This is a genomic window from Zooshikella sp. RANM57, assembly GCF_050749885.1.
Classification (GTDB): Bacteria; Pseudomonadota; Gammaproteobacteria; order Pseudomonadales; family Zooshikellaceae; genus Zooshikella.
The window spans coordinates 1-57,671 of the sequence record NZ_JBOIUB010000016.1; the positions used below are offsets into that span (position 1 = coordinate 1).

The 57,671-nt window shown below is 37.4% G+C and carries 62 protein-coding genes; 38 read left to right on the forward strand and 24 right to left on the reverse strand.

Annotated elements, in window-relative coordinates; all coding sequences use genetic code 11:
* Positions 1-95 precede the first annotated feature (95 nt).
* A complete protein-coding gene (locus ACQ96U_RS23235) occupies positions 96-455 on the reverse strand; it encodes an RNA 2'-phosphotransferase (protein WP_431723662.1) in 360 nt (119 codons plus the stop codon).
* 375 nt (positions 456-830) lie between these two features.
* Here ACQ96U_RS23235 and ACQ96U_RS23240 point away from each other — a divergent pair, with 375 nt between their 5' ends.
* Positions 831-1,406 carry a hypothetical protein gene (locus ACQ96U_RS23240; RefSeq protein WP_431723663.1) on the forward strand — a complete coding sequence of 192 codons (576 nt, stop codon included), beginning with the start codon at positions 831-833 and terminating at the stop codon, positions 1,404-1,406.
* A 41-nt stretch (positions 1,407-1,447) separates the two neighbouring features.
* On the opposite strand, the gene def is transcribed toward ACQ96U_RS23240, so the two are convergent.
* Positions 1,448-2,035, reverse strand: coding sequence for a peptide deformylase (gene def, locus ACQ96U_RS23245; protein ID WP_431723664.1), 588 nt, complete (start codon positions 2,033-2,035; stop codon positions 1,448-1,450).
* A gap of 664 nt (positions 2,036-2,699) precedes the next feature.
* Here def and ACQ96U_RS23250 point away from each other — a divergent pair.
* Complete coding sequence (locus ACQ96U_RS23250) at positions 2,700-4,118, forward strand: ABC transporter substrate-binding protein (RefSeq protein ID WP_431723665.1); 1,419 nt, start codon at positions 2,700-2,702, stop codon at positions 4,116-4,118.
* Positions 4,108-6,045: an ATP-binding response regulator gene (locus ACQ96U_RS23255; protein ID WP_431723666.1), complete on the forward strand. Its 1,938-nt coding sequence runs from the start codon at positions 4,108-4,110 to the stop codon at positions 6,043-6,045. Before ACQ96U_RS23250 ends, ACQ96U_RS23255 begins: the two co-directional genes overlap by 11 nt.
* 6 nt (positions 6,046-6,051) lie before the next feature.
* On the opposite strand, the gene ACQ96U_RS23260 is transcribed toward ACQ96U_RS23255, so the two are convergent.
* The 4 genes from ACQ96U_RS23260 to ACQ96U_RS23275 form a co-directional block, all read right to left on the reverse strand.
* Positions 6,052-6,471: a DUF1801 domain-containing protein gene (locus ACQ96U_RS23260; RefSeq protein ID WP_431723667.1), complete on the reverse strand. Its 420-nt coding sequence runs from the start codon at positions 6,469-6,471 to the stop codon at positions 6,052-6,054.
* A 107-nt stretch (positions 6,472-6,578) separates the two neighbouring features.
* A complete protein-coding gene (locus ACQ96U_RS23265) occupies positions 6,579-7,352 on the reverse strand; it encodes a TolC family protein (protein ID WP_431723668.1) in 774 nt (257 codons plus the stop codon).
* A gap of 199 nt (positions 7,353-7,551) precedes the next feature.
* Positions 7,552-7,773: a helix-turn-helix domain-containing protein gene (locus ACQ96U_RS23270; protein WP_431723669.1), complete on the reverse strand. Its 222-nt coding sequence runs from the start codon at positions 7,771-7,773 to the stop codon at positions 7,552-7,554.
* A 15-nt stretch (positions 7,774-7,788) separates the two neighbouring features.
* A complete protein-coding gene (locus ACQ96U_RS23275; protein ID WP_431723670.1) occupies positions 7,789-8,289 on the reverse strand; it encodes a hypothetical protein in 501 nt (166 codons plus the stop codon).
* Positions 8,290-8,991: 702 nt separating this feature from the next.
* Between ACQ96U_RS23275 and ACQ96U_RS23280 the strand changes: the two genes are divergently transcribed.
* Complete coding sequence (locus ACQ96U_RS23280) at positions 8,992-9,852, forward strand: hypothetical protein (RefSeq protein WP_431723671.1); 861 nt, start codon at positions 8,992-8,994, stop codon at positions 9,850-9,852.
* A gap of 284 nt (positions 9,853-10,136) precedes the next feature.
* Here ACQ96U_RS23280 and ACQ96U_RS23285 read toward each other — a convergent pair whose 3' ends face one another.
* Positions 10,137-10,415 (reverse strand): recombinase family protein, encoded by a 279-nt coding sequence (locus tag ACQ96U_RS23285; RefSeq protein WP_431723672.1) that lies wholly within the window; start codon positions 10,413-10,415, stop codon positions 10,137-10,139.
* A 204-nt stretch (positions 10,416-10,619) separates the two neighbouring features.
* Here ACQ96U_RS23285 and ACQ96U_RS23290 point away from each other — a divergent pair, with 204 nt between their 5' ends.
* The 4 genes from ACQ96U_RS23290 (at position 10,620) to ACQ96U_RS23305 (ending at position 13,039) form a co-directional block, all read left to right on the forward strand.
* Positions 10,620-10,919, forward strand: a complete 300-nt coding sequence (locus ACQ96U_RS23290) for a hypothetical protein (RefSeq protein WP_431723673.1) — start codon at positions 10,620-10,622, stop codon at positions 10,917-10,919.
* 164 nt (positions 10,920-11,083) lie between these two features.
* Positions 11,084-11,257: a hypothetical protein gene (locus tag ACQ96U_RS23295; protein ID WP_431723674.1), complete on the forward strand. Its 174-nt coding sequence runs from the start codon at positions 11,084-11,086 to the stop codon at positions 11,255-11,257.
* Between the two features lie 77 nt (positions 11,258-11,334).
* Complete coding sequence (locus ACQ96U_RS23300) at positions 11,335-11,754, forward strand: hypothetical protein (RefSeq protein WP_431723675.1); 420 nt, start codon at positions 11,335-11,337, stop codon at positions 11,752-11,754.
* Between the two features lie 811 nt (positions 11,755-12,565).
* On the forward strand, positions 12,566-13,039 hold the full coding sequence (locus tag ACQ96U_RS23305; protein ID WP_431723676.1) for a hypothetical protein: 474 nt from the start codon (positions 12,566-12,568) through the stop codon (positions 13,037-13,039).
* A gap of 53 nt (positions 13,040-13,092) precedes the next feature.
* Here the strand turns inward: ACQ96U_RS23305 and ACQ96U_RS23310 are convergent, their stop codons facing one another.
* The gene (locus ACQ96U_RS23310; RefSeq protein ID WP_431723677.1) at positions 13,093-13,632 is read right to left on the reverse strand and encodes a gamma carbonic anhydrase family protein; all 540 of its coding nucleotides are present in this window, start codon (positions 13,630-13,632) and stop codon (positions 13,093-13,095) included.
* Between the two features lie 457 nt (positions 13,633-14,089).
* Here ACQ96U_RS23310 and prlC point away from each other — a divergent pair, with 457 nt between their 5' ends.
* From prlC to ACQ96U_RS23325, 3 genes are all read left to right on the forward strand, one after another.
* Complete coding sequence (gene prlC, locus ACQ96U_RS23315) at positions 14,090-16,138, forward strand: oligopeptidase A (protein ID WP_431723678.1); 2,049 nt, start codon at positions 14,090-14,092, stop codon at positions 16,136-16,138.
* Positions 16,128-16,409 carry a YheV family putative zinc ribbon protein gene (locus ACQ96U_RS23320; RefSeq protein WP_431723679.1) on the forward strand — a complete coding sequence of 94 codons (282 nt, stop codon included), beginning with the start codon at positions 16,128-16,130 and terminating at the stop codon, positions 16,407-16,409. The genes prlC and ACQ96U_RS23320 overlap by 11 nt, the downstream gene beginning before the upstream one ends.
* A 104-nt stretch (positions 16,410-16,513) precedes the next feature.
* On the forward strand, positions 16,514-16,990 hold the full coding sequence (locus tag ACQ96U_RS23325) for a hypothetical protein (protein ID WP_431723680.1): 477 nt from the start codon (positions 16,514-16,516) through the stop codon (positions 16,988-16,990).
* Between the two features lie 34 nt (positions 16,991-17,024).
* Here ACQ96U_RS23325 and ACQ96U_RS23330 read toward each other — a convergent pair whose 3' ends face one another.
* The 3 genes from ACQ96U_RS23330 to ACQ96U_RS23340 are packed head-to-tail and all read right to left on the reverse strand — an operon-like array spanning position 17,025 to position 18,050.
* Positions 17,025-17,255, reverse strand: a complete 231-nt coding sequence (locus ACQ96U_RS23330) for a hypothetical protein (RefSeq protein ID WP_431723681.1) — start codon at positions 17,253-17,255, stop codon at positions 17,025-17,027.
* 28 nt (positions 17,256-17,283) lie between these two features.
* Positions 17,284-17,598 carry a hypothetical protein gene (locus ACQ96U_RS23335; protein WP_431723682.1) on the reverse strand — a complete coding sequence of 105 codons (315 nt, stop codon included), beginning with the start codon at positions 17,596-17,598 and terminating at the stop codon, positions 17,284-17,286.
* A gap of 44 nt (positions 17,599-17,642) precedes the next feature.
* Entirely contained in the window at positions 17,643-18,050 is a 408-nt protein-coding gene (locus ACQ96U_RS23340) for a rhodanese-like domain-containing protein (RefSeq protein ID WP_431723683.1), read from the reverse strand.
* Positions 18,051-18,178: 128 nt separating this feature from the next.
* On the opposite strand from ACQ96U_RS23340, the gene ACQ96U_RS23345 reads away from it, so the two are divergent.
* Entirely contained in the window at positions 18,179-19,120 is a 942-nt protein-coding gene (locus ACQ96U_RS23345; RefSeq protein WP_431723684.1) for a helix-turn-helix domain-containing protein, read from the forward strand.
* A gap of 92 nt (positions 19,121-19,212) precedes the next feature.
* On the opposite strand, the gene ACQ96U_RS23350 is transcribed toward ACQ96U_RS23345, so the two are convergent.
* Positions 19,213-19,521, reverse strand: a complete 309-nt coding sequence (locus ACQ96U_RS23350; protein WP_431723685.1) for a hypothetical protein — start codon at positions 19,519-19,521, stop codon at positions 19,213-19,215.
* A gap of 90 nt (positions 19,522-19,611) precedes the next feature.
* Between ACQ96U_RS23350 and ACQ96U_RS23355 the strand changes: the two genes are divergently transcribed.
* From ACQ96U_RS23355 to ACQ96U_RS23370, 4 genes are all read left to right on the forward strand, one after another.
* Entirely contained in the window at positions 19,612-19,923 is a 312-nt protein-coding gene (locus ACQ96U_RS23355; protein ID WP_431723686.1) for a hypothetical protein, read from the forward strand.
* A 33-nt stretch (positions 19,924-19,956) separates the two neighbouring features.
* Positions 19,957-20,415, forward strand: a complete 459-nt coding sequence (locus ACQ96U_RS23360; RefSeq protein WP_431723687.1) for a hypothetical protein — start codon at positions 19,957-19,959, stop codon at positions 20,413-20,415.
* A gap of 222 nt (positions 20,416-20,637) precedes the next feature.
* Entirely contained in the window at positions 20,638-21,735 is a 1,098-nt protein-coding gene (gene ddlA, locus ACQ96U_RS23365) for a D-alanine--D-alanine ligase (RefSeq protein WP_431723688.1), read from the forward strand.
* Between the two features lie 152 nt (positions 21,736-21,887).
* Positions 21,888-22,448 (forward strand): GNAT family N-acetyltransferase, encoded by a 561-nt coding sequence (locus ACQ96U_RS23370; protein ID WP_431723689.1) that lies wholly within the window; start codon positions 21,888-21,890, stop codon positions 22,446-22,448.
* Between the two features lie 87 nt (positions 22,449-22,535).
* On the opposite strand, the gene ACQ96U_RS23375 is transcribed toward ACQ96U_RS23370, so the two are convergent.
* The 3 genes from ACQ96U_RS23375 to ACQ96U_RS23385 form a co-directional block, all read right to left on the reverse strand.
* Complete coding sequence (locus ACQ96U_RS23375) at positions 22,536-23,186, reverse strand: hypothetical protein (protein ID WP_431723690.1); 651 nt, start codon at positions 23,184-23,186, stop codon at positions 22,536-22,538.
* 36 nt (positions 23,187-23,222) lie between these two features.
* Positions 23,223-24,890 carry a methyl-accepting chemotaxis protein gene (locus ACQ96U_RS23380; protein WP_431723691.1) on the reverse strand — a complete coding sequence of 556 codons (1,668 nt, stop codon included), beginning with the start codon at positions 24,888-24,890 and terminating at the stop codon, positions 23,223-23,225.
* Between the two features lie 381 nt (positions 24,891-25,271).
* Positions 25,272-26,588: an MATE family efflux transporter gene (locus tag ACQ96U_RS23385; protein WP_431723692.1), complete on the reverse strand. Its 1,317-nt coding sequence runs from the start codon at positions 26,586-26,588 to the stop codon at positions 25,272-25,274.
* A 519-nt stretch (positions 26,589-27,107) separates the two neighbouring features.
* Between ACQ96U_RS23385 and coxB the strand changes: the two genes are divergently transcribed.
* From coxB to ACQ96U_RS23405, 4 genes are all read left to right on the forward strand, one after another.
* Positions 27,108-28,241: a cytochrome c oxidase subunit II gene (gene coxB, locus ACQ96U_RS23390; protein WP_431723693.1), complete on the forward strand. Its 1,134-nt coding sequence runs from the start codon at positions 27,108-27,110 to the stop codon at positions 28,239-28,241.
* 17 nt (positions 28,242-28,258) lie between these two features.
* On the forward strand, positions 28,259-29,842 hold the full coding sequence (gene ctaD / locus ACQ96U_RS23395; RefSeq protein WP_431723694.1) for a cytochrome c oxidase subunit I: 1,584 nt from the start codon (positions 28,259-28,261) through the stop codon (positions 29,840-29,842).
* Positions 29,843-29,875: 33 nt separating this feature from the next.
* Positions 29,876-30,400, forward strand: a complete 525-nt coding sequence (locus tag ACQ96U_RS23400) for a cytochrome c oxidase assembly protein (protein WP_431723695.1) — start codon at positions 29,876-29,878, stop codon at positions 30,398-30,400.
* 86 nt (positions 30,401-30,486) lie between these two features.
* Complete coding sequence (locus ACQ96U_RS23405) at positions 30,487-31,374, forward strand: cytochrome c oxidase subunit 3 (RefSeq protein ID WP_431723745.1); 888 nt, start codon at positions 30,487-30,489, stop codon at positions 31,372-31,374.
* A gap of 249 nt (positions 31,375-31,623) precedes the next feature.
* Here ACQ96U_RS23405 and ACQ96U_RS23410 read toward each other — a convergent pair whose 3' ends face one another.
* Positions 31,624-31,899, reverse strand: coding sequence for a twin transmembrane helix small protein (locus tag ACQ96U_RS23410; protein WP_431723696.1), 276 nt, complete (start codon positions 31,897-31,899; stop codon positions 31,624-31,626).
* A 25-nt stretch (positions 31,900-31,924) separates the two neighbouring features.
* On the opposite strand from ACQ96U_RS23410, the gene ACQ96U_RS23415 reads away from it, so the two are divergent.
* The 5 genes from ACQ96U_RS23415 (at position 31,925) to ACQ96U_RS23435 (ending at position 36,077) form a co-directional block, all read left to right on the forward strand.
* Complete coding sequence (locus ACQ96U_RS23415) at positions 31,925-32,653, forward strand: SURF1 family protein (RefSeq protein WP_431723697.1); 729 nt, start codon at positions 31,925-31,927, stop codon at positions 32,651-32,653.
* Positions 32,654-32,685: 32 nt separating this feature from the next.
* Positions 32,686-33,270 carry a hypothetical protein gene (locus tag ACQ96U_RS23420; protein ID WP_431723698.1) on the forward strand — a complete coding sequence of 195 codons (585 nt, stop codon included), beginning with the start codon at positions 32,686-32,688 and terminating at the stop codon, positions 33,268-33,270.
* A gap of 88 nt (positions 33,271-33,358) precedes the next feature.
* Positions 33,359-34,522: a COX15/CtaA family protein gene (locus tag ACQ96U_RS23425; RefSeq protein ID WP_431723699.1), complete on the forward strand. Its 1,164-nt coding sequence runs from the start codon at positions 33,359-33,361 to the stop codon at positions 34,520-34,522.
* Positions 34,519-35,406: a heme o synthase gene (gene cyoE / locus ACQ96U_RS23430; RefSeq protein ID WP_431723700.1), complete on the forward strand. Its 888-nt coding sequence runs from the start codon at positions 34,519-34,521 to the stop codon at positions 35,404-35,406. The genes ACQ96U_RS23425 and cyoE overlap by 4 nt, the downstream gene beginning before the upstream one ends.
* A gap of 5 nt (positions 35,407-35,411) precedes the next feature.
* Positions 35,412-36,077, forward strand: coding sequence for an SCO family protein (locus ACQ96U_RS23435; protein ID WP_431723701.1), 666 nt, complete (start codon positions 35,412-35,414; stop codon positions 36,075-36,077).
* Positions 36,078-36,325: 248 nt separating this feature from the next.
* On the opposite strand, the gene ACQ96U_RS23440 is transcribed toward ACQ96U_RS23435, so the two are convergent.
* Positions 36,326-36,463 (reverse strand): hypothetical protein, encoded by a 138-nt coding sequence (locus ACQ96U_RS23440; RefSeq protein WP_431723702.1) that lies wholly within the window; start codon positions 36,461-36,463, stop codon positions 36,326-36,328.
* A 532-nt stretch (positions 36,464-36,995) separates the two neighbouring features.
* On the opposite strand from ACQ96U_RS23440, the gene ACQ96U_RS23445 reads away from it, so the two are divergent.
* The 10 genes from ACQ96U_RS23445 to ACQ96U_RS23490 all read left to right on the forward strand — a co-directional run bounded on the left by ACQ96U_RS23445 (position 36,996) and on the right by ACQ96U_RS23490 (position 47,783).
* Positions 36,996-37,442: a thiol-disulfide oxidoreductase DCC family protein gene (locus ACQ96U_RS23445; protein ID WP_431723703.1), complete on the forward strand. Its 447-nt coding sequence runs from the start codon at positions 36,996-36,998 to the stop codon at positions 37,440-37,442.
* Entirely contained in the window at positions 37,426-37,842 is a 417-nt protein-coding gene (locus tag ACQ96U_RS23450) for a DoxX-like family protein (protein WP_431723704.1), read from the forward strand. Before ACQ96U_RS23445 ends, ACQ96U_RS23450 begins: the two co-directional genes overlap by 17 nt.
* Before the next feature lie 66 nt (positions 37,843-37,908).
* On the forward strand, positions 37,909-38,325 hold the full coding sequence (locus ACQ96U_RS23455) for a hypothetical protein (protein ID WP_431723705.1): 417 nt from the start codon (positions 37,909-37,911) through the stop codon (positions 38,323-38,325).
* 195 nt (positions 38,326-38,520) lie between these two features.
* Complete coding sequence (locus ACQ96U_RS23460; RefSeq protein WP_431723706.1) at positions 38,521-38,886, forward strand: hypothetical protein; 366 nt, start codon at positions 38,521-38,523, stop codon at positions 38,884-38,886.
* 709 nt (positions 38,887-39,595) lie between these two features.
* Positions 39,596-41,668 carry an elongation factor G gene (fusA, locus tag ACQ96U_RS23465; protein ID WP_431723707.1) on the forward strand — a complete coding sequence of 691 codons (2,073 nt, stop codon included), beginning with the start codon at positions 39,596-39,598 and terminating at the stop codon, positions 41,666-41,668.
* A gap of 818 nt (positions 41,669-42,486) precedes the next feature.
* On the forward strand, positions 42,487-43,086 hold the full coding sequence (locus tag ACQ96U_RS23470) for a LysE family translocator (protein WP_431723708.1): 600 nt from the start codon (positions 42,487-42,489) through the stop codon (positions 43,084-43,086).
* A gap of 726 nt (positions 43,087-43,812) precedes the next feature.
* Entirely contained in the window at positions 43,813-45,933 is a 2,121-nt protein-coding gene (nrdD, locus tag ACQ96U_RS23475) for an anaerobic ribonucleoside-triphosphate reductase (RefSeq protein WP_431723709.1), read from the forward strand.
* A gap of 21 nt (positions 45,934-45,954) precedes the next feature.
* The gene (nrdG, locus tag ACQ96U_RS23480; RefSeq protein WP_431723710.1) at positions 45,955-46,452 is read left to right on the forward strand and encodes an anaerobic ribonucleoside-triphosphate reductase-activating protein; all 498 of its coding nucleotides are present in this window, start codon (positions 45,955-45,957) and stop codon (positions 46,450-46,452) included.
* Positions 46,453-46,484: 32 nt separating this feature from the next.
* Positions 46,485-47,021: a hypothetical protein gene (locus ACQ96U_RS23485; RefSeq protein WP_431723711.1), complete on the forward strand. Its 537-nt coding sequence runs from the start codon at positions 46,485-46,487 to the stop codon at positions 47,019-47,021.
* A gap of 264 nt (positions 47,022-47,285) precedes the next feature.
* Positions 47,286-47,783: a GNAT family N-acetyltransferase gene (locus tag ACQ96U_RS23490; RefSeq protein WP_431723712.1), complete on the forward strand. Its 498-nt coding sequence runs from the start codon at positions 47,286-47,288 to the stop codon at positions 47,781-47,783.
* Positions 47,784-47,951: 168 nt separating this feature from the next.
* Here the strand turns inward: ACQ96U_RS23490 and ACQ96U_RS23495 are convergent, their stop codons facing one another.
* A complete protein-coding gene (locus ACQ96U_RS23495) occupies positions 47,952-48,770 on the reverse strand; it encodes a serine protease (RefSeq protein ID WP_431723713.1) in 819 nt (272 codons plus the stop codon).
* A gap of 398 nt (positions 48,771-49,168) precedes the next feature.
* Positions 49,169-50,089, reverse strand: coding sequence for a LysR family transcriptional regulator (locus ACQ96U_RS23500; protein ID WP_431723714.1), 921 nt, complete (start codon positions 50,087-50,089; stop codon positions 49,169-49,171).
* A 156-nt stretch (positions 50,090-50,245) separates the two neighbouring features.
* Here ACQ96U_RS23500 and ACQ96U_RS23505 point away from each other — a divergent pair, with 156 nt between their 5' ends.
* Positions 50,246-50,833 (forward strand): NAD(P)H-dependent oxidoreductase, encoded by a 588-nt coding sequence (locus ACQ96U_RS23505; protein ID WP_431723715.1) that lies wholly within the window; start codon positions 50,246-50,248, stop codon positions 50,831-50,833.
* 67 nt (positions 50,834-50,900) lie between these two features.
* Complete coding sequence (locus ACQ96U_RS23510) at positions 50,901-51,770, forward strand: extracellular medium-chain-length polyhydroxyalkanoate depolymerase (protein WP_431723716.1); 870 nt, start codon at positions 50,901-50,903, stop codon at positions 51,768-51,770.
* Positions 51,771-51,886: 116 nt separating this feature from the next.
* Here the strand turns inward: ACQ96U_RS23510 and ACQ96U_RS23515 are convergent, their stop codons facing one another.
* The 4 genes from ACQ96U_RS23515 to ACQ96U_RS23530 all read right to left on the reverse strand — a co-directional run bounded on the left by ACQ96U_RS23515 (position 51,887) and on the right by ACQ96U_RS23530 (position 56,398).
* Entirely contained in the window at positions 51,887-54,148 is a 2,262-nt protein-coding gene (locus ACQ96U_RS23515; RefSeq protein ID WP_431723717.1) for a carbohydrate binding domain-containing protein, read from the reverse strand.
* Between the two features lie 151 nt (positions 54,149-54,299).
* Positions 54,300-54,737, reverse strand: coding sequence for a YqaA family protein (locus tag ACQ96U_RS23520; RefSeq protein WP_431723718.1), 438 nt, complete (start codon positions 54,735-54,737; stop codon positions 54,300-54,302).
* 9 nt (positions 54,738-54,746) lie between these two features.
* Entirely contained in the window at positions 54,747-55,445 is a 699-nt protein-coding gene (locus ACQ96U_RS23525) for a gamma-glutamyl-gamma-aminobutyrate hydrolase family protein (protein ID WP_431723719.1), read from the reverse strand.
* Positions 55,397-56,398 carry an amidoligase family protein gene (locus ACQ96U_RS23530; protein ID WP_431723720.1) on the reverse strand — a complete coding sequence of 334 codons (1,002 nt, stop codon included), beginning with the start codon at positions 56,396-56,398 and terminating at the stop codon, positions 55,397-55,399. Before ACQ96U_RS23530 ends, ACQ96U_RS23525 begins: the two co-directional genes overlap by 49 nt.
* Before the next feature lie 184 nt (positions 56,399-56,582).
* Here ACQ96U_RS23530 and ACQ96U_RS23535 point away from each other — a divergent pair, with 184 nt between their 5' ends.
* On the forward strand, positions 56,583-56,837 hold the full coding sequence (locus ACQ96U_RS23535) for a DUF2164 domain-containing protein (protein ID WP_431723721.1): 255 nt from the start codon (positions 56,583-56,585) through the stop codon (positions 56,835-56,837).
* Positions 56,838-56,999: 162 nt separating this feature from the next.
* Here ACQ96U_RS23535 and ACQ96U_RS23540 read toward each other — a convergent pair whose 3' ends face one another.
* A complete protein-coding gene (locus ACQ96U_RS23540) occupies positions 57,000-57,332 on the reverse strand; it encodes a PilZ domain-containing protein (protein ID WP_431723722.1) in 333 nt (110 codons plus the stop codon).
* Between the last annotated feature and the right edge of the window lie 339 nt (positions 57,333-57,671).

The following is a 57,671-nucleotide window of genomic DNA, read 5'->3' on the forward strand; positions in this document are numbered from 1 at the left end:
TCAACATTTAATGAGAAAACTTTTTGACAAGTTAGGGTTAAGCTTAAGCATTCAAAAAGTCGCTCAAGTGTATGAACAGCTGAGCGACTATGGGGCTATGGCTGGGTAAAAGTGTCTACAGTATTGTCCATAATACTCGCTAAAAATCGAGTAGCTGTTCCATGATACAAACATGCAGGAGGCTCAATAGGCGCTAATTTTAAGTCTATAGCAATTGAATGTCCTTGATTTGCTCTGATTTTAGTACCATCATCGCTAATACTAAAACGCTGCTTATCATTGGTTTCAACAACAACCTCTATAATTTCTCGGTTTAACTCAACGTCAGTAGTCAGTTCAATTAACGTGTCAATAGAAGCCCAGCCTTGCTCATCAAGGATGAGACCAATCGAGTCAGGTTTATGACGTAATAAAAAACTTAAATATTTTGATACTTTCTTCAGCTGTTTTTCCATAGGAGACACTTTGTGAATAAGGGTATTAGGTGAAGTTCTACTACTTCTCTTCGAATAGTTGACACCTCTAAAAATGCGTCCCTAGTGTAAAGCATTATTGTTAGAAGTCTCTAGTAAGCTTAAGATCACTCACTAATGAAAGTAGATTAACGTAGACAAACCTTCATTTTATGAAAGATTTACTTGATAAACATTGAACAATGGGTCTAACAAATTTATAAAAGTTACATACAGATACAAACCTAAACATTTTATTTGATAAATTTGTTAGCTTTTTTTCTAACAAACACTGCTTGAAATGAATAGATAGTAAAACAGCAGTGAATAAGGCAAAATCAAATTCAATAACATCACCAGTATTCAAAAATCCATGTTATGTTTAGTTCAGTTAATATACAAAAGGTGCTAGCCCGATTACAGCAGTTTTTCCTGTTATCACCCGCTCGCCGTAAACGACATGCCGCTAAATCAAAAGACAATCAATATGGCTTGGATGAGGTTTCAGGTAAAACGGTTAGTAACGCTCAGAAAGAAACAACACATTCCAGCTCAAAGGCAAAACATCAGCATGAGCCTCTTAAGCATGATATACAACAAGCATATCCTGATTTTATCCAGGTAGAAGACGAATTCATTATAAGAACATTATGGGAAGTAAAAGCTGAAAAGCATGGTTTAAAAGGTCTATTTCTTAATACATATCAAGAACTAGAGAAAACACTGCCTAATGTAGATAAAGCAACACCGATCTTTATTGATATACAATTACCCAACAGTACAAAAGATGGGTTTGAAATTGCGAAGGCTTTGTTCCATCAGGGATATACTGACTTGTATTTATCCACCGGTAGTCTAGCGTCTGAACTTGAAGAGATACCTTGGATAAAAGAGGTTGTTGGGAAGGACTTCCCAATACACATCCTTATAAACAGCACTGAACCCACTACGTAAAAACTACGTAGTGGTTTATATATACAACACAAACTGTATTATTATTTTTGCTCTGCCTTCATTTTCAAATACTCTTCTACAGATAATAAAGGCTGGTCTAACTTCTTGTCGATAAACAATATACCGTTAAGATGATCTATCTCATGCTGAAAAACCCTTGCCATTATACCTGAAAGCGTTTCTTCGTGCTCTTCACCAAGCTCATTCAGGTAACGAACGGTAATATCTGATGGTCTTTCAACCAGTCCCACACCATCAGGTACAGACAAACAACCTTCATAATCCTTACTTAATGTTTTGCTTACCCAAGTCAATCTTGGGTTAAAGTAAGCCTGCATAGGGCTATCAGGTTTATCCGTCCTGACAATAATGATGGCTTGCTTATTGATACCAATTTGGGGGGCGGCTATGCCAATACCACCAGACTCTTCTAAAATACGTTTCATCTTATCCACAAGATCAAAAGGAATCGCTTCTGGTCGAATCGGCTGGTTTTCAGCACGTAAAATCTTATTTTGAGTGGCTGATCGAGTATGGGTAAATAGTTCTGGATGGTTAAACAGCGGTTTGTTACTTTGGCTCGTATCCTTACTACTTTTAACACCTTGTTCAATGCATCCTTGACTCATAATACACAACCCTATTATCAGCATTCTTGCCAATTTACAGATAGACATAGCAAAAGTTTTTCTACGACAACTGACTTTAATTGACACAGTATAAAAAACAAAATATAGTCGTGTAAAGTTTTTTAGTTTCACGCATTATCATCTAATTTAACACGACCGCTAGCGTCTGGCTATTGGTAACAGTATTCATATCGATCTAAAATGACTGGTTTTCAGGGACAATATCAGGTCATAGACTTAGACCATATTTCTAAAAATAAGTTAGCACTTATCTTTCTACTACCTCATCTTGAAAATCACTTTAGGGCACCTCTAAAAATAGTGAGATACTTATATGATGTAAAGGAGCACGTAAAAAGCTCATGACAAAAAGTACACCTTTCCATGAAATGAGATAAGTACTTTGAAAAAAACGAGTTTTAATGCCCGAAAATCAACTTACCAGTTATATCCAAGCATATTAGATACGTTTCAAAAACACGCTAACAGTAATTTACACCGTTAAGGTAGATTACAGTAGAAAATCATTAATACATATTAAACAAAGTCTATAAAAATGAATATTGGACGATTCATAATAATATGTTTGCTTACAATAAAAAGCTATGCATCCCCGTATACTTCACCAAACGAATCTAAAAGCACACAAGGCATGTACTCTCCAATGAAAATGGTTTTTTATCAACTTCCTCAATCGCTAAATCCAACCCATTGCTGGCTAGTCGAACATTTACTCATTGTACAAGCAGTAAGTCAGTCACTCATCCGTATTGATGAAAAAGGTGGTTTTCAAGGTGACCTGGCTACTAGATGGCACATAGAAAATGGTACAAAATATACTTTTTATCTTGATAAGAATGCTACCTTTCATAACGGAACACCTATTACAGCAAGAGACGTTGCTCTGAGTATATCTCAACATTTTTACCCAGATACAAAATCAATTGTCAAACGGTATCTCAAGGAAGCATTCGGAGCCACCCCAACATTTGAAGATAACATTTTAAGTAACTTAAAAATAATTGATAAAAATACACTACAAGTTAATTTGGATAATCCTTTCCCACCTTTCTTAAAGGTGTTAGCTATGGGTAATTTTTCAGTATACAAAAATGTCAATGGCAAGTTAGTATTTTCTGGCCCAATGATTCCAAAAGCTTATACAGATGAAGAAACAAATTTAACTGGCTGGGAGTTAACCCACAGGGATAGCAAGAGAAAAAATAAGATTCTTGTACTACAAAGTAATAATTTTTCAGAAACATATTCTTTACTCAAAAACAATAAAATTCAGCTTATGTTAGGATTTTCTGTAAGTGATGTACTGGATGAAAGCTTAAGTAATGGATTAAGAATTAGCAAAGTTAACAGCTTAGCTACATCACATATGTATTACAATACAACGCAGCCTCTCTTTACTGATAGTACGTTTCGAGAAGATTTTGGTCGTTTTATCCAAAGTGAGGCTAAAAAGCATAGTAATATGCTGACTAAGTTCAGCCCCTACTTCCTACCAAGAGGTGTTCTTTCATATAACTACTATAACTCGCACAAATTTAACGCCATAGATAAGTCCTTACTTCTGCAGAAATGGGGAAATAGACTAAAAGGTAAAACTATAAAAATTGTATTAATGAAAAGAGCCTTTTCCAGTGAGTTTGTATCTTCTCTTAAGTATGAGCTTGAAAGCCTGGGATTAAACGTTGAGCTAGTGTTATGTAACGATCAAGAACTGATGCATTACCTTAAAAATCCTGATTATGATATTATCGGTGGTCGATTTATGGCTGGATTTTCTGACCCAGAAGGATTTCTAAACTCAATTTCCGAAGAGTCTCCCTTACACTATGGTGTTTTCAATACTAAGTGGATATCCGATGAAATTGATGGTAAAAGGCCTTTCAAATCAAGTATAGATCGAACTGAAGCCTATGACTCAGTTATCTCAAAATATGAAGATAGCTGGGGCTCAATTCCTCTATTTAGGTTTTACGTACCCATTATTCATGCAAAGGATATAAAACTTCCAAATAGTGAATTCAGATTTGTTGCTGAAATCTGGAAAATATCACATGACAAATAAAGAAAGGAACAAACACAAGAAGATACCATTCTATATTTTTATTTCTATTATGGTATCTCTTGTTAATATCACCTCTTTTCTACTTTTTCTTAACTGGGGGCAACCTCGGTTAGAGACCGCAGTGGAATCGACGCTAAAAACAAGAAATAAGAACGCACTTGACTTCTTTGCTAATAATATTAGAAATGATGTTCTTTCTGGTAATGAAGAAGGCGTTAACCAAAAGTGCCATGCTTTTTTACTTTACGATGACTCTATAACTAAAATTAATATTCTATCAACTGATGGAAGGAAACTCTGTAATCTCAGTAAAAGTCTTCAGTCAAACAGCATGGTAATCACCAGCAGTATTTTTTTTAACGAAATCACCCCGTCACCAGAAACGACTGCTGCAACAATTTCTGTAGGGTTTTCAACTGATATTGTCAAAGATATTTATGCTGAATACAGCAGCACTATTCGAAACTCTTTATTTTTCAGCATTACTATAAGTACATTCTTTCTGATCGTCGTTTCTTGCTTATCATTTAACCCCATTAATAAGCTTTCTGCTGTATTTACTCACTCAGACCTATCAACGATTTCTGACCACACAATAATACCCAACCTACCAAATAGTTGGTTCAGGAAAATTATCAAAGAAGTCAGTATTCTGTATGAAGGCAGTGAAATATTAATACGCAGAATGCTTGAATATCAAAAAGAAGTCGTTAAAACAGCTCAATATAGAGCGGTTGCAAGAACCAGCCAAATCTTAGCACATGACATTCGTAAACCTTTCTCAATGTTACAAGGCACTTTGGATGTAATCGATACCCTTGAAGATCCTTGGCAAGCAAAAGAAATAGCCAATAAAGCCATCCCAGACATCAGAAGAGCAATAGCTTCTGTTAATGGTATGATTCAAGATGTTATGGAAGTTGGAACAGACTCAAGTTTAAGTACAGAAGAATCAAATCTGAGAGCACTTATCGAAAATGCGCTTATCGAAAATTTAAGGTATAACGAACAAGCTAATATAGCCATTTTTTATCAACTTTACCACACCAATAAATTAAAAATTGATACATTAAAAGTACACCGGATGTTTTCCAATATTATTGGCAATGCTATACAAGCCATGAATAATGAAGGAAAACTATGGTTTTATTCAGAGCAGATTAATAACTTTATTAAAATTACTATTGGCAATAATAACAGTTATATTCCAGATGAAGACCGCCTTCGCCTTTTTGATGCTTTTTTTACAAAAGGTAAGAAAGGAGGTACGGGTTTGGGCTTGGCCATTGCCAAAAAAATTGTTGAGGATCATGACGGGAGCATCGTTTGTAAATCAAGCCAGGAAATTGGTACAGAGTTTATCTTCACACTACCTATTGGTGAAAATAATGAACTTGATGCTAAACATAATCTACCAGCCTCAGCCTACGAAATAAGACAAACCAGACATACTTCCAGCGCCTATAGGCATAATAGAGAAAACAGCAGTGAGGAGTATTCACTTGAACAAAAAATCATTAATTCCCCAATCAATAATAAAATAAAAATCCTTGTTACTGATGATGAACCACTTTACCGAAATATAATTCGCAAACATTTTTCTGAAAACTCATTACTCGCAAATAAAATAGAACTGTGTTTTGCCGCATCATGCCAAGAATCCGTCACTCTTGATAAACAATATAATTTCCATATCATTATCATGGATATTGATCTTGGTGAGGATAATGTGGATGGGTTTGATACCGTAACAAAGCTAAGATCTGAAGGGTCAATGGCCAAAATTATTATTCATTCCAATCGTGTAACACTGGACTGTAGTAGTAAAGTGCATGCTGTAGGCGCTCAGGGCTTTTTGCCCAAACCTCTTCTAAAAGTACACCTTTTAAAAATAATTGATTCGCTTATAAAAAAGAACGTCGTGTAATGTTAACTATCCATCAAGCATAGGCAAATGCTTTATATGGTGATATCTTAAAGCCATCGAGATACAATGTTTTAAAGCATCAGCTGGAACTGAATCATTGATATTAAGCATAATCGCTCGGTTACCATCAAAATGAAATATGTCTCGATATAGTACTCTAAAAGTACTTACTAAACTTGTCTTACAATTGAAGTAGACTGCATAGTATTCTGGATTTTTTTTCTTCCAATCAATTCTAATCGTACTACCACCTTTTACCACAAAACTAGGCTCGCCCCATTTAAGGCTTTCTTCAACAGTGATAGTTTGATTTATTTCATATGCAGTATCTAGAATTAATGTTCTCAGCTCAAGGAGCTTTTTTCGGATATCAGGAGGATATGACTCAAACTTTTCAGCAACCTGTACGTTATTTATTTTATTCATTGATTCCACATCTTAGAGGCCTTAGAGATATAACCTACCTATAATTGTACTTTGTAAAACATCATTTTTCTGTACCCTACCAGCTGCTTTACTACCCAGGCCCCAGGCTAATCCAAACGTTCAGCAAAGCCCCCGCCCAAAGCCTGGTACAGAGCCATCATATTTTGCAACTGGGCTAGACGATTTTCAGTGAGTTGCAACTGGGCCTTACGTCGTATTTCTTGTTGATCCAACCATAGCTTCACGTCAGTAGTCCCAGACCGATAACGTACTTCTGACAAGCGCTCAGCCTCAGATGCCAACGAGAAAGACTTACGCAATGCTTCTTCCTGAGCCATCAACTGCGCTCTGGCGGAAAGTTTGTTTTCCACCTCAGCCAACGCCGAATACAGCTTCTGTCTGAATTCAATCACCGCCTGCTCATAAGCAGCCTCGGACACCTGGATACTCAACTGCATCTGCCGCCACTGCAAAAAAGGTAGACTTAAGCCCGCTCCCAAAGTGGCAACCGGATTGCGCAATATATTCGCCAACACTGAATCACCTGTCGCCATAGACCCGGTCAAGCTGAAGCTGGGATAATAACTGGCGCGGGTATGGTCTGTATCCGCCAAGGCACTACGTAAACGCATTTCCGCCGCCTGCATGTCTGGTCTGCGTGCCAGTAACGCCGCTGGCGTGGCCACAGGTAAAGCTGGCATCTGCATGACGGGTAAGATTTGCGGGTCAGACATCGTATTTTCTGGTGCCTGATCAAACAAAATAGCCAATGCATTTTGCACTTCCACTTTTTCCTGCCGCAAAGTGGTCAAGGAGGCAGGCTGACTCTCCAGGTTTTGCCCGGCCCGGACGTAACTATAAAAATTATTAACCTCTACCATCGAGGTCAAATGCTATTTGAAGACTATGATTGATTATTTGTGGGTCAATTACTGTAGTTAATCCATGGATTACCATTAAAGCATAATATCAATTGATAGGCCCTTTGGGTCCTTTTTTAACAGAAAAAAACTATTAACATCAGAAAATTTATTTTTAATAATAGATTTTTACTACTATGTTAAAAATTAAGATAAGAATTTATTTTTCATCATAACTGGATGGTATATATTGCAAAATATCTCCTGGTGTACATTCGAGTATTTCACATAAAGCTGCTAATGTAGAAAACTTAATACCTTTTGCTCGATTATTAACCAAAACTGAGAAATTTTGAGGTGTAATACCAATTTGTTCCGCAACATCCTTAGACTTTAACTTTTTCTTAGCTAATAAAACATTGATGTGGCATTCAATCGGCATATATTCAGCTCCTTGTTAAACGTAGTCTTCCAATTCTGACTTTATTGAACGACCAAGAGCTAAAATATATACGATAGGTAGTATGATAATACCAACAACCATATGCTCTTTATAAGACCCAGGTAATAGCATCAAACTCAAGTGTAAAGTAAATGTAGTTTTAGGCGTTGTGCGAGTATAAAGTAAGTCTAACAGTTGATCACCCAGGAAATGATAAATAGGATATAGAAGAAAAATAACTCCTATTGCACATAAAAATCTCAGGTTTTTATCGGTAAAAATATTTCCCCTATAAAACTGATAAAAAAAGCCTACGAATAACCCAACAATAATTACTTGATATACAAATTCAATAAAAACAAAGCTAAAAACACCTTGATGAATCTCATTATTTACATCATTACCGAGTGAATAACTTTGTCCACTCACTAGCAAAAATAAATTATAAAGAACAAGACTTATTAAGCCTATTATGGCCGCTAAGCTTGTTAGACGTATTTTAGTTAACGCGCTCATGCTTCATCTCTTTAGGACTGTTATCAACAACCACTGTAGCATGTCCGTAACATGTAAAGTCACCACATGCCCACCTATAAATTATCGATTAGCGGCAATATATTATCGTTTTTCGATAACAAGTCAACCTTCTTTTACTTAACCATCTTAATCATCAATATCCCTCAGCAGAAAAGTGACCTTTACCAACCACCCACAAAACTATCCACCGGTTGTGTGGATAGGTGGCTTCTACCTGTCATAAGTCTGTAGACCATTTGATACATGGTTTATGAGAGCAATTTTGAGAATTTATCTAAAGCAATGCTTAAAGACCCTAAAATCACTTAGTCTGAGGTAGCTCGACACTTTGGAGTTTCAAGAGTAAATTTAAGCAGCTCTTTCTAGAGATTCATAGGTAGGCTCAATGACTGGGTAACAGATGTTAAGTTTACACTTTAGCTCTACTTTAAATCAGTATGTTAAGCAACTTTTGGTGAAAATTTCTAGAATTCAATCAAACCATTAATACAATTAAATACAAAAAAATTAATTTCAATACACGACATCACATGTATTTTTATATATGTTATGCGATAATGATTCTCGCTTTTGTTAGGCTTTCTACTGATAAATGATGCTTCAGAAATCAATAAATTGCCTGTATTAAAAAAGGAAATATTAGCTGGTAACTGTTTGCCGCTCATTAAAAGGACTATTAAGATGAATACTTATAAAAAGTTAGCCCTCACATTTCTATCATTAGGCACTGCTTATGCTTCTGCGGCCGTTGCAGAAAATTCAACAAATTTTATAGAAATTGTTATTGATCAAACGAGCTCAATGTCAGCCACGCGGAGCAGTACAGGTAACTCTCGATTCGCTGATGCTATTAGTTCTGCAGTCAAAAACCTGCAGCTTGTCAATGACAGAGCAAAGGTTAAAAATACAACGTTATTGGTTGGTGTATCTACGTTTGATTCTAGCCAGGGATTTAAGCAGCGAGTAGACTTCGTAACACCAGAGCAAGCACTTGATACATTACAGCAAATCGCTCTCGAAAGTCCCCGCGCATCTACTCCCTTAGCTGATGCCTTATGTTCAGCTGCTGATGAACTATATCAAGAATCTGTTCCTAGTGGTAAATATAGTCGCTACATCTATTTCTATACAGATCTTAATGAAAATCAAAGCAAAGGCTCTTGTTCAGGCAGTGATTGGCAGTCTAAAGTAATTCAAAAATTCTTCAGTGGGTTTCCACACCCCATCATGAATGTAACCATGTTTACTACTAAAGATAACCTAACAACTCCAAATTATTCCCTTAGGGAACTTAACGGTATGCTATCACGGCGCCATACAACCAATAATAATGATGCCAGCACAGAAGCTGCAAGAGAGTATACCTGGTCAACCCAATTAAACGGTGATGTTCAAAACGAGGTATTATTTTTTACTTACCTAGCCAATTATACCAATGGCTCTGCAGTGGGTTATAGTGATGAGTCTGCTGACCCTATAATTGATTCAAGCAATACTAGCGGTAGTGGGTGCGATTGGATGTACCCATCTTGTAAAGAATGATTACACTGTTGGCTGTGATTCTGGATTGTGTACAGTAGAGCATAAGTCAGATCCCACCAACCTAACTCTGGCACACAGAGCCATACTTTAAACTGGTTAACTTTTGCCTCAAAGTTAACCAGTTTTACTGTAGGGTCAACAAGGGGCATTAGCGATGCATATTCGAGCTAATCAAATTTTGAGCTTTAACATTCGTTGCCCTAATAATTCCTTTTTTCTTCCCGAACTTAAACAGTACATCGTGTTCCCTCGGTGAGCATGCCTGAAGCAAATGCATTAAACAGCTAGCATGTTAAGCTTTTCTTTACTTTTGAAATCGTATGTCTAGAACACCCTAACATGCTTTCTATATAGTTATAGCTCTTACCATCACTCAATAAGCTAGCTATCTTACTCTGCAATACCTTGTTCTCTGGCCTTTTGAGGCTTGCCCCTGATTCATTCTCAATAAACCAGTAAGCGACAGTTAAGTTGTTTCTAGCTGCAAACTCTTCTAGCTCATTTTTTGCACGACTAGCGTCTTGCTCATTAGTTGACGCTCTCAAGTAGCCAAATACCCACACACATTACCTAACTAGTGCATTATAGGTATAGCCTAAATGCACGGTTTTGTGTCCTCGCGGTAAGCATGCATTAGTAGGTATTTAGTGTAATCTCAAAAAGTATGTCATTGGATTTTTTTGGGATGCCGAGGGATACAAAAACTTGGTGCCGCAATAACTAGTAAATCAATTGCAGTTATTGCTTTGAATAAGTGATGCCTATCTATGAAAAAAACTCGAAACATTCGCAACATTTTAGCTATAGTAAGCATTCCTCTAGGGGGACTAATCATATACAACTATCAAGAAGGTGTAATTAATTATGATGAAACCCTTCTATGGTTAAGCATTCTTTTAGCAGTGCTATCTGCAACCAACTTGATATTCACAATTTATACTGGTGAAACGTTTGCTAGTGGTGCAATTATATCAAAACTAGAGCATAGAGGACTCTATAAAATAGCTATATTGGTCAATATTTTGATCCTTTTATTATGTCTTTTTGGAGTTTGGAAATACTCATAAAAAAAGAAACAAAGGAGAGAGAGGCATATGAAAAGTGGTATAGTGTAAATACCCCATTATTCAGCTCTGTTACCCTTTGTATTCGTGCGGCCTTTCTCACAGCCCTGCTAGCTTGACAGTGCTAACATTAGCTGAGTTGAAATTATGTCTGATGGAGAAGTATCTTGGATTGTCCACAAATTGCAAGTTTAAAGCTAGATACAGCTTCTTTGGAAGGCATCGAGAGGATGAAACATAAACACCGACTTATGAAGTATGGTGCAATCGCTATCACTGCAGGTACTATTTATACACTTTTCTTCCATAATGCTACAGCTAATGTTGAGGAGTATGAATAAGCTTAAAGGGTTTAAAGAGCCTTTTGATGCGAGTACAACATACAAAGCATTAAGTAAATAGATTTAAGGGGACTTAGATGCGTAAATACAATTACTTATTAGCACTATTCTTTTGTTTGTCTTCGGCTTTGAGCTGGGCAGCAGAAAAAGCACCTTTACCATTGGTTTATGAAATCGCTAAAACGGGTGAAAAGCACGAAATCAGCCGTGATGATATAGAAAGCTTATTTCTCTATATTAATGAGCAAGGCCAATATGGTTTTTACTGCGCATTTACAGAGGAAGGTCAAAAGAAAAACTTTAAATTTTTTAAAGCACATGCAGAAAAACAAGTTTCCATTAGCTTTGATGGCAGTGTCTTAAAATCAAATATTTTAATTATGCCAGGTGATAAGCCTATGGATGGCGTAAAAATGAACTTTGGCGACAAGCTTAACAAAAACTTAGCTATGCGTATGCTCCAACATTTATCTAAGCACAGCAAGCAGTTTGACTAGAGTGTAAGGGGGAGTCCCCCCTTTCTATAAAGATAAAATCTAAATTTTCGATAGCTTCAAGTACTCTCTCCAGCTCATCTTCATCAAACTACCATCCAAAGTAAAACCGACCAAGCCAGTCAATATGCTTCCGATAAATCGACCTTCCACTCAATAACCACCCCCTAAAATAGTCAATCACCCTTGTAAATAACCATTATTTGCACAATACAATCATAGAAAATCAATAATTATTTAAATTAAGTAATTCACGAAATTGATAAGTGGTTTTTTTATTGATATTTTTAAGTGGATACTATCTTTTAATTGATAGGCTATCAGCATAACATTCCTTAAACATTTATTTAAACCTTTGTTTCTTTACTATAAATTAATTTTAATACTGTATAGCTTTGACGTTATTCTATACAGAGACTAGTCTAATAACGTTTCCTCCAACGCCGAGATTTCAGGAAATGAATAGCAGCCAACTATTGAAGAGTTCTTCGAAGTTACCAAAACGAGTTATCGAACCTTCCGGTATAATAAAAGTTAGGCATAAGTGAAAACCTAAGAATAAATATTTATCAATTAGGTTCACCAAATAGTAATAGTATTAACGTAGTTAAAGAACTGCATAAGCAGAAGCTCTGCAATATAACGATTCAGTTACACTTATCTACAGTCTTTTAAATTATACAGGTAAATTAAAAAAGCCTCATTTTGAATGACAGATGTAGCCAAAACAACAAATTTAAACGTGATAGCTATTTTTTAACTACTATTTAACATTAAATTTGCTTTATTTTTTACTTTAAAAGGAATTATAAGTATGTCATGCATAAAAAAACTAAGCGATCAAACCTATCCAGGTTTTGATGCCCTGCGGGAATACTTTGATTCACTGCAGCTTCCTGAGTACTGGGATGGAGAAGACAAGATAGGAAGTAATGATAACGAAGTATGGTTTGCAGATAGTAACGATAAATATATGGCTAGTTTTATGAGTATAATCGATAATAGTGATAGTGAAATGACGAAAGTGCTTAACATGCCTGAGTTTCGCTACTTTCATAATTTACTACCCGCAGGTACAGATGTAGTTAGCTCATTTTGTCAAATGATGGCGTTTAAGTACCGTAAAAAGCTGGGTTTTGATAAATTACGTGGCACTTATCGTGTAACTTTCCAAGTGTGGACAAATGTTACAACTGAGAAAAACGAAGCGCAACTGTCTCAGCAAGTGTTATTTGTATACAATGTTGGCTCTGGTAAAAACAGATACCCGGTTATCGTCTGTTTCTAAAATTTGAGGGTCAAATGACCCTCAAACTTCCTATTTTCCAATCTAATGAGCTATCACGATGATAAATATTGATTTTTTAATTTAACGTAATTATCTGCACTATAACGAAAGTATTCCATTTCCATTTCAGTCAGTTCTCTTATAGGACGTGCAGGGGTGCCTACATACAAAAAACCACTATTTAATTTTTTACCCGGTGGAACAACACTACCAGCGCCAACAACAACATGAGAACTAACATGGGCACCATCCATAATGGTTGCGCCCATACCGATCAATACCTGATCTTCAATGGTACAACCATGCAAAATAGCTTTATGCCCTACTGTCACCTCATTACCAATCTGTAGTGGATAACCTTCAGGATTGTATGAACTTGCATGCGTTATATGTAACACAGAGCCATCTTGAATACTGGTTCGGTCGCCAATACGTATCCAGTTCATATCGCCCCGAATAACTGTCGCAGGCCAAATAGAACAGTCTTCGCCAATGACAACATCCCCAATGACAACGGCAGCCGGATCTACATAGGTGCTATCTGCAACAATAGGAGACTTATCTTGAAAAGAACGTAATGGCGAATGACTCATAAAGCAGGTTCCACTAAAGTCAGGATGGAGGTTATCTTGGCCAACAGCTCAGAATACTTATATACCCTTCGTTTTGGATATCGCTGTGAACAAAACCAACATTTTAGCAACCTACGCGCTTTTCAACAATCGATATACCCTCTCACTATCAAACACCTTATCTCTCCCCTTCCTCCCGCTAATCTCATATTACTAAGCACCAACTCCCCCTAAACGTCACATTCTTGAAAAACAGCTGTTTCACCCCAATCTCTAAATACAACGGTATGTTTCACAATCAGTCTATAATAATCTCCGGGAGGTATCGTAAATGGTTATGACTACAACCGTTTTGCCATGCCTTCAGGAGGATATCAGCGGATAACGTCTCTCAAATAGACTTCAACTTGACGCATTGCGATGCAACATAGGTATACCCATAACGAAGGGTTTAGCAATCCAAAGGACCTAGTTTTTTATGACATCACAGCCCAATCCATTACTCACTGACTATGAGCTCCCTCCTTTTTCGCTTATTAAACCGGAGCATGTCGAACCCGCAATCAGTCAGCTTATTGAAGAAAGCAAAGCCCACATCGAGAAAACACTTGAAGAAGTCACCCACTTTACTTGGGGAAACCTGGTCGAACCGTTAGAAGTAATGGGTAATAAATTATCTAAAGCCTGGTCGCCTGTAAGTCATTTAAACTCCGTTTTGAATAGTGATGAACTAAGACAAGCTTACAATGCTTGCCTGCCCAAACTATCAGAATATGGCACTTGGCTGGGTCAACATAAGAAACTGTATAAAGCTTACAAAGATATCGCTGACTCAGCAGAATATTCAGCGCTTGATAAAGCACAGAAGAAAGTGATTGATAATGCTTTACGTGATTTTCATTTATCAGGTGTCGATCTGGAGGGTGAAAAAAAGCAGCGTTATGGCGAAATTCGTCAACGAATGTCAGAACTGACCAGCAAGTATTCTGAAAATGTATTAGATGCAACTCAAGCCTGGAGCAAATTACTCAAAGATAAAGAAGCACTTGCGGGCCTACCAGAAAGTGCACTGGAACAAGCTGCCGCATTGGCCGAAGCAAAAGGCGAAACAGGCTACCTGTTAACACTTGATTTTCCTTCTTATTTACCAGTAATGACTTACGCTCAAGACCGTGCATTACGCCAGGAAATGTATACTGCTTATAACACCAGAGCATCCGATCAAGGCCCCAACGCTGGCGAATTTGATAACGGCCCGCTAATGGACGAAATTCTTGCGCTTCGCCAAGAACTAGCAGAGTTACTAAGCTTTAAAAACTATGCGGAGTACTCACTTGCCACTAAGATGGCAGAGTCCACTGCGCAAGTGACTTCATTTCTTCATGATCTTGCCAAACGCAGTAAACCCCAAGCACAACGTGAATTCTCAGAACTACAACACTTTGCTTCATCATTAGATCAAATTGAGCATTTAGAAGCTTGGGATGTTGCTTATTATGCAGAGCAACTTAAACACCAGCGTTACGAAATAAACCAGGAATTATTGCGTCCTTACTTTCCTGTTGAAAAAGTGATTAATGGGATGTTCACTGTTGTACAGCAACTGTTTAATATTTCTATTGAACAAGTTACTGATGTTGATACCTGGCACCCAGACGTACGTTTTTATCAAATTAAACATGAAAAAGAGCTTATTGGACAATTTTATTTAGATCTTTTTGCTCGACCTAATAAACGTGGTGGCGCTTGGATGGATGAATGCCGAGTTCGTTTTAAACAGGCTGAGCACCTTCAGTTACCAGTAGCTTACCTGGTCTGTAACTTTACGCCTCCTGTGGGTGATAAACCATCACTACTGACTCATGATGAAGTCACAACCCTTTTCCATGAGTTTGGACATGGGCTTCATCATATGCTCACTAAAATTGACTACTCTGATGTGTCAGGTATTAACGGTGTAGCATGGGATGCTGTGGAATTACCCAGTCAATTTTTAGAAAACTGGTGCTGGGAGCCAGAAGCACTGCAAATAATATCCGGCCATTACCAAACGGGTGAAACCTTACCTCAAGACATGCTGAAGCGTATACTGGCAGCTAAAAACTTTCAGTCCGCCATGTTTATGGTTCGCCAACTGGAGTTCTCACTGTTCGATTTTCTTTTGCATAAAGACTACGCTCCTGAAATCAATATACAACAAGTGATAGATAAAGTTCGTGAAGAAGTGGCCGTTGTACCAGCCCCCAAATTTAACCGTTTTCAACACGGTTTTAGCCATATTTTTGCGGGTGGTTATGCTGCAGGTTATTACAGCTATAAGTGGGCTGAAGTATTATCTGCAGATGCTTTCTCCCGCTTTGAAGAAGAAGGGATTTTTAATAAGGACACAGGTCAATCTTTCCTTGAATCTATTTTAGAGCGTGGCGGTTCAGAAGAACCGATGGATCTCTTCAAACGCTTCCGAGGAAGAGAGCCCGATATCACACCATTACTCAGACACAGTGGGATTATTGCTGATGTCGCATAATATTAAAAAACGCTTTATTGCTGGCGCGGTTTGTCCGCGCTGTGCAGAAATGGATCGAATCGTCGTCTTTGAACAAGAAGGTCAACAACGCCGTGAATGCGTGGCGTGTGGATATTCTGATATTCTTGTCATTCAGCCTGACCAAGTAGAAATACCAACCCGAGTCACACCTGAGAATAAAAAGAACGAAGAGATTTCCCCACAACCCATTAAATTTTTTCCCAATCCTCGCCTAAAAAAACAATCAGAAAACAGCAACAAAGCAGACTAAATAATACAACGTGCATGACTATACCCCATTCAGTGGGTATAGTTTCATATTTTTATAAAGGAGAATCACTAAAATCATCAAAATATAAAATTAAGGGAATGCATATGTGCAAACTTTTACTCTTTACAGCTAGCCTTATGGCCTGTCCTGCAATAGCCTTTCAGTTGGAGTTTACTTGGTATGAATCATATAATGTCAACTGTAATGATATTGAAAACATTTCAAAAGATACAACCCCTCCTCCTCTTACAGAATCTGACCTTACTACCTTCCATAAGCGCTTAACCACTACAGTTTCTGTCAGTTCAACAGGTTTTTTTCATCGTTATATTGAAACACACTCCAAGAAAATTACTGTCTCAGGTAGCATCACTCCTGGTGAGAAAAAATATTTCACGGCTCAACTGCATTTGATTGAGTTCAGTAATGATAATGGTCCTTCGGCAACTGAATTAACCACAATATTAGAAAAAAATACACATTTTATACTCAATAGTGAGCAAGTATGTACCCAGTCATTAATAAATAAATTAAAAAAACAACAGACTCATTTAGTTACCACGGTTAAGCTGATAGACTAGCAACCATTAATGTTTTAAATATCCAGTGTTTAACTCAGTACTTATAACGATTCTTTCGGATATTTTTAGCATGCTTTTCATTACCACGCTTGTAATTACCCGTGAGCCTGGCCATGAGTTGTTGCATTGAACCAAAATCCATACTGTCTACATCATCATAAAACTCTTTTGCTTTTTCACCGCGTAAGATAGTCACTTTTTTCCCACCACGGTAAATAACAACCTCATTATTTTTAACTTCAAATGTAAAACCTAAGTCATCCATCTCTTTAACTCATTGATATAATTTTTAGTTAATATTTTTTGTTTTTAGTATTATTTATCTCTTCTTTGACATACGTTACGATTTTAGCAATGACAAACATCACAATTGTTAAGTTGATGGCAAAACCAAAAGTAATAAAAACAATTGTTAAAACACTAGCACTAATATGGCCGATATAACTTTCAATTTCATGCATGAAGTTTACAACTGGCCACGACCAAGGCATAGAACCTACAGCGAAAATAAAACCAGGAATATTCCATGAAGTAGATAATGGGTGGCCCACTATACGAGCACCATTCCAAAAAGCATGGTAACTAATGACCACAAAGAACCCTGCCAAGAAGACCCTTTTCACCTTGCTTTGATACCTCATCTACGCTTGAACTATTCATAAGACCTTTTACTTATTAAACTAAAACCTTCATCTACCCATCCTGTTAACCCACCAATCATCTTTTTAACGGGTCGATTTAGCTTGGCCAGTTTTATTGCGGCTTTATCAGCGGCATTACAGTGTGGCCCCGCACAGTAAACTATAAATAATGTTTCATCAGAAAAATCCATAAGTGTTTTTTGATTGATTTTAGGGTATGGAAGATTAATTGCCTCCTTAATATGACCCTTATCATAGGCCTGTTCTGAACGTACATCCAATAAAACAAAATCTTTACGATTATTTGTTATAGCAAAATGTACATCCCAACAGTCTGTTTCAAACTTTAATAAACTTTCAAAATAAGCAAGTGCTTCAGAACTGTTTGCCGCATAAGGTCTTGCTACGGGAGAAGGCATAATCCTGTTCCTATATTGTTGTGAGAGAGATGTAAGTATTCGCTATTTGAGTAGTCTTGAAAATTGTCTTAAAAGACAATATACATTAATATCAAGCCAATTAAATATTAAACACTCTGGGGTAACCAATGAAACGGGTTGCTATTCTTGCCTATGATCAATTGGCGCTATTTGAGCTGGGATGTGCTGTTGAGCTATTTGCACTACCACGTCCAGAGTTTGATGAGTGGTACGATACCAAAGTGGTTACGTTTGCTTCAGGCCCGCTAACAGCAACTGGGGCGATCACGCTTAACTGTGAAAGGGTCTCTAACTTAGATGATTTCGATGTTATCGTCATTCCAAGCTGGCCAACCCAAACAGATGAAATAGACAAGAATATTCAGCAAGCTTTACTCAAACACAGAGCACAAGGTAAACGCATTATTACTTTTTGCTCAGGTGCATTCTTACCTGCTCAACTAGGCTTGCTGGATAATAAGCAGGCCACAACTCATTGGCGCTATGCCGAGATTTTTAAGAAACGCTTTCCTAACTGCCACTATGTTGATGATGTATTGTTTGTATATGATGGCCAAATAGGCTGTTCTGCAGGTAGTTCTGCAGGCATTGACCTGGGCATAGAAATGATTCGTGACGATTTCGGTTATAAAGTTGCCAATAAAGTTGCAAGACGTCTGGTGTTAGCTGCTCATCGCAGCGGTGGACAATCCCAGTATATTGAATCCCCTGTCAGCACATCGACCAACCAGCTCAGTAAAACGCTTGATTGGGCGATTAAAAACCTTAATCAAACTTATGATATAAATGATCTTGCATACAAAGCAGGTATGTCTCGTCGTACTTTTGATCGTAAATTTCGCTCAATAATGAATATGAGTCCTAATGCCTGGCTTATCCTCCAACGCATAAACTTAGCCAAAGAGCTACTTGAATGTTCTACAGATAGTGTCGAACAAATTTCCTTCAAAGTAGGCTTTGAAAGTGCATTAACATTTCGCCATCATTTTAAACGAACACTGAATACAACACCGACAAAATACCGCGAACAATTTAAAATAAAAAACTAACTTGGTTTGATTATATTTATAATCCTCACTTAAAACCTCCTCTTTAAAATAACTCAAAATGCTTCTCAAATATCCTGTTTACTACCGTGATATCAAGAACCTCTATGTCTTTTTTTATATTCAAACGCTTTCACACACTCAGGTAGATCATAAAACAATGGCGCTTTTTTCCCTGTTCTCGCGCCAAAGTCTCTATAAAATCGTTCACAGTACTCTCTTTCTTTGTTTTCTTTATTGACACAGTTTTCAATATGCTTTTTCCGCAAAGGTTGAAGCTTTGCCTCCCTGGCTTGCTCACATTCCTTATCTAGCTCGGCTTGTTGTTCATCACTGCTAGCAACTGTGCTATAAACCAACAATGGAAGACACAGAAAAATGAAACAAGATTGTAGTATTTTCATGTTTTTTTCTTATCTGTTAGGATCTTTATTATTGATAGTAGTTACATATAATAACGCGTCAACTACAACTAAAAACTAATGAGTCAAAATATGTCAGACCAATTTAACCGTTTTGTTGATTATATCGTTTTTATCAGACCAGCCTTGCCCTCTTCTTTTGAAGGCTCATTTTCGCTACTTGGCGCTGAAAAAACAAAGGCCTTAGGTGTACCCAATCACATACAGGCTTGGACATTTCGATGTCTACCGACTGGCAATATGCAGTTTTTATTTGATTTATTAGAAAACATCGCTAAGCAATCAAAAGATGATATTCAATACTATATAGCCAAAGTGTGTAACAGCAAAGCCTCTGAAAAGTTAAGAGAAAGCCTTTATAGTATCCCTAAAATAAAAAATTAATAAAAATCAACTGCTATCATTAAAAAATAAAATATGAAAATAGTTACTTTATTATTAACTTACTTATTAACATTTTCAGCAGCCGCTTTTGAAATGGAGGTATCACTGTTTGAAGTTACTGCTTCATCCTGCGAGAAACTAACACCTGTTGATATCCCAAGGGTTAGCAGTGACTGGAACCGTTTTAAAGAAAAAGCTAAAGTCACTATTCAAACAGATACACGAGGCAGTTTTCATTCATATATTGATACTGGTTATCATAAACTAACATTAACAGGTGATGTATCTCATAATGAAGGTAAACCACCTTTTGCTCAATTCTTTGTTACTTGGCATAATAACGATTTTTCAACCACATTTGGCGATGGTGCTAATCTAGAAAAAGGAAAAGTTAGTATATTTGGTAAGGCCTTTTCCTGTAACTCTGAAGTGCTTGGAGTAACGAATGGAAAAAATATATTCGCGTTTCTTTCTGTGAAGCGAGCAGATTAACAGTTAACTGATTTTGCCAACAATATAAAACAACATCATATTATTAGACCACAATTTCACCCAGCTATAGATATTGGCATAAAGTACACACAACAACATTATCTACATCGTATTAGACAATATAAGTGTGTATACTGAGACAGTCATATACTCATAAAGATATGAGTCATGACAAAAAATGAGTGAGCCAATCAATCTCAGACATGTATGGTGGGGTACATAATGAGCAGTAAAAAGATCAATGTTGCAATCATATTTGGAGGTAAATCTGCTGAACACGAGGTATCCCTTCAATCAGCAAGAAATGTGTATAAGGCTATTGACAAAGAGAAATATAACCCCATTCTCATTGGCATTGATAAATCAGGAAAGTGGCTTTTAAATGAAGACAGTAGCTTTTTAATAAATGCAGATAATCCACAATTAATCAGTTTAAATGCCTCGCAACACCCCATCACCTTAGTCCCCGAATGTAATGGACAAATCTGCAGTACCCTTAATCAACAACACGTTAATACTATTGATGTTGCTTTCCCTATCCTCCATGGCCCACTTGGTGAAGATGGCACTGTACAAGGTTTTTTAAAACTAGCAAATATTCCTTTTGTTGGCTCAAGCGTTTTAGGTTCAGCGGTAGGTATGGACAAAGATGTGATGAAGCGGCTACTCCGTGACGCAGGTATTCCGATTGCTAAATTTCTGACATTACATGTTAGTGATGAGCAACCCAGCTTTGAAACGCTTGTTCAACACTTCGGTCTCCCATTATTCATTAAACCCGCCAATATGGGCTCATCAATAGGTGTTCATAAAGTTAAAAATGAGTCAGACTATCAACATGCACTGAAAGATGCTTTCTCCTTTGATGTCAAAGTCATTATTGAGGAGTATATTGAAGGTCGTGAAATTGAATGCGCTGTTCTAGGAAACCAGCATCCAATTACATCTACTGTTGGTGAAATTATCACTAACCATGAGTTTTATGGATATGAAACTAAATATATTGATGAAAATGGTGCGACAATAGAAATACCAGCACAACTTTCTGACGATACGCTAAATCAAGCTAGAGAAGTAGCACTACGAACATTTAAAGTCTTATCATGCGAAGGCTTGGGCCGTGTGGATATGTTTTTAACTGCAAGTGGAAAGATTTTTGTTAATGAAATAAACACAATGCCAGGCTTCACTCAAATAAGTATGTATCCCAAGCTTTGGGAGGCTTCTGGTATTAGTTATCCTGCACTGATTGATAAGTTAATACAACTGGCATTAGAGCGACACGAACAGAGTAAACGATTAAAAAACAGTTACCTGTAAATACTTGTGTTAAAGTTAATTGATTATTATACCTACAACAGTGGTTTTTTAGGGGCTACTCAGAGCTATCAACACATTCGATAAGGCTCACTACTGCCCCTTCAGCAAAGACCATGTTACAATCGGTAGCTATTAAATAATACAGAAGTACTATGAAATTTAACGTATTGATTTATCCTGAAAACATTGTTCCAATAGCGTTTCGCGCACAAGCCAATAGTATTCTTGCCCAAGCCTGGCCAGAACACAATGATTTCTCACATGATCCATTACTAAAACCCATATCCATGTTGCTGGAAGCGAATAATAAAATTTATGCCACACTGGATATCCTTTCCAAAGATTTCCGTCACCAAAATGAAAATTACTCTGCAAGTGGATTAAGCTGTGTCGCCACCGCACCTAATGAAAGAGGCAAAGGCTACGGGAAAATGTTGGTCACAGCCGCATATCAGCTAATAAGACAAAATAATTCCGATATCGGTCTATTTACTTGTGATACATATCTAGAAAAATTCTACACTACCTGTGGTTGGGATATTTTAGAGAACACTCACTTGATAGGAGGCACACCAAAGGAACCATTTTCAAGTGAACAGTTTGATAAAGTTACGTTAGTTTCTTTCTTTTCTCAAAAAGCACAAAAAAATGCTCATACTTTTAACGACTGTAATATTGAACTCTATTCTGGAGACATTGATAGGCTGTGGTAAATAAGTTTAACCATTTTTTGTCGCAAATATACTTACTTTTCCACAAATGAGTGAGTCTCTAATCAAGTTTCTTATTAACGTCTTCATCTAAGAAATTCGTGCAGTATGCATAAATACTGAAAGGCCTAACTCATTATCCATACTTGGCCAATTAGGGAGTATTTTTTGTTTTTGTTCTGCAAGCTCCCCTAAAAATTGTTGTAGCTCGCGTGATAACTTTTGACGATCAGGTAGCATAGTTTGAACAACTTCAAAAACAACTTCATCTAAAATTCGTGCGACAGAATCACCTATTATGGTATGCATGACAGCATTTATATAAGCTAGCTTATCAGGTAGCAAAGATGTATGAGCCTCATCTAAAAAGAACTCATTTATTTCTTCAAGGATTCTCATTGCTAAATACGCTTCTAACATTAATTGATGAATATCTGATTGGCGTTTAACCAAATCCATAGGCGCAATAAAAAAATTAACAATGATTTTTAGGGCAGGCAACCAGTCGTCTAAAATATGATGCTTTTTAAACAGTTTCTCAAGATGACACAGGAGTTTTGGCACTACTCTGACATAATTAAGCACAAAACCCTGTACATACGATGGGATTTCATTCTTTGGTAAATGTAAAGTTTGGCTTAAATCGGCGGCTTCGCTCACTAAGTATCGGTTGTATGCATTTAATGTGGCTTCATCTTTTAGCGTCTTATCAATAATTATGGATAATGTTTGAATAATCATTTTAGTATTTCTATAGAAGTTAACTACTCATTCAATTCACACCTTAAAGTGAAAGATTAACTCGCCTAGTTGTTTACCTTGCTCAGAGAGTTTCCCTGTCGCTTCAGCGGTTTCTTCAACACCATGAGCAACATCACTAATAATGTTTGATATCTCGGTGATATTTTGATTAATTGATTCTGAAACTTGAGTTTGCTCCTCCGCTGCACTGGCAATTTGATGGTTCATATCATTGATCACATTTACGGACTCATTAATAGCCGCTAATGCTTCCCCTGCTTTTTTGGAATACTCGACTGTCATTTGACTTTGATCACGGCTTGTATTCATCACCTTCACAGCCGTTGCTGACTCACTTTGTAAACGTGAAATCATTTCTTGTATTTCTTGTGTGCTGGCTTGTGTTCTACTGGCTAAACTTCGTACTTCATCAGCCACTACCGAAAAACCTCGACCTTGCTCTCCTGCCCTGGCAGCCTCAATCGCCGCATTTAAGGCCAATAGGTTCGTTTGCTCTGCAATACTCCCTATAACACCTAATACTGAACCAATATTTTCTGTTTCAGCATCTAAGTTATTCATGACTTCTTTCGCTTTATCCAGACTCGCCGCAAGCTCATCAATTGAACTAATGGTACTTTGTACTATTTGACTTCCTTCATCCGATTCTTCATGCGCTTTATTGGCAGCCTCAGCTGCTTGCGTTGCACTTTGTGCAACCTCGCTGGCGGTTGCCGACATTTGGTGCATTGCTGTGGCAACCTGATCAGTTTCTGATCGCTGAAGGTGCAACTGTCCACTATGGTGTTTTGTTAATTGATGTATATTTTGTGTGGCCTCTTGAACTGACTGAGTCGTATCTCTGACTTGAACAATAATTTTGTGTATCTTCTCAACAAAATGATTAAAAGCGATGGCTAGCCGATCTACCTCAGTGTTGCCATTTGCAATAAGCCTCTTCGTCAAATCACCATCGCCTTCAGAAATATCTTCCATTAATGCAACAGATTCTTGTAACGGACGCGTTATTGAATAAGTTATCCATATACTTGAAAATAATGTGACTAATAAAGCAACCAGTGTCCCGCCAAAAATAATACCCAATAAGTACGTTTGTTGCTGTGATACTTTCTCTTCCATTAAAGCAATTTGTTGATCGATATCCGTAATATAAAAGCCGGTACCTATTACCCACCCCCACTTATTGAGGTCAACACTATAGGAAAGTTTCGTCTCATTTTTACTACTACTCGGGTTTTCCCAAAGATATTGGGTGTAGCCATCTTTATTTCGAGCAGAATCAATTAAGTCTTTAATAAGAGGGTTTCCTTCAGCATCTTTTAAATCAATTAAATTTTTTCCTTCAAGCTCAGGTTTCGGGCCAAGAACAACATTGGTACCATCATAACGATAAACAAAGAAATAGCCTGAATCACCATAGCGCAAATCTCTAAGAATAGTTTTCGCTTGCTCTTTGTTATCATCTGAACCACTACCTTCATAAAGTGGCTTAATAGCAGTAAGTGCAATATCAATATACTGCTTTAATTCATTTTGCTTACTCTCCATCATTTGCTGACGTGTTTGTTCTAACTGCGTATTGCCAAGATGATCCATTCCATAATACGCAAGCAAACTTACCAACAGTGCTACAAGCACCATCGGTACCGTCGCTAATAACATCATCTTTTGTTTAATATTCATATGCTTATCAACTCAAATCTACACTAATATTTCCTTTACTGCGCGTATAGATCCTGTCTAAAACCTCACCCTTTATACCTTTTAAACAAGGAGGGTTACGGAGTTGTGGACATTAACTTTCTACCTACAGCTAAGTCCATTAAGCAGCAGGAATAGCATACCTCTCTGAGGATGTTCCTTGTATTTACCCATTACTCATTAGGCATTATGCGTGTATAAGTATAGAGCTTTTTTAGAAGAGCATTTATATTCTGGAAAGGTTGAAGCTAAAGACACCACCCTTATCTATGAAATCTTATTTTTTCTGGCAAAAAATACCCTAGGGCCTGTTAACTGGTTAACTGGTTAACTGGTTAACTGGTTAACTGGTTAACTGGTTAACTAAATGCTTGTTAATCGACGCTTTTTGGCAAGAAGGTAATAACTCGCACACATGAGGACACTTCGAGCAAAGCTAAAAGCATAAAAAGCTAACCAAAGTCCATGATTACCTAATGGTTTTGCTAAATACCAAACTGGCAGAAAAAAACACAAGGTTGCAGCAAGCGTTGTGTTCTGCATAACATCAGTCCTCGCCAGACCAATAAAAACACCATCCATCCAATAACTCCATACTGCTACTAGGGGTAACGCAATGAGCCAGGGTAGATAATGTCCAGCTTCTTGACGAATTTCGTCGATATCTGTGAGGAGTGAAATGATTATTTCTCCTCCTAGATAAAACGCTATGAAAAAAAGGGCTGCCATAATTGCAGACCATAATCCTGTTGTTCGAACCGTCGCTTTAAACAGGCTTTTACTTTTTTCTCCTATGGCTTTACCTGTTAAAGCTTCTGCAGCATGTGCAAAACCATCTAATCCATTTGCTATAAAAAGGAGAAAATTTATAAGTATTGCGTTTGACGCCAAAACTGTATCGCCCAAACGAGCCCCTTGGGCAGTAAAAAACGCAAAACTGAATAACAAACTTAAACTACGAAAAAATAGGTGGCGATTAACACTCAATAACTGAACAAAACCGGCTTTATAATATACGCCAGAAAAATCGAATGAAATGCCTTGTTCACGCAAAACACGAGCAACTAAATATAACCCAAATCCCATACTGACATAATCTGCAAATACTGTAGCAAGCGCTACACCTTTTGCAGTCATTCCAAACTCTATAACGAATAAAATATCAAGCACAATATTCAGGCTATTTGCCAGTAACATTAAATATAATGGCGCACGCGCCTTGTGCATACCAATTAACCACCCTAATAATGCAAAATTTATCAAAACAGCAGGCGCGGAATAAATTCGAGTAAAGTAATAGTTAGCAAACTCAGCGTTGACCGAGGACGATGGTTGAAAAAAAGTTATACTCAATAAAAAAAGCGGTTTTGCAAACAAAATAAGTAATAAACCGATTAAAACTGCGAGTATTAATGACTGAAAAAGAATTCTTATAATCGATCTTGAATCTCTTGCTCCATAGGCTTGTGCTATCAAACCAGTGGTACCCATTCGGAAAAACCCCATACTCCAATAAATACAACTGAATACTGAAGCACCAATCGCCACAGCTCCTAAATAAATAGGTGAAGGTAAGTGTCCTAATACAGCTGCATCGACTAATCCTAATAAAGGAGTTGTCACATTGGCAATTATCATCGGCCAAGCAAAGCGCCATACATCATTATGAATATATTTCATAGAATAAATAAGTTAGGGTGTTGTCATAAAGGCTGCAATTTACAAATGACCAAAAAAGCGCATTAATACACATGTAATGTCATTCAATTTTAACAAACAGATTTATTATACCTAATTAGCATTATTACTGTCATAAATTAGACCAAATTTATTCTTAAACTAGCTATAACCCACAGTGAATGCTGTATCTTGGTAAATCAGTTGATGTATACATTCTGACATACCCACAATGATGGATATGCTGTGGGCATGGGCATTCAGCTATGTTACTTATAATTAGCACTCACTAATAATAAAGCTGCGAACAAACGCGACCCTTTACCTAAGCTGTTGCTTTTGTGGTAAAGGGAGATAATAAGGTGCTGACTAATAAGACAGAACCATTAACGCTAAAGAAGTGAAGGGTATAAATCAACCAAAATTATTATTAATACACGTGTACACAGCTTAAGTGAAAGTAAAAGCTATAAATTGAGAATGTGAACAGCCTGTAATCATACTTAAACCAGGGGACATGGAATGTTGTTAGCACTGCGTCAACGTCAGCTGTTGGGGCTTGGCTTACTATGGTGTACTGGGTACGCTCAAGCAGACTGGGCTACCAATATGCGTGAAGGAGTTACCGCCGTAAGTCAGTCAATCTATAACTTGCATATGACAATATTTTGGATTTGTGTTGTCATTGGCATAGTTGTCTTTGGAGTCATGTTTTGGTCGATGCTGATGCATCGCAAGTCTAGAGGAGCTAAACCTGCCACTTTTCACGAAAATACACTGGTTGAAATTATTTGGACCACAATTCCTTTCTTAATTCTGGTCGGTATGGCGATCCCCGCTTCTAAAACACTTATTGAGGCCTATAACGCAGATGAAGCTGAAATTGATATTAAAATTACAGGTTATCAATGGAAGTGGAAATATGACTACCTTAATGAAAAGATAGGTTATTTCAGTAATCTCAGTACCCCTCGTGATGAAATAAATAACCTCAAGCCAAAGAATGCAAACTACCTATTAGAAGTTGACGAACCTGTTGTCGTTCCTGTCAACAAAAAAGTACGCTTTCTCATCACCTCGGCAGATGTTATTCACTCATGGTGGGTTCCTGAACTTGCGGTAAAAAAGGATGCAATACCTGGGTTTATTAACGAAGCCTGGACGAAAATAGAAAAGCCTGGAACGTACCGGGGACAATGTACAGAGCTATGTGGTAAAGACCACGGCTTTATGCCCATTGTTATCGAAGCAAAGAATGAAAAAGATTACCAGCTTTGGTTAGCCTCAAAACAAGAACAGGCAGAGAAAGAGAGAGAACTCACTTCAAAAGAATGGACCATGGATGAGCTCATGGCTCGAGGTGAAAAAGTCTATAATACGACGTGTGCTGTCTGTCACCAACCCAATGGCGAAGGAATGCCACCCGTATTTCCTGCCCTCAAAGGCAGTGCTCTTATCACCACAGGGGATATCAAAGACCACATCAATATTATCGTCAATGGTAAACAAGGCACTGCCATGCAAGCCTTTGGCAAACAGCTGAGTGAAGTTGATATCGCTGCGGTTACCACGTTTGAACGTAATGCATGGGGTAATAATAAAGGCGATATGGTTACACCTCAGGATATCGTGAAATTTAATGAGGCAGCTCAGTAACTCAAGGGAGATAGATTATGAGTGCCGTATTAGAAGGACATACGACAGATCATCACCATGGACCTGCAAAAGGTTTATGGCGCTGGGTGCTAACTACTAACCATAAGGACATTGGTACCCTTTATTTATGGCTCAGCTTTGCCATGTTTTTATTTGGTGGCACCCTGGCCTTTGTTATTCGTGCTGAACTGTTTCAACCTGGTCTGCAAATAGTAGAACCTAACTTTTTTAACCAAATGACCACGATGCATGGTTTAGTCATGGTGTTTGGGGCCGTTATGCCAGCCTTTGTTGGTTTAGCCAACTGGTTAGTACCCATGATGGTTGGTGCACCTGATATGGCGATGCCCAGAATGAACAACTGGAGCTTCTGGATTCTGCCTTTTGCTTTTGCCATGTTAAGTAGCACCTTATTTATGGAGGGTGGCGGCCCTAACTTTGGCTGGACGTTTTACGCACCGTTATCCACAACTTATGCACCCCCTTCAACTGTATTATTTATCCTATCAGTACACATGATGGGGATTTCTTCAATTATGGGTGCTATTAACATCATAGCTACGGTGTTAAACCTACGTGCTCCAGGCATGACGTTAATGAAAATGCCTTTATTTGTCTGGACCTGGTTAATTACCGCCTTTTTGTTAATTGCGGTTATGCCTGTACTGGCAGGCGTAGTAACGATGATGCTGATGGATATCAGTTTTGGCACTAGTTTTTTTAGTGCTGCAGGTGGTGGAGACCCTGTGTTATTCCAGCATGTATTCTGGTTTTTTGGTCATCCAGAAGTGTATATCATGATATTGCCAGCTTTTGGTGTCGTTTCTGCAATTATCCCAGCTTTTGCTCGTAAACCACTGTTTGGTTATACCTCGATGGTTTATGCCACCGCCTCCATTGCATTTCTTTCGTTTATTGTATGGGCACACCATATGTTTACCGTAGGTATGCCAATAACAGGTGAGCTTTACTTTATGTATGCCACCATGTTGATTGCGGTTCCTACCGGGGTAAAAGTTTTTAACTGGATAACGACCATGTTTAAAGGCTCATTAACTTTTGAAACCCCCATGTTATTCGCTACTGCCTTTGTCATTTTATTCACCATTGGTGGTTTTTCTGGGTTGATGCTGGCTATTGCACCCGCAGACTTCCAATATCACGACACCTATTTTGTTGTTGCCCATTTCCACTATGTGTTAGTGCCAGGAGCCATCTTTGGCATTATGGCCGGTATTTATTATTGGTTACCCAAATGGACTGGACATATGTACGACGAAATGTTGGGCAAAGTTCATTTCTGGCTGTCGTTCATTGGTATGAACCTGGCGTTTTTCCCAATGCATTTTACTGGTTTAGCAGGCATGCCACGTCGTATTCCTGATTATGCTTTACAATTTGCCAACTTTAATATGCTTTCCAGTGTGGGAGCCTTTCTTTTTGGTTTTACCCAACTGTTGTTTTTATTCATTGTGATTAAATGCATTATGGGTGGCAAAAAGGCCAGTGCCAAACCTTGGGAAGGTGCTGAAGGCTTAGAATGGATGTTACCTTCTCCTGCGCCCTATCATACGTTTACAACACCTCCTGAAGTGAAATAACTAACCTAATATGAAATAACAAATAGTATGGCTATGGATAGCTCAGTCAAAAAAACCACATTAAAGTTAGTCTTACTTACATTGGCAATGTTTTGCTTTGGTTTTGCGATGGTGCCACTTTACGATGTGTTTTGCCAGGTAACAGGCATTAATGGCAAAACTAACAGTTCACCCTACCAATACCAGACCGAAAAAATTGCCGTCGATGATAGTCGTACAGTAACTATTCAGTTTGTCACGAATAATAATGATGGAATGGGATGGGAGTTTTACCCAAGAACGACTGAGCTAAAAGTGCACCCTGGTCAATTTAATAGTGTGATTTTTTTTGCGCATAACCCTTCAAAGCAAGCCATGGTCGCACAGGCGATACCAAGTATCACGCCTTTTGATGCAGCTGATTATTTACATAAAACCGAGTGTTTTTGCTTTAGCCAACAGCCTTTAGCATCAGGCGAAGAAGTGGATATGCCGATGCGCTTTGTGATTGATCAAGCACTACCTAAGCACATAAAAAAACTCACACTATCTTATACGCTATTTGATGTTACCCCATAACAGTCTAATTAAGTGGAGGCAGCCATATGGCAAATGAATCAAATAACAGTGAGCCTGCTGCCAGCACTGAAAACCGGAGAGAAGACATGGCAAGTCATCCTACCTACTACGTCCCCGATCAAAGTAAGTGGCCTATTATTGCCTCAGTTGGGTTGTTTTTAACCATGTATGGTGCTGGCAACATGCTTATTGACAGCCATGCAGGAAAAGAATCCAGTGCCCACTGGATTCTTTTCCTTGGTGGCCTCACTATGGCTTTTATGTTATTTGGCTGGTTTAGCAATGTAATAAAAGAAAGTCGTAGTGGACTTTATAGTCCACAAATGGATCGTACATTTCGTTGGGGAATGACCTGGTTTATTTTTTCTGAAATAATGTTCTTTGCAGCATTTTTTGGTGCGCTTTTTTATGTAAGAACATTCACAGTACCCTGGCTTGGTGGTGAAGGTGAAAAAGGTATTTCTGGTCATTTGCTGTGGCCTGAGTTTCAAAATCAGTGGCCGCTCTTAACCAATCCAGATAATAGCCTTTATCCTGGAGCATCAGAAGTCATTGATCCTTGGAAGCTCCCCCTGCTCAATACCGTATTACTTGTACTATCTAGTGTGACAGTAACCATTGCTCACCATGCATTACGTGAAAATAAACGAAAAATGGTTATTGGATGGCTTGCTGTTACCCTTGTACTGGGTTTCAGTTTCCTTTTTTTCCAAGCAGAAGAGTATATTCACGCCTATAACGAGCTAGGACTGACTTTAGCTGCAGGTATTTACGGATCCACATTTTTTATCCTGACTGGATTCCATGGTGCACACGTAACACTGGGCGCCATTATGCTAACGATCATGCTGCTACGTATTTTAAAAGGGCATTTTACAGCAGATAACCACTTTGGGTTTGAAGCTGCTTCCTGGTATTGGCACTTTGTGGATGTTGTCTGGATTGGTTTGTTTATTTTTGTCTACGTTTTTTAGGACTTATTTTACTCATGGCATATCTGAACTAAGCGCAAAATCAGAACAAACTAAAAGGCTGAGAAAATGAAGTGTATAACGTATCATTTCATATTTCGAAGCCTTCCTATATAAAGTTTTTTATGCCAAGTTACAAAAAGCGAAAGCTATGCTTTTGAAGCAAACGATAATAGAAGGCTTTATTCAGGTACAACTGTTTAACAATCGTTTTTAAAAGATAAGGCCAGAAAACAAGTATTCACTATTTAATCATTCACCCAGTGAATAAACCCAAGGGGACTTTGGCTGAAATTCCCCAGTATAATAACCATAAGCGAGTAGTAATAGGATAATTAAAGTCAGACCAACCCTGACCTTTAAAGAATTCACCAAACGATTCGTTTTACTACGATCATGTATTAAAAAATAGAACCCTGATGCAAGGCTAACGACTACTGCAGCTAATAGAATCAAAATAACAGTTTTAAGAATCATGAGTAATGGACCTAAACATCCTATGTTTATTAAACAAAACCAATTATCCATAATTTGTCAATAGTATTTATTCGTTATGAAGTACTTTATACGCATTGCCTTATTATCTTTAGTAACTATACCACTATTTATCTATCTTGGCTTTTGGCAGTTAGGTCGTGCAGAAGAAAAAAAGAATATACTTAACAATTACAATATCCTGAAAAAAAGTGTTCCTGTAGCTATCCATTCAGTCAACCAAATTACGTCCTTAGCTAATTACCAACCCGTTTCACTCTCAGGTAAGTTTGATAATAAGCGATTTTATCTATTGGATAACCAGATCATTAATGGACACACGGGTTATGATGTTATTATGCCATTTTATCTCAACAGTGGTGATATTGTACTTATTAATAGAGGATGGGTGCCACAAGGTATTACACGAACTAAACTACCCGTAATTGACCCTATTACTGAACAGGTTAATCTCCAAGGAAAACTTTACCAACCAAGTAACCACTTTGTCTTAAAAGAAGATATTTTAACTAATAGTATATGGCCACAAGTTATTCAACGCCTTAACCTTAAACAGCTGTATAGTACTTTATCTAGCCCTAATATTTTAAACAAAGTGATCGTACTTTCAGCAAATAGCACTTACACTTTCACTCATCATTTAAAACCTGTCAATATTTTACCAGAAAAACATACAGCGTACGCCGTACAATGGTTTGCTTTAGCATGCTTAGTGCTTATGATGGCCATTGTGACAGGATTTTACGCTTATCGACATAAGCATAACCCAATGCTAACAAGTAAATAAACGAGACATGAAGTCGCAGAAAAGGAGTTCCTATGTCATCTAATAGAAACAACAAGCTTTTACTCATTTTTATTTTATGTACACCTATTGTGGTCATGGCACTATCTTCAACCATGTTCAAAACAGGTCTTTTCGTACCCCAAACAACCACAAACCGTGGGATTTTATTAGAACCAACACTCACAGTTGATAAACTAAATATAAATGGTGGTTCTTTGTGGCTAAACAAGCAAGTAGACCCTCTTTGGTCAATAGTTATTTTGCCCACTAATAAATGTCTGAATGAATGTGAACAAGCTTTGTATCTAACCCGTCAAATTCATATCGCGTTGGGTAAAGAGGCTAACCGTGTTCAACGTATTTTGATTGATGAGCCTATTACTTCTCTTAAAGAAGAATTACACAATCAACATCCTCGACTCAATTATTTGCCTCCACAAGTACAATCTTACGATCCTTTAGAAAAACTTGTAAAACATAACTTTCCAAACGATAACGTGGGTATTTTCTTAGTAGATCCTCACGGCAATATTATTATGCAATATGGTGTAAAACAAAATGGACAGGATCTTCTTAAAGACATAAAGCACTTACTAAAGATATCACTTATTGGCTGAAGATAACAAAGGTGAAACATCCAGATTTAAAATATAAAAATATATCAAGTTGAAACGGTATTTTTTGCTGTTTATTAAGGAGATTACCATGCAAAAAAAACCCGGTTATTATTGTGCACTCATAGCAACTTTATTGGCAGGTATTGTTGTAGTTTTAGGTGCATATACTCGACTGGTAGATGCTGGACTAGGTTGCCCTGACTGGCCTGGGTGCTATGGATTTCTCACCGTACCCACAACAGAACATGATATAAACAAAGCTCAATTACGTTTTCCTGAAGCACCAGTTGAAACCCATAAAGGCTGGCCTGAAATGGTTCACCGTTATTTTGCAGGAAGTTTAGGGATTCTTATACTAGCGCTTGCAGTACATTGCTATCGTAACAGACGCTATGAAAACCAGCCTGTTAAATTACCCATCGCAATTTTATTATTAGTCATTCTGCAAGCAGCGTTTGGAATGTGGACCGTCACGCTTAAATTATGGCCACAAGTGGTTCTTGCTCACCTAATCGGTGGCTTTACAACCTTTAGCTTATTATTCCTGCTTACATTACGACTAAAAGGAAAGTCATTTACGCCAACGCAAAATAAAGAAACGATCATATCACAGCCAAGTCGAGCTCATAATCCCTTTCCCCACCTAACAAGTAGAAAAAATCAGACTGACATATTAGCAAAGGCAAAGGTGCTTGGAACGGGTGCTCTATTTATCTTAATCAGCCAAATAATGTTAGGAGGATGGACAAGCTCTAATTATGCAGCACTTGCCTGTATTGACTTACCAACCTGTCATAACACCTATTGGCCAGAAATGGACTTTGCATCTGGCTTCAACTTACTACAAGAGATTGGTCCAAACTACCTTGGAGGTCAATTAGAGAGCGATGCACGGACAGCAATACACTTTACCCATAGAATGGGTGCAGTCATAACGACTTTTTATTTATTATTTTTAATACTGTGGATTAAACAAAAATTATTACCATCACTAATCCATGAACGAAAGAGTATACGCAATGCATTACTCATAGTATTTGCTGCGCTTTCTATACAAATAAGCTTGGGTATTAGCAATGTTATTTGGCTACTTCCGCTCAGTATAGCGGTAGCACATAACGCAGGAGGAGCATTATTACTGCTCAGTTGTATTCTACTATGTTATCGTCTTTTTCAAATCAATAATAATAAACAACTCAACGTACTAAATCTCCACGAGATGCCTCACTCAACAGGAGAGCTCACACCATGAATAATACACTCCCCATTAAACAAACAGCAAAATGGCAAGATTATCTCGAGTTATGTAAACCAAAAGTCGTTGCGTTGTTAATGATGACAGCGTTAATAGGCATGCTTTTAGCCTCAGAATCATTGCCTGCATGGCATATTCTGCTATTCGGTAATTTAGGTATTGCTTTTTGCGCTGCATCTGCTGCAGTCATCAATCATCTTGTGGATAAAAAAATTGACCTTGTTATGGCTCGCACCCAAAACCGTCCTATTGCTCAAGGACGAGTAGAACACCAACAGGCCATCATTTTCGCATCAATTCTTGGCCTATTAGGCATGTGTGTTTTGGTGTGGTTTGTCAATGCATTAACTGCATGGTTAACACTCGCTTCTTTGATCGGCTATGCTGTGGTTTATACACTTTTACTAAAACGAGCAACACCACAGAATATTGTGATCGGTGGTTTGGCTGGAGCAGCTCCACCACTACTGGGATGGTGTGCTGTTACAGGAGAAATTCATGCTAATGCATTATTACTGGTATTAATTATTTTCGCTTGGACACCGCCTCATTTCTGGGCTCTAGCCTTACATAGAAGAATTGAATATGCCTCAGCGAATGTTCCTATGCTACCCGTTACTCACGGTGAAAATTATACAAAATTACATATACTGCTTTACACTCTTTTATTAATTATTATTACTGTCTTTCCATTTTTAACCGGTATGGCCGGTATTTTTTATTTAACATCAGCCCTTCTACTTGGGGGACGCTTCATTTACTGGTGTAACCAATTATTTAATGAAAAAAACAAAAAAGCAGCTATTAACACATTTAAGTTTTCCATTACCTATCTCATGCTGTTATTTAGTTCACTTCTTATAGACCACTACACAGGATAATAACCATGCCAAAGGGAATTAAACTAACTGTTATTGGCCTCATCATATTCGTCGCACTGATCCTCGGGCTTTTAGTGAACAGAATGATGACACCAGCACCGCTAGATCGAGATCAGCTAAGACTTCAAGGCGCCTATATTTTTGATACCCCACGCACTTTCGAAAATATACATTTAGTTTCACATCGGGGTAAAGATATTAATAAAAATTCGTTTAAAAACAAGTGGACACTTGTTTTTTTTGGTTATACGTTTTGCCCTGACATTTGCCCTACAACCCTTACAGAACTTGCATCCCTAAAAAAAATGCTCACTGAACACTACCAACAACTGTCAAATGAAGTAAATTTTGTCTTTATTACAGTAGACCCATTACGTGATACACAAGAGCAACTAGCGGGTTATCTCCCTTTTTTCGGTGACTACTTTACTGGCGTAACAGGCTCAATTAAAGATATTTACAATCTAGCAACTCAGCTTAATGTACCCTTTAACCCGGTCACCAAACCTAAAAAAGAAAATTATTTAGTCGATCATAGTGGAAACCTGCTTCTTTTAAATCCAAAAGGAGATTACCATGGTTTTATAAAGCCACCTTTAGAGCCTACAAAAATTGCTAATATTTTATCCGTAGTTAATCAGGATTTCAAACAGCATATAAAAGAAAGCTAACTTATTTTTATTCACGCTGGAATTAACACTAATAAAAATGCCAACTTGGCTATAACCCGCCCCAGCACTAAAGATATAACGAACAGAATACGCCACTGATTGGGATCACTTCACCCAATCAATGGCGACCACACCTTAACTACATAACATGTAGTTATACCTCTCACAAATCTTTTTTATAACCTCAGAACACAAGAAGGTTATTAATCACTTATTAATATACTTAGTGAAACCCATTTTACGTATTGCTACTGAATCCTTATTTTAAATACATTTACTTTACTATTTGGATTATGCACTACAGCTTTAACAGGACAACGTCCTCTTGTTGGGTAACCAAAAAACCATTCCGTATAACGATCATCACCATTCTTACCAACAGTCACAGCCTTGTATCCTGGGTTTGAGCAACCAATGAAATAAAATCAATAATTTTACTTTTATCGTATGCTACCCATGTTTCTGTTACAGGCATGTAAACATTTATTATATTATAAGCTTTTTACTGCAAAAAACCTTCATCCAAAAAAGGATGGACTACTTTTGAAGCATTCCGCCAGATAGTTAACAGCATACTTAAATCAGTACGTTTATAAGAACGAATATCTAAAGTCATTTTTTACACTTTAAGCTTTATTTAATATTTACTACTTATGGTATACCAACGGTATCACTCTATTGCCGATATACTAACTACACTGATTCCTATTGGCTTGCTAGCCACTATTTTTAATAGTGTTCTTTTTTTAGCAAGCAAAAATAAGGCAAATTAGTCATATCTCCAGTCCTTATTATTGCACTCTAGCCATAACTTTACTGAAAAGACGTCTAAGCATAAATATGATCACCACAAAGAACATATATGATATAATCAGTCGTCTTAGTAAACGTTCAGCCTGTGCGCTTGAGGTTAATACCATGACTCAGCAGCAAAAGTTACCACCAGGTATTCGGCCTACTGATAAGGTAGTACTGTTCGATGGTGTATGCACACTTTGCTCTGCATGGGCACGCTTTCTCATTCGGTTTGATCACAAACAAATATTCAAGTTAGCTACCGTTCAGTCTGCTGAAGGTCAGGCTATTCTTAAGTGGTTTGGGTTACCAACCGACACCTATAAAACCATGATACTGATCGAAGACGCCTCACTTTATACTAAATCAACGGCTTTCTTCAGAGTGATGATGCGCTTACCACTTCCTTGGCCTATAACTTGTGTAGGCTGGATTGTACCCGCCTTTCTCCGAAACTGGTTTTATGATCGAATAGCCCTTAATCGTTACCTGTTGTTTGGCCGCAATGATACCTGTGTTATGCCAACCAAAGACCACTCATCAAGGTTTCTCAATGGTCAAACAGACTAATTCTCTGGCCTACCTCCTCTGTCGTACAACAATTTCTTTTATCTGGTTATATCATGGCTTGATTCCCAAGCTTTTATGGCCTCATAAGGATGAGATAGCCATGAATATGACACTAGGCCTATCTTATGATGAAGCATTAGCGGTTGCACAGGTTGGAGGTCTGCTGGAAATAGGCATGGCAATCATTTTGTTGTTTTTTTGGCAAAAAAAATGGCCATTAGTCGCTACCGCTGCCGCCATGGTTGGGCTACTTATCTTTGTAACTATCGCAACACCTCAACTGTTAACGGGAGCATTTAATCCTGTAACCACCAATATCAGTGTATTTGTTCTAGCTTTCACGGCATTAATACTTCACCAGCCGACGAAAATGACTCAAGGTAGTTATAATAAGGTATAACATACCAAACATCTCATAGATCAGCTCAATGACATCGCTATTGATTATTTCCCAAAAAGGTAAAGTATGATTGTTCCAAAATACTGGTCTGAATCGAAAATCACAAAAAATGTAAATGGAAAACAGGTTACAATCAAACGATTTGGTTGGTCAGATATCAGTGAAGCAGAGGCAAATGAGCATGCAAAGGAAAGAGTGAAAGATGCTGAAAAGTTACTGGATACAAAAGGCGATGTAAGACGTATTGATCATAAGGTAGCTTATAATGGTGCTGAAGGTCTACCAATACGAGAGGAAGTCATTTCAACTCATAGGGATAATGTTATCACTAGAAATAGCTATGGATCTTTATGTATAAATACACCTAACGTATTTTTTTCTGACATTGATATAGATAATACACCCACATTTTCATTTAATTTTATATCGACAGTGATACTGCTAAGTTTAACCATATTCATAGGTATTATATCATCTTCATAGTTATTTTTTGGAATTATTCTTTTTATCTCGATATTCTCAGTTTCGCCTTTAGCTAAATTCCTTTGGAAAATAAAATCATCCATCATAGGATCTCCAAAAACACAGTCCTTAGAAAAAATAAAAAATGTTTCAAGAAAATATCCAGAGTTACACCTTAGGGTATATAAGACGCCAGTAGGCTTTAGGGTTCTTGTCATGAATAAAACATTTAACCCTAGAGATGAATCTACCTTAAAGCTTCTCAATGAATTAAATACTGATAAACGATATATATTGATGTGTAAGAACCAAAACTGTTTCAGAGCAAGAATAAGCCCTAAACCTTGGCGTATAGGTGTAGATCGCTTGCGATCAACTCCTGGAGTATGGCCTGTTAAAAAACAGCATATGGAAACTCGAATAAAATGGGTAAAAGAATATGAAAAGAAAGCAAAACAATACGCTTCATGCCATTTCTTAATGCAGCTTGGTAACAATGATATCGATCCAAAAGCAGAGGCAGTCAGAGCTATACATGATAAACATTCAAAAGCAGCTATAGATAATTTAATTTTGGCTTAGAAGGTACAGGATGTTTGCTTGACATTTCTATACCGTTAGTAAACTGATTTTTGAGTGACTTGCTTGGCTTTTAAAACCAACGCTAATACAGGCTTTTACGAGTTAGAACTCATACAAATGGCTAAAATCATAGTCATCAGAGTGAAGCAGCACCTGTCAAAAACGCGATTTACTGGAAACTTCTCAAGGGGCGACTTATAAAGACGCCTGCTACAAAAATGTTTGCAATCACTGAAACATTCTATTACTATCCGGACCAATTATCAGAATGTTGCATTAAACTTATTCAACTTAAACAGACTTTGAAATGAAATCATTACTTACACAAGCCAATTCAAGACTCACTTTGCATAGCTTAAAAGCTGTGAAAAGTGCTGTGTGCTATGTAATGACATCTATTGTAAGCATTTTAATTTTTAATAAACGATTGCCTTCTTAATTTATAAAGAATTCAAGGAGGCTTAGGCCTCCACAAGAACCCTGGTAGGCCTAACAACCACCAGGGTTTTTTTATTCCCTAAAAAAGGGATCAATATGAAAACCTACGACAAGCTAATAGAAAAAATAGAGTACCGCCAGGGGTTCGTCCGCCTGTGCGACACTCTTGGCTGCGTGGGGTTAAGAATATTTTAGCCTCACGCTGAATTCCACAGGCAAATGGTTGGGAGTTCAATTCCCATTTGCTAGGTATTCGCAAAAAGAGTCTAAAATGAAAGTCAATAAATTACACAATTTAGGAATAATTGCTCACGTTGACGCGGGAAAGACAACTTTCACCGAAAGACTGTTATTTGTCACAGGTAAACGTCATTTTACCGGAGAGGTCCATAATGGTGAAAGTATGATGGATCATCGACAACAAGAAAAAGACCGTGGCATCACTATTGAAAGTGCCGCTACTTCTATTTTTTGGAATGATGCTCAACTTAATATTATCGACACTCCAGGACACATTGATTTTAATATCGAAGTTAACCGCTCCTTGCGTGTTTTAGATGGCGCTGTTGTTGTATTTGATGCTGTCGCTGGTGTAGAGCCTCAAACTGAAGTTAATTGGATTCTAGCAGACAAATATCGGGTACCCCGTATTGGTCTGATTAATAAAATGGATCGTATGGGCGCTAATTTCTCTAAGGTAGTGCAGCAAATGGATAACACGTTTGTACAAAAACCACTGCCCTTACAGGTGCCTATTGTTGAAGATAATGGCTTTACTGGGATCATTGATTTAATCAATATGCTCTCTGTTCAGTGGAGTAATTTAAATCAAATTGATGATTTTGTAATTGCAGAGATATCAGAGCAGTATCAAGTTGAAGCAGAGTTGGCCCGTGAACAATTAATAGAAAGGTTAGCTACTGAAGATGAGGCTATTTTAGAGTATTGGGCAGAAGGCCAAACACTCACTAATTCTGAGTTGGTGGCAGCCATTAGACGGCAAACTATAGCAGGCAAAATAGTACCTATTTTTGCAGCATCGGCCTATAAAAATATCGGTATTCAGCCTTTGTTGGATGCTATTACCCAGTATTTACCAACACCAAAAGAGCGACCAGAAAGTGTTGATAACCTAAATCAAAAACTGGTAACTCACGATCTTGATGGTGCTTTTGCAGCTTTAGTGTTTAAGGTAGTGAATGATCCTCACGGGTCTTTGGCATATACCCGAGTATATCGAGGACAACTGCAACGTGCTGATAGAGTACTAAATACTCGAACTAATAAAGCACAAAAGGTTGGCCCTATTTATGAAATGCACGCCAATATCCGTACAGAAAAATCAACTATGATCAGTGGTGATATAGTGGCTATTGCAGGGCTAAAAGACGTACAAACTGGAGATACCCTATGTGCAGAAGATATGCCCGTTGCTTTTGAAACTATCTCAGTACCTGAACCAGTAATGGAGATTGCAATAGAGCCCAGGGAACGTAAAAACCAAACTAAATTTAGCTTGGCATTGCAAATCCTGTGTCGTGAAGATCCTAGCTTGCAAATAAAAACAGATAGCCGTACAGGACAAACCTGTTTAGCAGGCATGGGAGAATTACATTTGGAAATTGCCGTAGATCGTTTAAAAACTGATTTTGGCATTACAACCAGGGTTGGCGCTCCTCAAGTGGCATACCGGGAAACATTGATCAAAGCAACAGAGATTCATGCTTTGCATCGTAAGCAAACCGGTGGTCTTGGGCAATTTGCTGAAGTAAAACTACAGTTTATCCCTTTTACAGAGGAAGAACTTAGTTCATCAAATACATATGAGGAAATAACATTTGAAAATAAAATTGTTGGAGGAGTTATCCCTCAAGAGTTTATCCCTGCAGTAGAGACAGGGATCCGTCAAAGTGCTAATGAAGGCATTATAAGCCACTATCCTTGTGGAGGTTTTAAAGTTGAGTTAATTGATGGTAGCTATCATCAAAATGATTCATCACAAATGGCCTTTTCATTAGTTGCAAAACAAGCGGTTAAGAAACTCAAGGAAATAGCCTGTATTCAATTACTAGAGCCCATAATGAAAATTGATATCAATATCCCATCTGAGTATATTGGTTCAGTTATTGGTGATCTTAACCGTCGGCGCGGACAGGTAATTGAACAAAATAGTGAGCTTCAACGGGCCGTTCTAAAAGCCCGAGCTCCATTAGCTGAAATGTTTGGCTACATTGGCTGTTTACGAGCTATCACTGCAGGACGAGGACAATTTACCATGTCCTTTTCCCATTATGAGACCGTTCCAAAGGTGCTAGTCACAAATATTATAGGAGATGAAAAATAATCACAAAAAGGCTGCCAGTTTTGGTGGCCTTTATTCTATTTTGGCTGTCAAGCTGGATGATAAAAGTCACAACAAATAAAGCGTAGTAAAAGAGATATAGTTCAAAATCAAATTAAGCTTCGTGATTTCGGATAATAAGCTCAATTGGTATTAGAAAAGTCAACAAAAAGCAATTATAGATAATTTAAGTTTAGCTTAGAAGGAAAGGAGAAGGTTATCAAAAGCACTCTCATAAAATCGTTTCTAGACTTTATGGTAGTCATGCTGAGTGCTGAATGAACGATCACACCAACTGATTATTTTTTAATCAAAAAACCTGGGAGCTGGCTGGATTGTAAAAAACTATCACGCTGGGTCAAAGCTTGCGATAAAACCCCATATACTCCTCTATTGATAATCTATTACTTCTACATCAACTAAGTCTAGTTCACTCTATTTTAAATCATACCCAAACTTGCACCAAAGTACAAACAAATAAGACTCTAATTGGCTAGACAGCTTCACTAAATTGACGTAGCATCAACAGCTTATATAACTTATCATTACTCTATATATAAAGTTAGGCGTTTATTATGTATGTATTCTTTTGAACAAAAAATAACTGAAAAAATTTAGTTGTAAAGCTTGATAAACTAAAAGCATTTTTAGCTAAGACTAGAAACTAAAGTGATGCTTTTTATTAGTACTGTTATTCAATATAACAGACACTTGGCTTAACTAGAGCATTTATCACCTGCTGACAACTAAATACTTCTCAATTACCTTGCTATATAGCCAAGGTGTGTATTGTATTTTCAGTTATTTTGGGTGTTCAAAATATGGATACTAACATTTTACTTTCATATGCACTTGTATGTGTTATTTCTGCTGCTACTCCAGGACCAGGAACGTTGGCAGTATTAGCGCAAAGTATTCGCTTTGGTTTAAGACAGACTTTGCCTTTAATTGTAGGCATTCAATTAGGATTGTTTCTAATTTCTATAGCAGCTGTAAGTGGATTAGCTGTTGTTTTTAAAAACTCAATAATTCTATATAATATTATTCAATATATAGGTTTGATTTACCTACTATATCTCGGTACTCTTTCATTAATAGCAGCATATAAAAACACTAAGATATCAGAGCCTGCAATGGGTAGTTTTTCGTTAAAACATGGACTAATCATCACCTGTATCAGTCCTAAAACGTTATTATTCTTTGCGTCATTTTTTCCTTTATTTATACGTAACGAACTTTCTTATTTAGAGCAAGTTTCATGGCTAATCAGCATTTTATTAATCATTACACTATCAGTTCATTTACTTTATTCTATCATTATGGTGAAAATATCATGGGTAGTTTATGAGTACGCTAAAATATTTAACTTCATAGTTGGAATTTTATTTATTATTTTAGTGATACTACTTGCTGTTAGCTAAATCACAGGTAAATCCTTGGGCCTGAAAATAGGCCCATTCTTTCTTATCACCTCGGTAAGTATGTTTAATTATTAAAAATGCCCTTAACACTGTCATTCTCTAATAACTGCTATTTCAGTAGGAAAGTTAATAAAACACCGCATTATTCAAACAATTTATTTTTACAGCCTTAACATTAAAATAAAACTCAAAACATAATAAATATATTTATACTCAGACAATAATTTCCAATTATTCAATATGTTCCCAAAGTCAACATTAATTTTTGTCAAACTCTCTGTTAAAATTAAACTGAATTCTCCCTTCGCGTTCGAGCATGAATTTTCACTTCTTACCGTGTAGCAACTCTATCCAAACCCCCATACTGTTTTACAGTACCAGCTTTTATCACTAATACCTGATCATCTAAACAAGAATATCTAATAAGACACATTGTGTGATTTTTAACCACAAACTGATTACACTGATTTAAGTCAAAGTATTCAGCTCGCAAATTTTCTTCTTTGATATACCATATTTAGTAGTAAGTCATACCAAAGTTACAACATCTTGTAGTATATCCAAAAGCCACTACCTATCAGGGTAGTTGCGATGTTTCTGTTGAGTACACTAAACAATGTGCGATTTAAGTACTACATATGTGCTCGATACAAAACATTGGTTAAAAATCACCCAGTAAAGCTGATTGTTCAACGTCGTTATTGAAGAAAGTTGTGAGGAAATCAAGTGAAGCCCATTGTTATCAAGCGTGATGGCTGTCGTGTACCGTTTGATTCTCAGCGCATTAAAGAGGCAATCTTACGTGCTTGTATTGCAGTAAACTGTAAAGATGATGCTTATGCTGAGTGGGTAGCCAAAAATGTTAGCTTACAACTTAACACGCTTGATGAAGTAGATATTCAAGAGATTCAAAACGCGGTTGAAAACCAGCTTATGCAGGGGCCCTATAAAGGTTTAGCCCGCTCATATATAGAATATCGCCATGACCGCGACATCATGCGTGAACGTACCAGCCGGCTCAATATCGAAATTCGTGGACTCATTGAACAAACCAATGCTGCTATTCTCAATGAAAATGCGAATAAAGACAGTAAAGTTATCCCCACCCAACGAGACTTGCTGGCAGGTATAGTTGCCAAACATTATGCCTTACAACATATGTTACCTAAGCCCATAGCCCAGGCACATAAAGAGGGTGATATACACTATCATGATCTGGACTACGCACCTTTCTTTCCCATGTTCAACTGCATGCTTATTGACTTGAAAGGCATGTTGACTCATGGCTTTAAAATGGGCAATGCAGAAATTGAAACGCCAAAGTCTATTTCTACTGCAACAGCCGTAACAGCTCAAATTATTGCCCAGGTAGCCAGCCATATATACGGTGGTACCACTATTAATCGTATAGATGAAATACTAGCCCCTTATGTAAAAGCCAGCTATACCAAACACCTTAAAGTAGCTCAGGAATGGGATATCAAAGACCCTGATGCTTTTGCTAAAGCGCGTACCGAAAAAGAGTGCTTTGATGCTTTTCAATCACTTGAGTATGAAGTGAACACACTCCATACTGCCAACGGACAAACGCCTTTTGTTACCTTTGGCTTTGGTCTTGGTACTTCATGGGAAGCTCGTCTTATACAGCAATCTATTCTCAAAAACCGCATTGCTGGGTTAGGTAAAAATAAGAAAACAGCTGTATTCCCCAAATTAGTCTTTGCAATTAAAGCTGGAGTGAATCATCAGGCTGGTGATTCAAACTACGATATAAAACAGTTAGCACTTGAGTGTGCAGCTAAGCGTATGTACCCAGACATACTCAATTATGAACAGGTTGAGCAGGTTACAGGTTCATTTAAAACACCTATGGGTTGCCGCAGCTTTTTAAGTGCTTATGCTGAAAATGGTGAACTGGTCCATGATGGACGAAATAATTTAGGCGTTGTCAGCCTTAACTTGCCACGTATTGCCCTACAAGCAAAAGGGAACGAAACAACATTTTTCAAACTGTTAGAGCAACGACTTTGCTTAGCACGTAAAGCACTGGATACACGTATTGCGCGCCTGGAAAATGTTAAAGCCCGTATCGCTCCCATTCTCTACATGGAAGGTGCTTGTGGTGTACGTCTGAAAGCTGACGATAGTATTACAGAAATCTTCAAGAATGGCCGAGCGTCAATATCTCTAGGTTATATTGGTTTACATGAAACCGTTAATGCCCTTTATGGCACCAAGCAACATGTATTCGATAATAAAACATTGCAAGATAAAGCAATAGCTATCATACAACGGCTGCGTGATGCTGTTGATGCTTGGAAAACTGAAACAGGTTATGGCTTCAGCCTCTATAGCACACCAAGTGAAAACTTATGCCATCGTTTTTGTAAGCTAGACACTATAACTTTTGGTGTGGTTGATGGTGTCACTGATAAAGGTTATTACACTAACAGCTTCCATTTAGATGTGGAGAAAAAAGTTAACCCCTATGACAAAATTGACTTTGAGATGGTTTATCCTGCAATCGCTAACGGGGGCTTTATTTGCTATGGCGAATTCCCCAATATGCAGCGTAACGTAGAAGCCCTTGAAGGTGTCTGGGACTACAGCTATGACCGCGTACCATACTATGGTACCAACACTCCTATTGATGAGTGCTACAGCTGCGGCTTTATGGGTGAGTTTTCCTGTACCAGTAAAGGTTTTGTGTGTCCTAAGTGTGGTAACCGAGACCCTGAAAAAGTATCAGTAATACGCCGAGTGTGTGGATACTTAGGGAGTCCTGATGCAAGACCGTTTAATGATGGTAAGCAGGAAGAAGTTAAACGTCGGGTTAAACACTTATAAGCTTTGCTTGACTCAATCACCATGAACTATCACAAGTACTTTTCAGTTGATGTCATCAACGGGCCTGGCACCCGTTGTACTCTCTTTGTGTCAGGTTGTGAGCACCGCTGTGAAGGCTGTTATAACAAAGCAACCTGGCATCCAAACTCTGGGGATAAGTTCACTGAGAAACTACAAGCACAAATTATCAGTGATTTAAGAGACACCCGCATCAAACGGCGAGGTCTCTCACTCTCTGGAGGCGACCCACTGCTCCCCTCCAATGTGGATGCAATTCTACAGTTGGTTAAAGCAGTGAAGAAAGAATGTCCTGAAAAAGATATCTGGCTGTGGACAGGTTATACACTAGCCAACCTGACAGCACATCAGCGACAAGTTCTGCCGTTTATCGATGTACTGATCGATGGTAAGTTTGAAGCTGAACAAGCAGATCCAATGTTGATGTGGCGAGGTAGTACCAATCAAGTAATCTACCAAATAGATAACCACGGTAATAGTCAGAAATTAACGCTAGACTAATAGTTAAACACTTATTCAAAAGATGTTGAACTATGAAAAAACCACTTACTTCATTAATAAAGACTATCCATAAGATTGTCTTCAAGTGGTCGTATCCTGCCAAGCTACACCAAAGCTATAGAGCCATTGTGCTTTCTGTCTTTTTATTACTGATATTTACAGCAAACGCATATAGTGTGGACTTTATATTTTATGATTCTGACAAAAGGCATCAGTATTCTATAACGAAAATGGCTGCTCAGTTCACCAAACTTTATGGCTATGAGATAAAACCCTATGCCATCGTTGTTGCAGCTACAAAGCACTCAACCAAGTTCAAGCAACAGCTAAAATATTTAAGCAAATTAGATGCTGAAAAGTGGTCTTTAATTTATATCCAATCTTTGGTTACACAAGGGACTGATGATAACTATCACACAGATAAGAATGTTGCCGTGCAACTGCTTCAAGATAACTCCTTTAATGTATTAATATTTTCACCCAGCGGTGTACTATTAAAGGAATCTAACCATGTTTTAAATGATAAAGAAATTATTAATATCGTCACACAAGAAGTTTCAAATCGGTAAATATCCTTTCAGATAAAATATCTAGGACAACGAAATATATTATAGTTTTTATTATAGTCACCTAGGGCCTGTTAACACTAACTCATACCCCCCTATCCCCCGCTCTTTTTCCAACATGCTAAAGATTAGCTTTTTCAGAAAGCTATCCATCTAGTATGTCAAGTTATGCGAAACATCAACTGAGTTTTTTTAATAACGTGATAAGATAGCGAGCTACGTTAAGTCATGATGATGTTATTTTCTACAACTTATCAAGGTGATTAGATGATTTTTGACAACTACACAATACGTTCAGCAAGGCCTGAAGACACTCATCGTTGCTTTGAAATAGAAACAGTTTCATACCAGGGTGAAGAAGCCGCAACGTGCGAGAAAATAGCAAAACGAATAACGACTTATCCAGATGGATTCATGGTGATTGAAATTGATGGACAAATTATTGGTTTTATTAACTCTGGCTCTTGCGATCAGGTCATTATGTCTGATGAAAGCTTTAAAGAACTGATTGGCCATGACCCTAATGGAAAACACAATGTTATTATGTCGGTAGTTGTTCATCCTGATTTTCAGGGTAAGAGTATTTCTTCAATATTAATGCATAATTATATTCTGCGTATGCGGAAACTACAAAAAGAGTCAATTTACCTAATGTGTAGTGAACAAAATATTGCTCTTTACGAAAAATTTGGTTTTAGGTACCAGAAAGAATCTGACTCTTCTCATGGCGGTATGTCTTGGCATGAAATGGTATTATCCCTTTAGATTTCTTTATAAAGTTTAAAACAACTAATTGCTATCAAAAACTGAATGGCAAACAACAGCCACCATAAAGCAAAAAAATTCTTAGTGTTTTACGGTGACTGTTGTTTTGTACGTGCTATTTAGAATATCAAATCAAAAAGCACTTACAGTAAGAAGACGCATCATTAATTAATGACTAATACCCGTTTGTGCAATAATCCAGTTGTTATAACTATACGTCTTTGTAAAAACAGAAGAACTCATACAGCGCTCTCCCCAGCTAACAATGCCAATACTATAGAAGTCACCGCCATAATTTACCACAAAGGGTCCTCCACTATCGCCATTACAAGCCGATGCCCCATAAGCATTACCTGCACAAATTGCTGAGAAAGGAATTTGAAAACGAAGTTGTTGACTACAAGATTGATTGTCAATCACTTTGAGCTCTGCAGCCAATAGTTGGTCAGTACCTCGTCCTCCATAGTATGTCGCTCCCCAGCCTGAAACCGTTCCATACTTTCCTACAGTTGCCGCATTCTCCATGACTTCCCTGGTGGGCAGTTTTGCAGGTGTATAACGTGCATCGGCAGGGTACACTAACTGTAATAGCGCAATATCCCAGCCATTACGGATATTTTGTTGTCCCATCCAATTCGGGTGGATGATGATCTGATTTACTTGAATTGTATTTCCTTCCCAACCCGTTACCCGTGTGGCACCTACTCTCACAGTTAAGTTATAGGTATTTGCTTGCTCAACACAATGTGCAGCAGTTAAAACCCAATTGGCATCAATTAATGTCCCCCCACAACCTTGCTGACCATTCATTAATAACATAACTTGATAAGGTCTATGTGCTGCTGTAGTAGGTGTACCATGCACCACCATATTGGGTGCTTTTTTCATCGAAGTATTGTTTGTTTGAGCATAAAGAGAGATAGACAACAACAAACAAAGCGAATAACTAATCACACTTAAAAATTTTCCTATTATTATTCTATTCATAGTATTTCCTTATAATTTTAATTCTTAGCAGTCATACCGAATAATTATTGGATTATGTAATTCATCCATATGATTATTAACAATATATTATATGTTTATAAAGGCCATAGGATAGTAAGTACAATTTAAAACTACAAAGACAGCTTTCACCTTTAAGGTCAATTTACACACATAATGATATGTACAGATAATATTAGACGATAAAACATTAATCTATTATGAATCATAGCCGTAAATTGTATCATTTATTAATACCGATATACCCTCCGCAGTAGTCATTATCAAATATGAGTAGTTTTATGAGCTTCAATATTTCAATTTAAAACTATCAAATCCACTTACCATGAAAGACGCTACATCCTGTACAGATAGATAACAACTACTCGTATATCTTTACACTAGGTAGAACTATGTAAATACTGTTTTAAGCTGTCTGCTAAAATATCTATCACACACTTTACGCGTTTAATACGCACCTTATCTTTTGAATAAATTAAGAAGAGATGGTTTTCTAGACGATTAGGTGTAATCTGATACTCAGTTAATAACCGTATCAATTTTTCTTGTAGTACGTCATTACTTACACTCAATGCCGGTAGTAATGCTATACCTGAGCCAATTAATGTATTACGATAAATAACAGCAGGGTTATTCGTTTTAAGCCACGCATGCTGTAAATTAACTCTAAATTGTTTTTTATTTTGTTTAAAAAACCAGCTTGAGTGTGATTGAGAAAAGCGAAAGGCAAATACTTTATGTGTTTGCAAATCCTGGGGCTCCAAAGGCAAGCCAAATTCTTTAAGATAACTTGGTGCAGCTACCAGCCAATATTCATTCTTGATAATCTTCTTAGCAATTAAACCAGAGTCTCGTATACCACCAAAACGTAAATAAATATCATACTGACCTTCATGAGGGTCTAATAATTTGTCTTCACTGTGAAGATGGATCGTCACCTCTGGGTATTGCCGATGCAATTCCACTAAAGCGTTTGGCAGGAATTCGGCACTAAACCACCAAGGAGCAGAAATACTCACATCCCCACGGATATGCTCACTACTTTCTTTTAAATTGTCCCCAAGCTCATCTAAAGAGGACACAATCTGGGACGCTTGCTCAAATAATGTTTTTCCTGCAGCAGTCAAGGCAACATTGCGCGTACTGCGAGTTAGAAGTATTACTCCTAACTCCTTTTCCAACTCAGCGACATGACGAGATACAGATGAACTGGAAAGGTTCAATTGCGTAGCGGCTTTTGCAAAGCTCGTATGTCGAGCCACCGATAGGAATACTCTCAAAGACTCAAGTGAACGAATCATTATTGCATTTATTCAAATAATAAAGTTTAAAAATTATGATTAATGATCAAGTATGAAGGCGTTATAATCGATAGTCAATATCAAAAGTACATCTTCTATTAAATATTTGTCTATTATATTCCTCCAATGTTTTAAGTACATGTTTAGGAGAATGTTATGCTAAAAGTATTAATTATAAATGGTGCAGAACAACGTAAAATGGCACCCAGTAAGTTTAATGAAAGCATGATTAAAACTGCAAAAAACTTACTAACTTCTTATTCGAAAGTTAGACTCTCTTCTGTTGCCAATCATTACGATATCAAAGAAGAACAAGAAAAAATTCTTTGGGCAGATATTATTATTTTTCAATTTCCTGTTTATTGGTTTAATGTCTCCTCAACACTTAAAAAATATTTTGATGATGTGTACGAATATGGCTTATTTTTCGGCCCATCCGAACCTTATGGAAAAGGTGGCTATTTAACAGATAAACACTATATGTTATCGACAACCTGGAATGCGCCTATTGAAGCATTCTCTTATTCAAAAGGACTATTTTCTAAAAAACAGCCTGATGACTTACTTTTGGCAATACATACCACTCAACAATATGTTGGTATGCAGCCATTACCTAGCTTTGCAGCATTTGATATTGTGAAACAGCCTAACTTCTCACACTGGCAAAAGCAGTGGCAGAAACATCTTACTCAATACATCAATAGTTCACTACTCAATACACCGATTCAGAATAATAGCTTATAAATTCTAGCGAACAATTTATTTTCAACTAAACTCGATTGTGAAAAGTCCATAAATGCAAGGAAGCACCATGAAAAATAACTATATCGTTTTTCTTTTTCTGACAGTACTTTCAGTAACATCGACATTTTGCCTTGGGGGCTCAGCGCTAGAGACAACATTGACTAATTCAGATACACACTCACGCTGTTCAATTGAGCATGGTAATTTAACTGACCACTCAATAAATTGCAGCTACCAATCACTTTATATCGAAGCCAATGTCGGTATTAAACGTGAAGTGAAATATCAGATACCTATTGGAAATCCACCCAGACAAGGTTGGCCAGTAGTATTGATCTTTCAAGGTAGCTTCTTTCCTGTTGAGTTTCTTCGTCAAAAATCCGATCCATTTGGTGGATTTCATGAAGCGATGCTTATTAAACAACTTTTAGATTCTGGTTACGCGATTATTGCCCCTAGAGCAGCTATAAATCTTGCTTGGCAAACCAACCTAATAGCTAACGCAACACCTTATCAGTTAACAACTGACTACCAATTCTTAACTCGTGTATTAACGGGTATACGCAAAGGATTATTCGGGCCACTCAATAACCAAAAAAAATTCGCTACAGGCATTTCAAGTGGTGGTTATAATACCAGCCGAATGGCTGTATCATTTTCTGGAGAGTTCAATGCATTAGCCATTCAATCTGCGTCATATGCAACGTGTCTTGGTCCTGCCTGTCTTGTACCACGCTCATTACCCAACAATCATCCTCCAACGTTATTCATTCATGGTGCATTAGACTTAATTGTCCCAGTATGGACAATGACTCAATATTATAATCGTTTAATCAAGCATGGTATTCATACCGAAAAGTGGGTAAATCCCTATAAGGGTCATGCTTGGTTTGAAGAGTCACCAGAAAAGATTGTTGAATGGTTTAACCGGTTTTAATTGAATCATTTTTACATTTACCATCACTCATAAAAATCACATATAAAAGATACAAAAAAAGCCCACCATAATGTTTGATTATATTGGTGGGCTCTTTAGTAATACCTCTGTGGATATTAATTACACTGATGTGCTTTTCTTACAGCCTCAATTTCAGCCATTAACTCTGGGCGTTGAATTGCTTTAATAAATAACTTGGTATTTTCGGAGGTTAAGTTATCATGGTTACTCGGCTCATTTAACGCCAATGCTAAATCTTCATACATCCAAATTTTTCCCCATAATTTTAAAATAGCTTCACGCCAACAGGCATTGCCTAAAATCTCTTGGTAAATTTCTGGGTGATTATCATGAAGAAAGTACAGATAGCGTTGTATATACCACGCAAAACTGAGTGCACCATCAGCATCACTACCATAGGTCGTATAATCATGGAATGCATAACCAATTGCCAGGGAATGACTATATTGTACCGCCTCATCAATTACAGATTCCCAGCCCTGTTTACCGACTGGGCTACCTTTATTGATATAAGTTGAATCGTAGTGATTATTGGGTACATCTTTAGAGAAACTATCATGCTGTAAATTATAAAGAGGAGGATATTCATAAGGTCCTCTCACAGGGCAAACAGGTGTCGTACCTTTCGTTAACGGTAACGCCTGTGTAGACCAACCAGATAGTTTATGTGATAACCCATGTCCACATTCATGAACAGATAAGTCTGCGCCATGGAATAGCTCACTGGTGGGTAAATCCCCCCATGTGCTTTTTGCACGTTGCATCCAATACGTTAAGCATTTTTGCCCCGAACTATCAGGCGCTTGACTCAGTATTTCAGCACCAAAAGGATAACGCTTCTCTAGCGCTTTTGTTACTGTTTGCGATAAAACACTCAAAGAGGCGTTAGGGTTATGATTACTTAAAATACCCTGAATATCTATCTGTGGATTTGCCCTTTGTGGCTCTCGATATTGGCCATCAATGCATTGAGCTGAAGTCATCATTTCAAATAAACCTGAACCACTCGTATCTCCATCGTCGGGTTTATCTCCATCACCGGGTTTATCCCCATCACCGGGTTTATCCCCATCATCGGGCTTATCCCCATCATCCGGTTTATCCCCATCATCGGGCTTATCCCCATCGTCCGGTTTATCCCCATCATCCGGTTTGTCCCCATCACCAGGTTTATCTCCATCTCCTGGTTCGGCATCTTGTTGACTGAGCTTTATATCGTCCAGAAAATAATCAACATTTGCGTCAGGACCGAATACATAAATCTCTGCCTTTTTTAAAGTACCTTGCGGTTTAACAATAAAGTCAGATGCAATATCAACCCATTGTTCTGCTACAGGAATTGGAGTTGTGTGAATACGCTGCCAATGTGCTCCCTTATCATCAACATAATAAAGTTGCAGGCTAAGTTTTTGAGATTGATTCGTACCTGCACTTAATAGTGCAGAAAGATTCAACGTATATTTTTTCTTATCAGAAAGCCATTGGGTGATTGGTAATTTAACTCCAGAATACCACTGATCACGACCTTTCACATATAAACTAAATCCTCCAGACTTTGCCTGTATACCACTAATTGCTGGAGCCTCATTAAGCCAAGCAGGTAACCACCCTGCATTGTCTGTTTCAAAGTCATGTTTAAATAGTGTATTAGTATCTTGCGTACTGTTATCTACCTCAGCAATTTTTACTTCATCAATAACAAGTTCTTTGCTTCCTTTAGGCCCAAATAATAACAAGTACGACTGTTTGATTTCACCCAGTGCATTGACCTTAAATTTTCCTGTTAATGTTTTATTATCACTACTTATTTGGTCTACTGCTAGATATTGGTAATAAACAATGCCCAAATCATTTTTTAAGGCGAGTGCAGCCAACCCAAAATCTTTATCTTTGCTGCTATTTAACTTCAGATTAGCTTTAAATGTATATTCTTTTTTCTCGCTCAACGTAGGAATGATTTTCTGGATAAGTCCATCATAATAATTTTTACGCCCAGACACTACCGCCTGGTAGTCTATACCACATTCCTTTTCCAGCTTATTCTGAGTGACTTTTACATTTGACGTGTAATAAGCTCGCCATTCATCCAAACGATTAAAGTCAGGCTGACGTATTAAGTTCCCTTTGTTTAGTAAAGGCTTATCACAAGGTCTATTTGGGTCTGCATAAAACATTATTGGTTCTTTAGGTAAAATTTTTGATTTTACACTATTTTCTGACGGAGTATGCGTCAGATTATAATTCACATATTCAGGTATAATGAGACGAGCATCCACCTGAGTTACAGTACTAATCAATATAAATGACGTTAATAAATTAACATAAAAAGGAGGTGATGATACTGTTTTTATTTTCATAAGTGAGGCCTATCAAATTCTAATAATCGCCATACCCTTTTGTCACGATATATGCGCTTTACTCGCTATGATAGATAATCAAATGCTTATAAAATATTAAATGTCGCACTAAAAACAAAAATATATATTGTTTTACTTCACATCATTTGTATTATACAAACCATCCATGTGTTATTTGTGCAAAATACAACACTGCTATGTAGCGCATAGTTTTGCCTATTGCCACTAATGTTAAAAATACACCTATACGTACTTTCATGATGCCCGCAATTAAAGTAAGCACATCACCTCCTAATGGCATCCAAGCAAACAGTAAGCTCCAAACGCCATAACGCTGAAACCAATACTGCATCCGCTCAATTTGTTCATCCTTAAAGTAAAACCAACGCCGCTCCTTGAAATGAAGTAAGTAACGGCCTAAGTACCAGTTCACAACAGCCCCCAATGTATTCCCTGTCGATGCCACTACGATGAGTAACCAGGCTGGCTCTCCTGTTTGTAACAATGCATATAGTAAAACTTCAGAATAAAACGGAAGAATTGTTGCCGCTAAAAATGATGATGCAAATAAGGATAAATAGGCTATCACTACATAAACCTAGGTTGTTGTGCGCTTGGCTTGAGCAACTAACCACTGAAAGAGCTGTCGCTGATGTTTAAGATATAATAAATATTCTGGATGCCACTGTACACCGATGACAGGCTTAACCTCATTGTATTCAATAGCCTGTATAAAGTGATCAGCATCCCAGGCTGCTACACGAAAATCATTTGCTATTGTGTTAACGGCTTGATGGTGTAAACTATTTACCTTGATTAACTCATGACCAATTATTTTATAAATCTCAGTTTCTTTCTTTAGTACAATTTTTTTTCGCGGCAAAAATGTGGCTCTGTTATCTGTTTTTTCTCGCAAGGGACGAATATCCTGATATAAGCTACCGCCGCACTGAACATTTAATAACTGGTAACCCCGGCAAATTCCCAAAATGGGCAAGTGATTTATCAACGCATAATCAATATATCGCTGCTCAAGCTCATCTCGAGCTTCATCATAATGCGCTTTAGCCATAATCTCCTCTTCATAGAGAGATGGGTGAATATCATCTCCACCACTTATCACTAAACCATCAAGATGTTCCTCAGGCACCGAATGCCGTACACTTATTCGTTTAGCACATCCACCCGCAAGAAAAATAGCCAACCTAATACAAAACCAGGAAGGTGAAATCACCCTAGCATTACCTGTTACACCGATAACAGGTTTTGATATATTTCGTCGAGTACGCTGAACCATGGAGCTGGTTTTATATTTATCAGTGCTTGATTATAAGTCTGCCATTCAGTTTCCAACTGCGTTAATAATTGATCATTTTGAGCAAGATACTCAATGACACACCATACATTCCAACTATTATAAAGAAACCAATTATCTTTTTCTATTTCACAGTTTGGCATTCGATAATGAAACGTTGGTCGAGCTTTAATTCGAGGATCATTAAGACGTTCACAGATTAAATCTTTATCAACGTACTTAAATAATGGAAGCACATCTAATGCTCTATTTCTCGTAGGATTGAATTCAAGATAACTCTCAATCAATTTAGCCCAGGAAATCTTACCTTTATATTCAATTAGCGCATTTATATAGGATTTTGGAAACAAATCAATATAGGGCGTTACGCGTCGAATAGGGTCAACTTGATGTGTTTTTAGTAACCATTCCTGACAAATACCATAAGCTTTTAGGATTCTCATTATGTTATCAGGGTCATCGTCTGCTATTTCAGGGTTAATATGTACACCAAAGGCATACCATAGTGACTCTTCAGTTCCTTTTGCGCCAGCCGTTCTCAGCGCCAATACCATATTATCCAATACAGATAAGTCGCTAATCGCTATAGGTGGACATACAATTTCTATGGGTACAACAACACTTGCAAGTTTTGTTAACCAAATCATAAAGTGATCATCAGCACTATTTTCTCCATATTCAAACGCATGCTGCTTTGCTCGCTCTTTTGCTGTCTCCTTTGCAAACCGCCAATCTAATTCAACGGTAAACTCACCTATCCCCTCCACAAAGACCCTAGATTCAGCAGGATTACTACTTTGAACGCTACCATTTAGTGTCTTACACAGAATGTCTGTGACTTCTTCAAGATCTAAATCTGCAAATTCAAGTTCAAATCCTACTCGTCGAGGTTTTCCTTCAAAGTTGTTGATTGCTGAAGGTATACAATAGTGCATTTCATTACTCATAGCGCTAGTTAAGTAAACTTTAATCGATTATTATAGTAGAATACAGTAATATTTATGTAGTTTGTAAAGCATAAATATGTCTTAAAATATTTGATTTCTGATTGTAATATCAGCACTTTAATCAAGCATTTAGTCATTATGTTTCTTATACAGTAAACAAATAAGGTAAATCATGTCAAAAATTAAGTTTACGAAAGAAGAAAAAGAAATTATAACAAAAAAAATACAACTTTATTTCCAAGAAGAACTAGATTATAGCCTTGGTCAATTTGATACTGAGTTCTTATTAGACTTTTTCTCAGAAGAAATAGGTTCATATTTCTATAATCGAGCATTATACGATGCACAAGCTATTTTAGAAAAAAGACTTGAAACTATAACTGAAGCTATTTACGAAATAGAGAAACCAACAGATTTTCCAAGGTGATTCTGACTACTACTTAACAAAAGCAGTGACTGGGGTGGTCATAAAATGCTCTTACAAAAACGGCATTCCCACTCCGCTTGGCAGTCAGACAACAAACCCCGTGTGCCCTCGGGGTAAAAATGATTGATGGAGGGTATAGCTGATCTCATTAAAATCAAATAATTACTCATGTGTATAATCGGCTAGAAATTTTTTCTCTTCCTTTTTTACCACGTCAAAATTAATGCCAATATGGTATCCATAACGACTAATAATAACGTAGTTAACATGTGCTGAACACTTTATATTCATTTGCTTTCCATGATGAAATGCTTTACATATAAACATAAGCTTCTGATTAATAACTAATTTTATATCAAGCTCTATTAGCGCCCCATGCTCTGAAATATTAATAATTTTTACAGGAAGTCTCTGTTCATTTAAGTGAATAATTGCCGGCCATGTAACTCTTTTTCTTGAATAATGAGAATATTCATTTGTGCTTAATCCTTTCATAATAAATCATTAATCTCCTTTTGTCTGATGAGTTATCTACTTCCCTTTACAGTAAAGTATATATGCTTAATTTATAGTATAGCTTTATATGTATATACCTTTTGCAAAATAGCCTTAATAGCAAGTATACATCATAGACTGAACAGTTAACCCTAAAAATATATTAAAAATAGTGCTAAGGGTTCAACTGTATTTTTGCTAGCCTAAAAGTGGGTTTTACCATTGCTCATCAAAACGGGATCTAAACCATGCTTTAATAAGCTTGTTTTCTTATTTAGAAGTTATATTGCCATTATTTATTTTCAATGCGTTATTGAAATATTTTTATTTAAACATGGC

Excerpts from the sequence above, each read along its gene's own strand:
- ACQ96U_RS23235 (WP_431723662.1), bottom strand. The coding sequence starts at position 455 with ATGGAAAAACAGCTGAAGAAAGTATCAAAATATTTAAGTTTTTTATTA.
- ACQ96U_RS23240 (WP_431723663.1), top strand. The coding sequence starts at position 831 with ATGTTTAGTTCAGTTAATATACAAAAGGTGCTAGCCCGATTACAGCAG.
- def (WP_431723664.1), bottom strand. The coding sequence starts at position 2,035 with ATGAGTCAAGGATGCATTGAACAAGGTGTTAAAAGTAGTAAGGATACG.
- ACQ96U_RS23250 (WP_431723665.1), top strand. The coding sequence starts at position 2,700 with ATGAAAATGGTTTTTTATCAACTTCCTCAATCGCTAAATCCAACCCAT.
- ACQ96U_RS23255 (WP_431723666.1), top strand. The coding sequence starts at position 4,108 with ATGACAAATAAAGAAAGGAACAAACACAAGAAGATACCATTCTATATT.
- ACQ96U_RS23260 (WP_431723667.1), bottom strand. The coding sequence starts at position 6,471 with ATGAATAAAATAAATAACGTACAGGTTGCTGAAAAGTTTGAGTCATAT.
- ACQ96U_RS23265 (WP_431723668.1), bottom strand. The coding sequence starts at position 7,352 with ATGGTAGAGGTTAATAATTTTTATAGTTACGTCCGGGCCGGGCAAAAC.
- ACQ96U_RS23270 (WP_431723669.1), bottom strand. The coding sequence starts at position 7,773 with ATGCCGATTGAATGCCACATCAATGTTTTATTAGCTAAGAAAAAGTTA.
- ACQ96U_RS23275 (WP_431723670.1), bottom strand. The coding sequence starts at position 8,289 with ATGAGCGCGTTAACTAAAATACGTCTAACAAGCTTAGCGGCCATAATA.
- ACQ96U_RS23280 (WP_431723671.1), top strand. The coding sequence starts at position 8,992 with ATGAATACTTATAAAAAGTTAGCCCTCACATTTCTATCATTAGGCACT.
- ACQ96U_RS23290 (WP_431723673.1), top strand. The coding sequence starts at position 10,620 with ATGAAAAAAACTCGAAACATTCGCAACATTTTAGCTATAGTAAGCATT.
- ACQ96U_RS23300 (WP_431723675.1), top strand. The coding sequence starts at position 11,335 with ATGCGTAAATACAATTACTTATTAGCACTATTCTTTTGTTTGTCTTCG.
- ACQ96U_RS23305 (WP_431723676.1), top strand. The coding sequence starts at position 12,566 with ATGTCATGCATAAAAAAACTAAGCGATCAAACCTATCCAGGTTTTGAT.
- ACQ96U_RS23310 (WP_431723677.1), bottom strand. The coding sequence starts at position 13,632 with ATGAGTCATTCGCCATTACGTTCTTTTCAAGATAAGTCTCCTATTGTT.
- prlC (WP_431723678.1), top strand. The coding sequence starts at position 14,090 with ATGACATCACAGCCCAATCCATTACTCACTGACTATGAGCTCCCTCCT.
- ACQ96U_RS23320 (WP_431723679.1), top strand. The coding sequence starts at position 16,128 with ATGTCGCATAATATTAAAAAACGCTTTATTGCTGGCGCGGTTTGTCCG.
- ACQ96U_RS23325 (WP_431723680.1), top strand. The coding sequence starts at position 16,514 with ATGTGCAAACTTTTACTCTTTACAGCTAGCCTTATGGCCTGTCCTGCA.
- ACQ96U_RS23330 (WP_431723681.1), bottom strand. The coding sequence starts at position 17,255 with ATGGATGACTTAGGTTTTACATTTGAAGTTAAAAATAATGAGGTTGTT.
- ACQ96U_RS23340 (WP_431723683.1), bottom strand. The coding sequence starts at position 18,050 with ATGCCTTCTCCCGTAGCAAGACCTTATGCGGCAAACAGTTCTGAAGCA.
- ACQ96U_RS23345 (WP_431723684.1), top strand. The coding sequence starts at position 18,179 with ATGAAACGGGTTGCTATTCTTGCCTATGATCAATTGGCGCTATTTGAG.
- ACQ96U_RS23350 (WP_431723685.1), bottom strand. The coding sequence starts at position 19,521 with ATGAAAATACTACAATCTTGTTTCATTTTTCTGTGTCTTCCATTGTTG.
- ACQ96U_RS23355 (WP_431723686.1), top strand. The coding sequence starts at position 19,612 with ATGTCAGACCAATTTAACCGTTTTGTTGATTATATCGTTTTTATCAGA.
- ACQ96U_RS23360 (WP_431723687.1), top strand. The coding sequence starts at position 19,957 with ATGAAAATAGTTACTTTATTATTAACTTACTTATTAACATTTTCAGCA.
- ddlA (WP_431723688.1), top strand. The coding sequence starts at position 20,638 with ATGAGCAGTAAAAAGATCAATGTTGCAATCATATTTGGAGGTAAATCT.
- ACQ96U_RS23370 (WP_431723689.1), top strand. The coding sequence starts at position 21,888 with ATGAAATTTAACGTATTGATTTATCCTGAAAACATTGTTCCAATAGCG.
- ACQ96U_RS23375 (WP_431723690.1), bottom strand. The coding sequence starts at position 23,186 with ATGATTATTCAAACATTATCCATAATTATTGATAAGACGCTAAAAGAT.
- ACQ96U_RS23380 (WP_431723691.1), bottom strand. The coding sequence starts at position 24,890 with ATGAATATTAAACAAAAGATGATGTTATTAGCGACGGTACCGATGGTG.
- ACQ96U_RS23385 (WP_431723692.1), bottom strand. The coding sequence starts at position 26,588 with ATGAAATATATTCATAATGATGTATGGCGCTTTGCTTGGCCGATGATA.
- coxB (WP_431723693.1), top strand. The coding sequence starts at position 27,108 with ATGTTGTTAGCACTGCGTCAACGTCAGCTGTTGGGGCTTGGCTTACTA.
- ctaD (WP_431723694.1), top strand. The coding sequence starts at position 28,259 with ATGAGTGCCGTATTAGAAGGACATACGACAGATCATCACCATGGACCT.
- ACQ96U_RS23400 (WP_431723695.1), top strand. The coding sequence starts at position 29,876 with ATGGATAGCTCAGTCAAAAAAACCACATTAAAGTTAGTCTTACTTACA.
- ACQ96U_RS23405 (WP_431723745.1), top strand. The coding sequence starts at position 30,487 with ATGGCAAGTCATCCTACCTACTACGTCCCCGATCAAAGTAAGTGGCCT.
- ACQ96U_RS23410 (WP_431723696.1), bottom strand. The coding sequence starts at position 31,899 with ATGGATAATTGGTTTTGTTTAATAAACATAGGATGTTTAGGTCCATTA.
- ACQ96U_RS23415 (WP_431723697.1), top strand. The coding sequence starts at position 31,925 with ATGAAGTACTTTATACGCATTGCCTTATTATCTTTAGTAACTATACCA.
- ACQ96U_RS23420 (WP_431723698.1), top strand. The coding sequence starts at position 32,686 with ATGTCATCTAATAGAAACAACAAGCTTTTACTCATTTTTATTTTATGT.
- ACQ96U_RS23425 (WP_431723699.1), top strand. The coding sequence starts at position 33,359 with ATGCAAAAAAAACCCGGTTATTATTGTGCACTCATAGCAACTTTATTG.
- cyoE (WP_431723700.1), top strand. The coding sequence starts at position 34,519 with ATGAATAATACACTCCCCATTAAACAAACAGCAAAATGGCAAGATTAT.
- ACQ96U_RS23435 (WP_431723701.1), top strand. The coding sequence starts at position 35,412 with ATGCCAAAGGGAATTAAACTAACTGTTATTGGCCTCATCATATTCGTC.
- ACQ96U_RS23445 (WP_431723703.1), top strand. The coding sequence starts at position 36,996 with ATGACTCAGCAGCAAAAGTTACCACCAGGTATTCGGCCTACTGATAAG.
- ACQ96U_RS23450 (WP_431723704.1), top strand. The coding sequence starts at position 37,426 with ATGGTCAAACAGACTAATTCTCTGGCCTACCTCCTCTGTCGTACAACA.
- ACQ96U_RS23455 (WP_431723705.1), top strand. The coding sequence starts at position 37,909 with ATGATTGTTCCAAAATACTGGTCTGAATCGAAAATCACAAAAAATGTA.
- ACQ96U_RS23460 (WP_431723706.1), top strand. The coding sequence starts at position 38,521 with ATGAATAAAACATTTAACCCTAGAGATGAATCTACCTTAAAGCTTCTC.
- fusA (WP_431723707.1), top strand. The coding sequence starts at position 39,596 with ATGAAAGTCAATAAATTACACAATTTAGGAATAATTGCTCACGTTGAC.
- ACQ96U_RS23470 (WP_431723708.1), top strand. The coding sequence starts at position 42,487 with ATGGATACTAACATTTTACTTTCATATGCACTTGTATGTGTTATTTCT.
- nrdG (WP_431723710.1), top strand. The coding sequence starts at position 45,955 with ATGAACTATCACAAGTACTTTTCAGTTGATGTCATCAACGGGCCTGGC.
- ACQ96U_RS23485 (WP_431723711.1), top strand. The coding sequence starts at position 46,485 with ATGAAAAAACCACTTACTTCATTAATAAAGACTATCCATAAGATTGTC.
- ACQ96U_RS23490 (WP_431723712.1), top strand. The coding sequence starts at position 47,286 with ATGATTTTTGACAACTACACAATACGTTCAGCAAGGCCTGAAGACACT.
- ACQ96U_RS23495 (WP_431723713.1), bottom strand. The coding sequence starts at position 48,770 with ATGAATAGAATAATAATAGGAAAATTTTTAAGTGTGATTAGTTATTCG.
- ACQ96U_RS23500 (WP_431723714.1), bottom strand. The coding sequence starts at position 50,089 with ATGATTCGTTCACTTGAGTCTTTGAGAGTATTCCTATCGGTGGCTCGA.
- ACQ96U_RS23505 (WP_431723715.1), top strand. The coding sequence starts at position 50,246 with ATGCTAAAAGTATTAATTATAAATGGTGCAGAACAACGTAAAATGGCA.
- ACQ96U_RS23510 (WP_431723716.1), top strand. The coding sequence starts at position 50,901 with ATGAAAAATAACTATATCGTTTTTCTTTTTCTGACAGTACTTTCAGTA.
- ACQ96U_RS23515 (WP_431723717.1), bottom strand. The coding sequence starts at position 54,148 with ATGAAAATAAAAACAGTATCATCACCTCCTTTTTATGTTAATTTATTA.
- ACQ96U_RS23525 (WP_431723719.1), bottom strand. The coding sequence starts at position 55,445 with ATGGTTCAGCGTACTCGACGAAATATATCAAAACCTGTTATCGGTGTA.
- ACQ96U_RS23530 (WP_431723720.1), bottom strand. The coding sequence starts at position 56,398 with ATGCACTATTGTATACCTTCAGCAATCAACAACTTTGAAGGAAAACCT.
- ACQ96U_RS23535 (WP_431723721.1), top strand. The coding sequence starts at position 56,583 with ATGTCAAAAATTAAGTTTACGAAAGAAGAAAAAGAAATTATAACAAAA.
- ACQ96U_RS23540 (WP_431723722.1), bottom strand. The coding sequence starts at position 57,332 with ATGAAAGGATTAAGCACAAATGAATATTCTCATTATTCAAGAAAAAGA.